Origin of the sequence: Rhodococcus sp. ACPA1, assembly GCF_002300195.1 — a bacterium.
Classification (GTDB): Bacteria; Actinomycetota; Actinomycetes; order Mycobacteriales; family Mycobacteriaceae; genus Rhodococcus_F; species Rhodococcus_F opacus.
Map to the genome: position 1 here is coordinate 288,357 of NZ_NSDX01000013.1, position 57,671 is coordinate 346,027.

Annotated in this window: 55 protein-coding genes and 2 pseudogenes (2 of these 57 cut by a window edge); 23 read left to right on the plus strand and 34 right to left on the minus strand. The window is 65.3% G+C overall.

What is annotated here, in order from left to right; genetic code table 11:
* Positions 1-1,138, plus strand: the 3' portion of a protein-coding gene (locus tag CJ177_RS42480; protein ID WP_179443423.1) for an NAD(P)/FAD-dependent oxidoreductase. Its footprint begins 797 nt before the window's first position; only the last 1,138 of its 1,935 coding nucleotides appear in the window; its start codon lies off the left edge, out of view; the stop codon is at positions 1,136-1,138.
* An 83-nt stretch (positions 1,139-1,221) separates the two neighbouring features.
* Here the strand turns inward: CJ177_RS42480 and CJ177_RS42485 are convergent, their stop codons facing one another.
* From CJ177_RS42485 to CJ177_RS42550, 14 genes are all read right to left on the minus strand, one after another.
* Entirely contained in the window at positions 1,222-2,463 is a 1,242-nt protein-coding gene (locus tag CJ177_RS42485; RefSeq protein WP_095870618.1) for an ABC transporter substrate-binding protein, read from the minus strand.
* Entirely contained in the window at positions 2,463-3,206 is a 744-nt protein-coding gene (locus CJ177_RS42490; protein WP_095870619.1) for an ABC transporter ATP-binding protein, read from the minus strand. Before CJ177_RS42490 ends, CJ177_RS42485 begins: the two co-directional genes overlap by 1 nt.
* Positions 3,203-5,911, minus strand: a complete 2,709-nt coding sequence (locus CJ177_RS42495) for an ATP-binding cassette domain-containing protein (protein ID WP_095870620.1) — start codon at positions 5,909-5,911, stop codon at positions 3,203-3,205. The genes CJ177_RS42490 and CJ177_RS42495 overlap by 4 nt, the downstream gene beginning before the upstream one ends.
* A gap of 209 nt (positions 5,912-6,120) precedes the next feature.
* Positions 6,121-7,656, minus strand: a complete 1,536-nt coding sequence (locus CJ177_RS42500) for a long-chain-fatty-acid--CoA ligase (RefSeq protein ID WP_179443424.1) — start codon at positions 7,654-7,656, stop codon at positions 6,121-6,123.
* A gap of 17 nt (positions 7,657-7,673) precedes the next feature.
* The gene (locus CJ177_RS42505; RefSeq protein ID WP_095870622.1) at positions 7,674-8,084 is read right to left on the minus strand and encodes a hypothetical protein; all 411 of its coding nucleotides are present in this window, start codon (positions 8,082-8,084) and stop codon (positions 7,674-7,676) included.
* A 1-nt stretch (position 8,085) separates the two neighbouring features.
* Positions 8,086-9,156, minus strand: a complete 1,071-nt coding sequence (locus CJ177_RS42510; RefSeq protein ID WP_095870623.1) for a phosphotransferase family protein — start codon at positions 9,154-9,156, stop codon at positions 8,086-8,088.
* 26 nt (positions 9,157-9,182) lie between these two features.
* Positions 9,183-9,989 (minus strand): SDR family NAD(P)-dependent oxidoreductase, encoded by an 807-nt coding sequence (locus tag CJ177_RS42515; protein WP_095870624.1) that lies wholly within the window; start codon positions 9,987-9,989, stop codon positions 9,183-9,185.
* Complete coding sequence (locus CJ177_RS42520) at positions 9,986-11,128, minus strand: acyl-CoA dehydrogenase family protein (protein WP_095870625.1); 1,143 nt, start codon at positions 11,126-11,128, stop codon at positions 9,986-9,988. Before CJ177_RS42520 ends, CJ177_RS42515 begins: the two co-directional genes overlap by 4 nt.
* A gap of 3 nt (positions 11,129-11,131) precedes the next feature.
* The gene (locus CJ177_RS42525; protein ID WP_241031784.1) at positions 11,132-13,282 is read right to left on the minus strand and encodes a 3-hydroxyacyl-CoA dehydrogenase NAD-binding domain-containing protein; all 2,151 of its coding nucleotides are present in this window, start codon (positions 13,280-13,282) and stop codon (positions 11,132-11,134) included.
* A 78-nt stretch (positions 13,283-13,360) separates the two neighbouring features.
* Entirely contained in the window at positions 13,361-14,569 is a 1,209-nt protein-coding gene (locus CJ177_RS42530; protein ID WP_095870626.1) for an acetyl-CoA C-acetyltransferase, read from the minus strand.
* Between the two features lie 53 nt (positions 14,570-14,622).
* Entirely contained in the window at positions 14,623-16,191 is a 1,569-nt protein-coding gene (locus CJ177_RS42535) for an AMP-binding protein (RefSeq protein WP_095870627.1), read from the minus strand.
* A 48-nt stretch (positions 16,192-16,239) separates the two neighbouring features.
* Positions 16,240-17,229, minus strand: a complete 990-nt coding sequence (locus CJ177_RS42540; protein ID WP_095870628.1) for a hypothetical protein — start codon at positions 17,227-17,229, stop codon at positions 16,240-16,242.
* 29 nt (positions 17,230-17,258) lie between these two features.
* Complete coding sequence (locus tag CJ177_RS42545; RefSeq protein ID WP_095870711.1) at positions 17,259-18,119, minus strand: enoyl-CoA hydratase-related protein; 861 nt, start codon at positions 18,117-18,119, stop codon at positions 17,259-17,261.
* Positions 18,120-18,124: 5 nt separating this feature from the next.
* Complete coding sequence (locus tag CJ177_RS42550) at positions 18,125-18,943, minus strand: SDR family NAD(P)-dependent oxidoreductase (protein WP_095870629.1); 819 nt, start codon at positions 18,941-18,943, stop codon at positions 18,125-18,127.
* A gap of 229 nt (positions 18,944-19,172) precedes the next feature.
* Between CJ177_RS42550 and CJ177_RS42555 the strand changes: the two genes are divergently transcribed.
* From CJ177_RS42555 to CJ177_RS42600, 10 genes are all read left to right on the plus strand, one after another.
* Positions 19,173-20,357, plus strand: coding sequence for a lipid-transfer protein (locus CJ177_RS42555; protein ID WP_095870630.1), 1,185 nt, complete (start codon positions 19,173-19,175; stop codon positions 20,355-20,357).
* On the plus strand, positions 20,357-20,812 hold the full coding sequence (locus CJ177_RS42560; protein WP_095870631.1) for a MaoC family dehydratase N-terminal domain-containing protein: 456 nt from the start codon (positions 20,357-20,359) through the stop codon (positions 20,810-20,812). Before CJ177_RS42555 ends, CJ177_RS42560 begins: the two co-directional genes overlap by 1 nt.
* On the plus strand, positions 20,809-21,252 hold the full coding sequence (locus CJ177_RS42565; protein WP_095870632.1) for a MaoC/PaaZ C-terminal domain-containing protein: 444 nt from the start codon (positions 20,809-20,811) through the stop codon (positions 21,250-21,252). Before CJ177_RS42560 ends, CJ177_RS42565 begins: the two co-directional genes overlap by 4 nt.
* A 24-nt stretch (positions 21,253-21,276) precedes the next feature.
* The gene (locus CJ177_RS42570) at positions 21,277-22,515 is read left to right on the plus strand and encodes a TetR/AcrR family transcriptional regulator (RefSeq protein WP_095870633.1); all 1,239 of its coding nucleotides are present in this window, start codon (positions 21,277-21,279) and stop codon (positions 22,513-22,515) included.
* Between the two features lie 33 nt (positions 22,516-22,548).
* Positions 22,549-23,322 (plus strand): SDR family NAD(P)-dependent oxidoreductase, encoded by a 774-nt coding sequence (locus CJ177_RS42575; RefSeq protein WP_095870634.1) that lies wholly within the window; start codon positions 22,549-22,551, stop codon positions 23,320-23,322.
* 513 nt (positions 23,323-23,835) lie between these two features.
* Positions 23,836-25,065, plus strand: a complete 1,230-nt coding sequence (locus CJ177_RS42580) for a cytochrome P450 (protein ID WP_095870635.1) — start codon at positions 23,836-23,838, stop codon at positions 25,063-25,065.
* 35 nt (positions 25,066-25,100) lie between these two features.
* Complete coding sequence (locus CJ177_RS42585; protein ID WP_095870636.1) at positions 25,101-26,090, plus strand: PDR/VanB family oxidoreductase; 990 nt, start codon at positions 25,101-25,103, stop codon at positions 26,088-26,090.
* Between the two features lie 32 nt (positions 26,091-26,122).
* Entirely contained in the window at positions 26,123-26,950 is an 828-nt protein-coding gene (locus CJ177_RS42590; RefSeq protein ID WP_095870637.1) for an SDR family NAD(P)-dependent oxidoreductase, read from the plus strand.
* A gap of 829 nt (positions 26,951-27,779) precedes the next feature.
* Positions 27,780-28,856 (plus strand): porin PorA family protein, encoded by a 1,077-nt coding sequence (locus CJ177_RS42595; protein ID WP_095870638.1) that lies wholly within the window; start codon positions 27,780-27,782, stop codon positions 28,854-28,856.
* A 444-nt stretch (positions 28,857-29,300) separates the two neighbouring features.
* Positions 29,301-29,627, plus strand: coding sequence for a hypothetical protein (locus CJ177_RS42600; protein ID WP_241031785.1), 327 nt, complete (start codon positions 29,301-29,303; stop codon positions 29,625-29,627).
* A gap of 484 nt (positions 29,628-30,111) precedes the next feature.
* Here the strand turns inward: CJ177_RS42600 and CJ177_RS49635 are convergent.
* Positions 30,112-31,005: pseudogene (locus CJ177_RS49635) on the minus strand (alpha/beta fold hydrolase).
* Positions 31,006-31,097: 92 nt separating this feature from the next.
* Here CJ177_RS49635 and CJ177_RS42615 point away from each other — a divergent pair.
* The gene (locus tag CJ177_RS42615; RefSeq protein ID WP_304711090.1) at positions 31,098-31,301 is read left to right on the plus strand and encodes a response regulator transcription factor; all 204 of its coding nucleotides are present in this window, start codon (positions 31,098-31,100) and stop codon (positions 31,299-31,301) included.
* Positions 31,302-31,517: 216 nt separating this feature from the next.
* Here the strand turns inward: CJ177_RS42615 and CJ177_RS42620 are convergent, their stop codons facing one another.
* Positions 31,518-32,273: a class I SAM-dependent methyltransferase gene (locus tag CJ177_RS42620; protein WP_095870641.1), complete on the minus strand. Its 756-nt coding sequence runs from the start codon at positions 32,271-32,273 to the stop codon at positions 31,518-31,520.
* A gap of 108 nt (positions 32,274-32,381) precedes the next feature.
* Between CJ177_RS42620 and CJ177_RS42625 the strand changes: the two genes are divergently transcribed.
* A complete protein-coding gene (locus CJ177_RS42625; protein ID WP_095870642.1) occupies positions 32,382-32,948 on the plus strand; it encodes a TetR/AcrR family transcriptional regulator in 567 nt (188 codons plus the stop codon).
* Between the two features lie 914 nt (positions 32,949-33,862).
* Here the strand turns inward: CJ177_RS42625 and CJ177_RS42630 are convergent.
* Entirely contained in the window at positions 33,863-34,564 is a 702-nt protein-coding gene (locus tag CJ177_RS42630; protein WP_095870643.1) for a TetR/AcrR family transcriptional regulator, read from the minus strand.
* 26 nt (positions 34,565-34,590) lie between these two features.
* On the opposite strand from CJ177_RS42630, the gene CJ177_RS42635 reads away from it, so the two are divergent.
* The 5 genes and pseudogenes from CJ177_RS42635 to mihF all read left to right on the plus strand — a co-directional run bounded on the left by CJ177_RS42635 (position 34,591) and on the right by mihF (position 38,278).
* On the plus strand, positions 34,591-35,421 hold the full coding sequence (locus CJ177_RS42635) for an oxidoreductase (protein WP_208328759.1): 831 nt from the start codon (positions 34,591-34,593) through the stop codon (positions 35,419-35,421).
* A gap of 79 nt (positions 35,422-35,500) precedes the next feature.
* Entirely contained in the window at positions 35,501-35,635 is a 135-nt protein-coding gene (locus CJ177_RS42640; protein ID WP_133988036.1) for an excalibur calcium-binding domain-containing protein, read from the plus strand.
* Positions 35,636-36,279: 644 nt separating this feature from the next.
* A pseudogene (locus CJ177_RS48915) lies at positions 36,280-36,787 on the plus strand (IS21 family transposase); the annotation flags it as partial.
* A 322-nt stretch (positions 36,788-37,109) separates the two neighbouring features.
* Positions 37,110-37,601 carry a helicase associated domain-containing protein gene (locus CJ177_RS42655; protein ID WP_095870715.1) on the plus strand — a complete coding sequence of 164 codons (492 nt, stop codon included), beginning with the start codon at positions 37,110-37,112 and terminating at the stop codon, positions 37,599-37,601.
* A 362-nt stretch (positions 37,602-37,963) separates the two neighbouring features.
* Positions 37,964-38,278: an integration host factor, actinobacterial type gene (mihF, locus tag CJ177_RS42660; RefSeq protein WP_095870644.1), complete on the plus strand. Its 315-nt coding sequence runs from the start codon at positions 37,964-37,966 to the stop codon at positions 38,276-38,278.
* A gap of 29 nt (positions 38,279-38,307) precedes the next feature.
* Here the strand turns inward: mihF and CJ177_RS42665 are convergent, their stop codons facing one another.
* The 5 genes from CJ177_RS42665 to CJ177_RS42690 form a co-directional block, all read right to left on the minus strand.
* A complete protein-coding gene (locus tag CJ177_RS42665) occupies positions 38,308-38,673 on the minus strand; it encodes an Lsr2 family protein (RefSeq protein ID WP_095870716.1) in 366 nt (121 codons plus the stop codon).
* Positions 38,674-39,906: 1,233 nt separating this feature from the next.
* The gene (gene hadA / locus CJ177_RS42675) at positions 39,907-40,365 is read right to left on the minus strand and encodes a (3R)-hydroxyacyl-ACP dehydratase subunit HadA (RefSeq protein WP_095870646.1); all 459 of its coding nucleotides are present in this window, start codon (positions 40,363-40,365) and stop codon (positions 39,907-39,909) included.
* A 37-nt stretch (positions 40,366-40,402) separates the two neighbouring features.
* On the minus strand, positions 40,403-40,732 hold the full coding sequence (locus CJ177_RS42680) for a class I SAM-dependent methyltransferase (protein ID WP_257014968.1): 330 nt from the start codon (positions 40,730-40,732) through the stop codon (positions 40,403-40,405).
* 882 nt (positions 40,733-41,614) lie between these two features.
* The gene (locus CJ177_RS42685) at positions 41,615-41,806 is read right to left on the minus strand and encodes a hypothetical protein (RefSeq protein WP_095870717.1); all 192 of its coding nucleotides are present in this window, start codon (positions 41,804-41,806) and stop codon (positions 41,615-41,617) included.
* 21 nt (positions 41,807-41,827) lie between these two features.
* Positions 41,828-42,157 carry an ANTAR domain-containing protein gene (locus CJ177_RS42690; RefSeq protein ID WP_095870648.1) on the minus strand — a complete coding sequence of 110 codons (330 nt, stop codon included), beginning with the start codon at positions 42,155-42,157 and terminating at the stop codon, positions 41,828-41,830.
* A 338-nt stretch (positions 42,158-42,495) separates the two neighbouring features.
* On the opposite strand from CJ177_RS42690, the gene CJ177_RS42695 reads away from it, so the two are divergent.
* The 5 genes from CJ177_RS42695 (at position 42,496) to CJ177_RS42710 (ending at position 46,451) form a co-directional block, all read left to right on the plus strand.
* Positions 42,496-43,908 carry a wax ester/triacylglycerol synthase family O-acyltransferase gene (locus CJ177_RS42695; RefSeq protein ID WP_095870649.1) on the plus strand — a complete coding sequence of 471 codons (1,413 nt, stop codon included), beginning with the start codon at positions 42,496-42,498 and terminating at the stop codon, positions 43,906-43,908.
* A gap of 60 nt (positions 43,909-43,968) precedes the next feature.
* Positions 43,969-44,130 (plus strand): hypothetical protein, encoded by a 162-nt coding sequence (locus tag CJ177_RS47780; protein WP_179443425.1) that lies wholly within the window; start codon positions 43,969-43,971, stop codon positions 44,128-44,130.
* A 397-nt stretch (positions 44,131-44,527) separates the two neighbouring features.
* Complete coding sequence (locus CJ177_RS42700) at positions 44,528-45,139, plus strand: hypothetical protein (protein WP_095870650.1); 612 nt, start codon at positions 44,528-44,530, stop codon at positions 45,137-45,139.
* A 19-nt stretch (positions 45,140-45,158) separates the two neighbouring features.
* Positions 45,159-45,773 (plus strand): RES family NAD+ phosphorylase, encoded by a 615-nt coding sequence (locus CJ177_RS42705; protein ID WP_257014969.1) that lies wholly within the window; start codon positions 45,159-45,161, stop codon positions 45,771-45,773.
* Between the two features lie 135 nt (positions 45,774-45,908).
* Complete coding sequence (locus CJ177_RS42710; RefSeq protein WP_095870652.1) at positions 45,909-46,451, plus strand: hypothetical protein; 543 nt, start codon at positions 45,909-45,911, stop codon at positions 46,449-46,451.
* 269 nt (positions 46,452-46,720) lie between these two features.
* Here CJ177_RS42710 and CJ177_RS42715 read toward each other — a convergent pair whose 3' ends face one another.
* From CJ177_RS42715 to CJ177_RS42775, 12 genes are all read right to left on the minus strand, one after another.
* Positions 46,721-47,296, minus strand: coding sequence for an IS630 family transposase (locus CJ177_RS42715; protein ID WP_257014970.1), 576 nt, complete (start codon positions 47,294-47,296; stop codon positions 46,721-46,723).
* Entirely contained in the window at positions 47,275-47,802 is a 528-nt protein-coding gene (locus tag CJ177_RS42720; protein ID WP_218835187.1) for a winged helix-turn-helix domain-containing protein, read from the minus strand. Before CJ177_RS42720 ends, CJ177_RS42715 begins: the two co-directional genes overlap by 22 nt.
* A 172-nt stretch (positions 47,803-47,974) precedes the next feature.
* The gene (locus CJ177_RS42725) at positions 47,975-48,415 is read right to left on the minus strand and encodes a PaaI family thioesterase (RefSeq protein WP_306453429.1); all 441 of its coding nucleotides are present in this window, start codon (positions 48,413-48,415) and stop codon (positions 47,975-47,977) included.
* 141 nt (positions 48,416-48,556) lie between these two features.
* Positions 48,557-49,399, minus strand: coding sequence for a 3-hydroxyacyl-CoA dehydrogenase family protein (locus CJ177_RS42730; protein ID WP_095870653.1), 843 nt, complete (start codon positions 49,397-49,399; stop codon positions 48,557-48,559).
* Positions 49,399-50,595: a thiolase family protein gene (locus CJ177_RS42735; protein ID WP_095870654.1), complete on the minus strand. Its 1,197-nt coding sequence runs from the start codon at positions 50,593-50,595 to the stop codon at positions 49,399-49,401. The genes CJ177_RS42730 and CJ177_RS42735 overlap by 1 nt, the downstream gene beginning before the upstream one ends.
* A 286-nt stretch (positions 50,596-50,881) precedes the next feature.
* A complete protein-coding gene (locus CJ177_RS42745) occupies positions 50,882-51,865 on the minus strand; it encodes an NADPH:quinone oxidoreductase family protein (protein WP_095870656.1) in 984 nt (327 codons plus the stop codon).
* A gap of 292 nt (positions 51,866-52,157) precedes the next feature.
* Positions 52,158-53,822 (minus strand): AMP-binding protein, encoded by a 1,665-nt coding sequence (locus CJ177_RS42750; RefSeq protein WP_095870657.1) that lies wholly within the window; start codon positions 53,820-53,822, stop codon positions 52,158-52,160.
* Entirely contained in the window at positions 53,819-54,886 is a 1,068-nt protein-coding gene (locus CJ177_RS42755; protein WP_095870658.1) for an acyl-CoA dehydrogenase, read from the minus strand. The genes CJ177_RS42750 and CJ177_RS42755 overlap by 4 nt, the downstream gene beginning before the upstream one ends.
* Positions 54,883-55,659 (minus strand): enoyl-CoA hydratase-related protein, encoded by a 777-nt coding sequence (locus CJ177_RS42760; RefSeq protein ID WP_095870659.1) that lies wholly within the window; start codon positions 55,657-55,659, stop codon positions 54,883-54,885. Before CJ177_RS42760 ends, CJ177_RS42755 begins: the two co-directional genes overlap by 4 nt.
* A 1-nt stretch (position 55,660) precedes the next feature.
* Entirely contained in the window at positions 55,661-56,548 is an 888-nt protein-coding gene (locus tag CJ177_RS42765) for a 3-hydroxyacyl-CoA dehydrogenase family protein (protein ID WP_095870660.1), read from the minus strand.
* Positions 56,549-56,557: 9 nt separating this feature from the next.
* The gene (locus tag CJ177_RS42770) at positions 56,558-57,436 is read right to left on the minus strand and encodes a 3-hydroxyacyl-CoA dehydrogenase family protein (RefSeq protein WP_095870661.1); all 879 of its coding nucleotides are present in this window, start codon (positions 57,434-57,436) and stop codon (positions 56,558-56,560) included.
* A 20-nt stretch (positions 57,437-57,456) separates the two neighbouring features.
* On the minus strand, positions 57,457-57,671 hold the 3' end of the coding sequence (locus CJ177_RS42775; RefSeq protein ID WP_095870662.1) for an SDR family NAD(P)-dependent oxidoreductase. It continues 538 nt past the right edge of the window; only the last 215 of its 753 coding nucleotides appear in the window; its start codon lies beyond the right edge, outside the window — the gene reads right to left on this strand; its stop codon occupies positions 57,457-57,459.

The window sequence follows — 57,671 nt, forward strand, 5'->3', positions numbered from 1 at the left end:
CGCTACCTCGTTGGTGACCGCCGCCGGTCTGCACAGCACGCCCAACGTCCCCGACTTCCCCGGCACATCGGAGTTTCGCGGCGAGATCGTCCATTCCGCACAGTGGCCCGACGATCTGGACCTGACCGGCAAGCGGGTCGCGGTGGTCGGCAGCGGCGCGAGCGCCATGCAGCTCGTCGTGGCGATCGCCGACCAGGTCGAGAGCATGGCAGTGCTGCAGCGTCAGCCGCAGTGGATCGCCCCCAACGAGCACTACTTCCAGCAGTCGGATGCCACCAAGCACTGGCTCTACGACAACATCCCATTCTATCGGGGCTGGTACCGGTTCCGTCTGTACTGGCTCTACACCGAACGCACCTTCGCCGCGCTGCCGGTCGACCCGCGCCGCGAGGAGAAGGGCAAGCACGTCAGCTCCCTCAACGACGCGTACCGGGCGCACTTCACCACGTACCTGAAGCGCCAACTGGCCGGTGAGGAAGAACTGCAACGCAAGACGCTGCCCGACTACCCCCCGTTCGGCAAGCGGCTCCTCATCGACAACGGCTGGTTCGCCACACTCCGCAAGCCCCACGTCGAGCTCCTCACCGACAGCATCGAACGACTCACACCCGACGGAATCGTCACCGCCGACGGTGAACACCGCGACATCGACGTCCTCATCCTGTGCACCGGTTTCCAGCAGCAACGCTTCCTGTACCCGATGGACATTCGCGGGACCGACGGAACATCGCTGCGCGACATCTGGAACGACGACAACGGGCGCGCGTACCTCGGCATCACCACGCCGGGATTCCCGAATCTGTTCTTCCTCTACGGTCCGAACACGAACCCGCCCGGCGGTAGTTACATCACCATCGCCGAAGCCCAGGTGCGGTACGTCGTCGAGTCGATCAGCCGGCTCGTCACCGAGGATCTCGCAGCCCTCGAATGCAAGCAGGAGCCGTATGAGCGCTACAACTCCGAGCTCGACGAGGCCAACGCCGCCATGGTGTACGCGATGGACGGGGTGAGCAGCTACTACCGTAACTCCAGCGGACGAGTGGTCACCAACTCGCCTTGGCCGGTACCCGAGTACTGGGCGCGCACCGCCAACCCCGAACCTGGGGACTTCACGGCGACGAAGCGTCGCGGGGCCTGACAGCCGACACGAGGCAACAGGAATTCGCCGGGTTTCCGAAGACACCCGGCGAATTTCTTTGTTACTCGGTCGATCGTCGCTACTCAGTGGATTGTCGCGAAGACCTCCGACTCGAGGTCGGACTCGTCGAGGCAGATCGAATTTCCGCCGTCACGAGCTTCCAGCTGCCCCTCTCGGACCTCACCGACGTAATAGCAGGTCGGGTAGGAGCGGCCGGTGTCGGAGTAGGTCAGCGGCGGAGCCAACCCGCCCAGTGTGTCACCATCGAGTTCGCCCAGTCCCCGAGCTACATCGGCGGGTGTGGAGTCCGACGTCAGCCCTGCGCGGCCGGCGGCGGCCTCGAAAAGCCTGCCGGCGATCCAGGAATCGAACGCAACGGCCGAGAACTGCGCCGAGTCCGTCAATCCCTCGTAGTACGAGTCGATCGTCTCCCGGGCCTCACCGACGACCGGAACGGACGGGTCGTAGTACGGAGCATTGGACTGCGTGAACAGCAATCCGTCGGCGGCCGGTGACTCCATGAATTCGTTGCCGACCGCTCCGGCAGAACTGTAGAACTGGGGCTCGTAACCGATCTTGTGGCAGTCCTCCGCGATCCGGACGTCCACACTGGTGATGTGAGCCAGGAAGAGGCCGTCGACACCCTCGTTCTTCATCGTTTGGCACACCGCGGTGTAGTTGGGGGCGGCCGCCGCGGCCTTGACCGAGAGATACCCGATTCCGACATCGGCCGCCGACTTGCCCGCCAGCGCATCCGAATCCGCGCACACGGGGGATTCCGAGCAGTACACGACACCCAGCTTGGTCGTGCCCTCTTCACGGGCGAGCTTCGCCAGACCGTAGGTGATGACCGGGTTGGGAGAGCCCGCGAGGTAGAAGTTGTCGCTCGCGAGGAACGTTGCGTCGGAGGGCACGCCCCCGAGTACGGGGATCCCCTTCTCCTCGACGTACTGCCGCCACGACCCGGTGGTACCGGTGATGGGACCGACGATCGCGACGACCCCATCCTCCTCGACGAGGCTCTTGACCGCGGCCAGCGCCTTCGACGGCTCCTGGCCGATGTCCTTGACGATGACCTCCACCGGATGGCCGTTGATTCCACCGGAATCGTTGACGCTCGCGGCCCAGGCCTGCGCGACGTCGTCGACCCGGCCGTGGGTGGGTGCGGACACTCCCGAGCACCCACAGACCGTGCCGACCACGATCGCCGGTTTCGTCAGAGTCGTCGACGGTGTCGGCGACTGCTCCTGTTCGGCGGAACAGCCGGACAGCACAAGTGCTCCCACCGCGGCCGCGAGCGCAGCCCGCCTCCACATCGTTCTCATCACACGTTCTCCTCAGCTGTAGATTCTTCCAAGTCGGTACCGATATCGATTCCCAGGTATCGGCTCATGAGCTCGTCCTCGTCGAGCGACGACGGATCGATCGGACCCGATACCTGCCCGCGGTCGATCAGGTGCACCACATCCGCGCTGGTCAGCGCGCGACCGACGTACTGCTCGACGAGCAGGATCGACTTCCCGGAGTCCCGGAGGACACCGAGAGCGTCGAAGATCTGGTCGATCACCAGCGGCGCCAACCCCATCGACACCTCGTCGAGAACGATTACGGAACTGCGGGGCAGGAAGGCGCGTGCCAGGGCGACCATCTGCTGCTGGCCTCCGGACAGGCTTCCTGCCTTCGCGTCCATACGCCTGCCGATCTCGGGAAAGGTTTCCAATGCCAGCGCGTACTGGTCGCGGAGAGATCCGTCCACCGCAAGGAGGAGGTTCTCCCGCACAGACAGTCCCGGAAAGATTCCCCGCCCTTCGGGTATCAGGCAGATTCCTGCAGCGGCTCGTGTTGCCGGTCGGTGCTTGGTGATGTCCGTTTCCCCGAGCCGAACGGAACCCGAAGTCGGCGTGAGCAACCCACCGATCGCCGCGAGCAGGGTGCTCTTTCCGGCACCGTTCGGACCGAGCAGCGCGACGACCGAACCGGGCTCCACGGTCACGTTCGCGTCCCGCAGCACGGTCAGTTTCCCGTAGCCGGCGGACAGGCCGGTCACCTGCAAGGTCGGCGTGGTCATTTGATCTCCTCCAGTTCCCGACCCGACTGCACCTCGTCGACCGGCTCCGTTGTTCCGAGGTATGCCGCCTGCACGACACTCGACCGACGCGCGTCGGCGGCAGAGCCGGAGAAGATGACGCGTCCGAATTCCAGGACGTACACGTCGTCGGAGACGCCGAGTACCAGCGAGACATCGTGTTCGACGAGGATCACGCCGATTCCGCGTTCGTCGACGACCCGCCGGATCAGCTCGCCGAGTCGTGCCGACTCGTTGTGGTCCAGACCCGCCGAGGGTTCGTCCAGGAGCAGGATCGTGTGGCCGCCGGCCAGACAGCGGGCAACCTCGACCAATCGTCGGGTGCCGGTCGGAAGATTCATCACATGCTGGTCGGCGACGTCCTCGAGGCCGCACGCCGCGAGCGCGGATTCGGTCGCCGACCGGATCCGGTCCCGTTCGGCTTTCGACGACCGCAGGTGGGTGATCGGGTCGAGCCGGACGGTCCGTCCCTCGGCACCGACCGACACGTTGTCCCGCACCGTCATCGACTCGAACAGCTCGACGGTCTGGAACGTGCGGCCGATGCCCGCACGCGCCCGGGCGGACGGACTCTTCCCTCGAAGGTCGGCTCCACCGAGGGACACCGATCCGCCGGAGGTGGCGACCAACCCGGTCACCGCGTTGAACAATGTCGATTTGCCTGCCCCGTTGGGGCCGATCAGCCCTGTCACTCGTCCCGGAGTACAGACGATGTCGGCACCATCGAGCGCCTTGACACCTCCGAACGTGACGCCGACCTTCGAAACCTCGAGTACTACGGGTTCGATCGGTTCGACGTCGACCGGTTCGGTGCGCAGTGCCGGTTCGGTCCGATCGTCGCGACGGAACCACCGGTCGACGAGCGACGTCACCCGCACCGGGAGCTGTGCTGGTGGCAACATGACGAGCGCGATCGCGCTGATCCCGAACAGCAGTTGCAGGTAGGTCCCCACCTCGGTGCTCGGAAAGTAGCTGGGAATGAGCGTGTATGCCGCCGCGGCGAGAACCGCGTTCCACGGCACCGCCGGACCGTTCAGGACGATGATGACGAACACGGTCAGCGAGATGATCGGGGCGTAGCTGTCGGCCGAGATGCTCTGCTGGGCGGAAGCTGCCAGCGCTCCCCCGATCGCCGCGAGGAACGCCGTGATGCAGAAGATCAATACTCGTGTCACCGCCGCGGGAACGCCGTTGGCCTCCGCCGCTCGGGGCGACTGCTTGATGTAGGTCAGCAGTCGGCCCAGCCGGCCGCGTTCGAGTGTGAACACCACGGCCACCGATACGACCGCGATCGCCAAGACGAGGTAGTAGTACCCGGTGTCCGATGCGAGGTCGACGATCATGGTGTCGGGCCGTTGTACCTCGAGTCCCGACGACGCGGCGCCGAACATGAAGTCCTGTGTGTAGAACATCTGCTGCAGGAAGATTCCGAACCCGAACGTCGCGATCGCCAGGTACAACCCACCGAGACGGATCGCCGGTACCGCCAGCACCGCACCGATCGGCACGGCGACCGCACCGGCGAGCAGCAGCGCGGCGGGCCACGACATCCCGGTTCCCTGCAGCAGGTGTGAGAACGTTGCGGCACCGATCGCCATGAACCCGATCTGGGCGAGCGACACCTGTCCGGAGGTGTGCACCAGCAGCGACAGCGACCCGAAGACCAGGATCATCGCGACCGCGACCGTCCAGTCGACCAGATGGATTCCGGCGAAGAGGGGAACGGTCACCAGGAATGCGACGACCAGGGCGCCTCCCGTGGCCTGGAGCCGGACCGGAGCTTTCCACGTCGCCCGGGGATGGATCCGGACGGCGGTCTTGTCGGCGAGGTACTTCTTCGGGAAGAAGAGCAGTACGACGAACAGGATCGCGAAGGGAAGTGCCGCGGGGAGCGAGGCGAGGATGCCGTTCGTCAGCCATCGGGTCGACAGGGCGGCCAGCACACCGACGACGAGTCCGCCGGCGAACGTTCCCGGCAGGTTGCTGAAGGTTCCGATCGCGGCGGCGGCATAGGCCGCGACGACCAGCAACGTGAGCTGGACCGGGTCCAGGGGCATGATCGGTGCGAGCAGGACACCCGATAGGGAGGCCATCACGGTGCCGAGAATCCAGGCCCACCGGCGCACCCGTGTTGCGCTGTGCCCGACCAGCTCGAGCAGTTCGGGGTTCTGCACCACCGCCTTCATGGCGATTCCGGTCCGGGTCCACCGGAGGAACGCCCACAGGCCCGCCGTCGCCACCACGGCGATCACGAAGGTCAGGACGTCGTCGTACTGGATGAAGGTGCCGGCGATCTCGATGCGGCCCTTCGGCAGGAACGACGGTACCCTGCGTACCTCCCGGGCACCGAAGATCAGCAGGGTTCCGGCCTGGACGACCAGCAGGATTCCGACGACGCCGGCGATCTGGAGCGGCAACGCGGCACCCTGCAGTCTTCGGGCGAGCAATTCGAGGAGCAGTCCGACCGCGGGTCCGACTGCGCACACGGTGCCGGCCGCTGCGATCGGCCACGACAGCTCGAGTTGAACGTTGAGCACGTAGAACGAGTAGGCGGCGAGAGCCGCCAGTGCGCCGTGCCCGAGGTTGAACACTCCCGATGTCTTGTAGGTGAGAACGAGGCCGACGGCCGCCAATCCGTAGATCGAACCGGCTACGAGTCCGATGATGACAAATGAGATGAGATCCACTCTTGCGCTCCTTGGGCAAGGACGTCGCAGTGGTCGATCCTCCGAGCACGCGAGCGCTGGATAGGAACCGCCACCGAGACGCAGGGAGGCCGCGCGAATATGCGCTGCGTCACATCATTACCCGAAGCAACGAGGAATGCAACTGGTCCAGCTTCGAGAAGTCTACGAATAGCGTTGCTCGCCAACATGTTCACGTGCCGTTCGGAGGATCAGTTCACTGCGCGAGCCAGTCCACGCCAGTACGGAGCCCGCAGGTCCCGTTTGAGAACCTTCCCGACCGCACTGCGCGGCAACGACTCGACGAAACTCACCTCGACGGGGCGCTTGAACCGGGCGAGATGCGCCCGGCAGTGGTCGAGGACGTCTTGCTCGGTGAGGTCGGTGTCCTTGTCTGGCACCACGATCGCGATCGGGCTCTCACCCCAACGCTCGCTCGGCACGCCGACGACGGCGACATCTGCCACGCCCTCCATCTCGAAGAGCACTTCCTCGATCTCTCGTGGATAGATGTTCTCGCCACCCGAGATGATCATGTCCTTCACCCGGTCCGAGATGTATAGGAACCCTTCGGTATCGAGGTATCCGGCGTCACCTGTCCGGAGCCAGCCGCCGTCGAGGGTCGCGCGGGTGGCATCCTCGAGAGCCCAGTACCCGCTCATCAGCTGCGGCCCTCGCACGAGGACCTCGCCGACGGATTCGACCGGGACGTCACTGCCGTCCTGTGCCGTCACGCGCAGCGCGGTTCCGATGACGGGCCGGCCCGCCGACATGAGGATTCGCGGGTTCGATTCGAGGGCCCGATGGTGGTCCTCCGGTGCAAGAATGGTTGCTACCGCGCAGGATTCGGTCATGCCGTAGGCCTGCGCGAAGTCGCATCCGAAGAGGCTCATCGCCTTCTTGAGCACTTCCACCGCCATCGGCGCCGAGCCGTAGACCATCAGGTCGAGACCGGTGAAGTCGAGTTCCGCGGTCAGCGGGTCGGCGACCATGTCCTGGATCATGGCCGGTGCCAGGGTGAGAAGCTGGATACGTAATTCGGACATCGACCGGAGCACGCTCGCCCGGTCGAAGTCGCGGACCACGCGGATCGAGCACCCCCCGGTTGTGTAGGCGAAGATCTGCAGCGCTGCCCCGGCGTGAAACAGGGGCATGACGCACAACGTTCTTTTCCGGTTCGCATCGAGGGCGAGCTGGATCTGAAACGCGTTGGTGCACGCGGCCCGGTGGGTCACCATGGCGCCCTTCGGCTTCCCGGTGGTGCCGCTGGTGTACATCTGGTGGTAGACCGATTCGGCCGGCACGTCCCGGTCGATGCGGTCAGCCGGGTATGCGACCACGTCGTCGGCGAACCTGAGCCCGGATGGCGTGTCGTCCCGCATGACCGAGACCGTGACGCCGGGTACGACAGAGGTCAGCGCTTGCTCATAGTCCTCGTGGACAACGGCCAGTGTGCACCGCGCGTCCTCCACGATGTACTTCCACTCCTGGGGAGCCAGCCGGAAGTTGAGAGGCACTGGGACCACGCCGGCGCGTGAGGCGCCGAAGTACAGCGCGATCATTTCCAGCGAGTTCCGGTCGAGCATGCAGAACCGGTCACCGGGCTGCAGGGCGTCGGCCAGCCAGTTGCCGACCCGATGCGTCCACTCCCGCATCTCGTTCCAGGTCAGACTCCGATCGCCGTCGCTGACGTAGATCTCGTCCGGGAAGCGGTCGGCCCAGTGGTCCAGCAGTTCGTGGACACGCATTTCCACCATCCTCCCGATCAGCCGGGCAGTCCGGCGCGCAGTGCGATCGAAATCTGTTCCTGTACGTCCTGTTCCGAGAACTCGAGTACGGCTTCAACGAGGCTCTCGTCCGGGGTTCCGCCGTGGTAAGCAGCGCGAAGGGATTCGGAGACTTCTCGTCTGCGTCTGCGCAGCGTATCGACATCGGCGGCCGGAGCCGGATCGGGTGCGAGTCCGAGTTTTCCTGCCAGTTCCTGGGTGCGTTCGCACACCTGCCCCAGCCGTGCCTGGTCCCACGCGAGACGCTGCGCAAGGTTGTCGAGCTGTTCGAGCACGCCGGCGAGTTCCAGCCGGGCGGGCCCTTCGTCGAGCGCCGGAGCGACACGCCTGCCGAGTGTGTCGGTGATCGTGCCGAGCAGCTTGGTCAGGTCTGTCGAATAGACGGTCATGTCAGTTTCCCCATTCTCCGTCGCGGAGCATCTTCGTCAGCCAGCCGATGCTGTAGTAGACGCTGTGGGCCATGTTCGAATACCGCAGTTCGTCGCGGTCCCCGCGCTTGTAGACGTCGACCGCCTGCAGGCAGCCCACGGCGGTCTTGACGAGGGACTGGACCGACCACCAGGTCAGTGTCTCGGGGCTCGGCCGCCATCCGCCCGCCCGCTCGTACTCGTCGAGGAACGGCTCGAGTTCGATCAGCTTGCACAGCAGCGGAGATCGACCCCGCGAGGTGCGCTGCGCGAACCATGCGATGTCGGCGGTGGGATCGGAGAAGTGGGCGGTCTCCCAATCCAGGACGCCCGAAATCCGTCCGTCCTGTACGACGAGGTTTCCCACTCGGAAGTCGTTGTGGACCAGGCTCACCCGGCCGGACACCACATCGCTTCGGTGATCGAGCCAAGCGAAGGCGAGATCGAGAACCGGGATCGGGATGTCCGCGACCTCGCGGTACGCCCCGGCCCACTTGTCGTTCTCGATCCTGCCGGTGTCGGCACCGTCGGGCACTTCCCCGAGCACGCTCAGCCCCATGGTGCGCGGATCCACGCTGTGCAGACGCGCCATCTCCCGGGCGACCTCCCGCCCGAGCTCCGCGCGCTGGGCGGTGTCCGGGATGAGCCGCGACACGGTGTTCGGCATCGGGATGATGCCCGGGACCTTCTCCATCGCGAAGAACCCACGCTCACCGTGTGTCTCACCGCGGTGGGCGATCACCGCAGGTACCTTCATTCCGGTGCGCGCCGCGGCCTCGAGCAACGCGACTTCACGATCCACGTCGTAGTCGCCGGTGATGCCGCTGACCGGTTGCCGTTTGACGGCGAAGGTGTCGGTGCGGCGGTCGGCACCGCTCGTCCACTTCGCGGTGACCAGATAGGTCTCCCACGAATTGCCCTCTCCACGTTGGTCGATGTCGGTCAGTTGCAGGGATCCACCGGCGGACAGCGCAGCGTCCAGTGCGGCGGTCAGCGCGGCGAAGAAATCGTCGTGCTCGGTAGTTGGGGTGTCTGCCTCGGCCACGGTCGTCACGGAATGCCTCACTCGTGTGTCGGTCGTCAGAAGATGGTCGGGTTCGGGCCACCGCCGTCGACGATGAGCTGCTGCCCGGTCACATACCCGGAGTCCGGGGAGACCAGGAACGCCACCGTGCCGGCGACGTCCTCGGGCCTGCACACGCGCCCGAACGGAGCGGCGGCGTCGAGATCACCGATGTCGGTTCCACGCGAGGCGGAGACCAGGCGCTTGCCCATGTCGGTGGCGATGAGCCCCGGCGCGACAATGTTGGCGTGGATGCCGTGCCGGCGTTCCTCCCGTGCGAGGGTGCGCACGCACATCTCCATTGCGGCCTTCGCCATCGTGTACGGCGCGGAATTCGGCGGTGCGGACAGCGTCGTGTTGGACGAAATCATGACGATGTCGCCGCGTCCCACCTCCCCCGCGGCCGCCTTGCGCATATCCGGCAGCACCTGCTGGATGAGCCCGATCGGACCGAACGCGTGCACCCGCATGAGCTGCAGATAGTCGGCATACGACGTCGACGCGACATCCTGACCGCGGCTGGCCGACCCGGCGTTACTCACGACCAGGTCGACCGGACCGAGATCCGAGCGGATCGCCACCACCATGTCCGCGACGGCGGCCTCGTCGTCGATCGACGCGCAGTACGCCGCCGCACGGCCTCCCGCTGCGACGATCTGCTCGACCACCTCGTCGGCGGCCGCCGCGTCGCGCCGGTAGTTCACGGCCACGTCAGCGCCGTCACGGGCCAGCCGCAGTGCGACGGCTCGGCCGACGCCGCGCGAACCCCCCGTGACGAGCGCGGTACGTCCAGCGAGCGGGCCTGCGTTCGGTGTGCCGTTCATCGGGTCACCACAGCCCGGCCGACCAGATCCTTCATCACTTCGTTCGCTCCTCCGTAGATGCGCTGGATGCGCGCGTCGCGCCAGATCCGCGCGATCGGGTATTCCTCCATGTAGCCGTAGCCGCCGAACAACTGCAGGCAGCGGTCGACTACATCCCATTGCAGGTCGGTGGCCTTGTACTTGGCGCCCGCGGCGTCGTCCGCGGTGAGGTCGCCGCGCCCGAGTGCTTCCACGCATCCGTCGACGTAGTGCTGCAGGACCTGGATGTCGGTGTGCATCTCCGCGATCGCCATGCGGACCGACTGCAGATCCGCCAGAGGTGCACCGAAAGCCACGCGGGACCGGACATGGTCGAGTGCAAGGTCGAGCACGTGTGCGGCCGAGGCAACCCCCGACACCGCGATCGACAGTCGCTCACGCGGGAGGTTGGCGATGGCCGAGCCGAACCCGCGGCCGGGTTCACCGATGATGTTCGCGGCCGGGACCCGGCAGTCGGTGAACACCAGCTCCGCGGTGTCCTGGGCCTTACGGCCGATCTTGTGCATCGGCCGGCCGCGTTCGAATCCGGGTGTTCCGGCTTCCACGACGACGAACGACGTCCCACGTCCGTCCCGCTCCCCGGTCCGCACCAATACGATCGCCAGGTCGCAGGTCGCGCCGCTGGTGATGAACGTCTTGGTGCCGTTGACGATCAGATCGTCGCCGTCGCGGACCGCGCTGGTCCGGATCGACGCCAGATCCGAGCCGGCGCCGGGTTCGGTCATGGCAAGGGCCGTAACGCATTCGCCCCGAGTGAACTTCGGGAGCCATCGCTGTTTCTGCTCGTCGGTCGTGAGGTCGCGCAGATACGGGACGATGATGTCGTTCTGCATGCTGAAGGTGTCGCCGGCCATGCCGGACCTGACGACCTCCTCGGTCATCACGGCGTTGTAGCGGAAGTCCGAGATTCCGAGGCCGCCGTACTCCGGGTCGAATTCGAAACCGAGGAAGCCGGATTCGGCTGCCGTGGTGATGAAATCCCGGTCGACGGTCCCGGCCTGCTCCCACTTGTCGACGTTCGGCACGGCCTCCCGGTCGAGCAGCGCTCGGAACGCCGACCGGAACGCGTCGTGTTCCGGGGTGTAGAGGGATCTGCGCACGTCTCAGCCCTCCAGCAGTGACGCGGGCGGGGTGAACCGCGGCCCGTACTTGTCGGCGAGTTCCTGCGCGCGGTGGACGAAGGCCCTTGTGCCACCGGGGTATCCAGCGACGAACTGGCTGGTGCCGCCGGTCCAGGTCGGGAATCCGATACCCAACAGCGACCCGACGTTCGCATCGGCGGTCGAGCGGAGGATCCCGTCCTCGTGGCAGCGGACCGTTTCGAGCACCTCGGCGAACAGGAGACGATCGCGCAGGTCGGCCAGATCCGCGCGTTCGCCGCTGACCGGGAACCGCTCGCCCAGGCCCGGCCACAGCGCACCGCGCCGACCGTCCGGGTACTCGTAGAAGCCACCGCCGGCCACGCGGCTGGGCCGGCCCAACTCCTCGACCATCGCGGTGAGCACCGCGTCGCCCGGATGGTCGGCGAGTTCGGTGCCCTGCTGCTGCGCGACCTCGCGGAACTGGCTGCGGATCTTCAGCGGCAACGACAGGGTGAGTTCGTCGAGCAGCGCGAGAGTACCGACGGGGTAGCCGGCCTGCAGCGATGCCTGTTCGATCGACTGCGGGTCGACGCCCTCGCCGATCATCGCGGCCGCTTCCACGAGACGTTGCAGGATGACCCGGCTGGTGAAGAAGCCGCGTCCGTCGCCGACGACGATCGGGGTTTTGCGCATCTGCAGCGCGATGTCGAAGGCCTTGGCGAGGGTCGCGTCGCTGGTCTTGTCGCCGACGATGATCTCGATCAGTTCCATGCGGTCGACCGGCGAGAAGAAGTGCAGTCCGATGAAGTCCTCGGCTCGGGGCAGATCGCGCGCGAGATCGGTGATCGGCAGGGTCGAGGTGTTCGAGGCGAGCACCGCGTCGGGTGCCACCACGTCGAGGACCTCGGCGAACACCGTGCGCTTGAGGTCCGGATCCTCGAACACTGCCTCGATCACCAGATCGGCGCCGGCGAGGTCGGCGACCGATGCGGTCGGGGTGATGAGGTCCAGGATTGCGTCGGCGTCCTCTCGGGTGCGCTTGCCGGCCTCGACCTGCTTGCCCAGCACCTTGCGGGCATAGTCCTTGCCACGTTCCGCGGCTGCGGTATCGATGTCCTTGAGCGCCACGCGCATTCCCACGAGAGCACATGACAGGGCCACGCCGGCGCCCATCATGCCGGCACCGAGAACGGCGGCGAAGTTCGCGCGGTGGACAGGGAAGCCCTCCGGGCGGCTCGCGCCGGACTTGATGCTCTGCTTGTCGAAGAAGGTGCTTTGGATGATGTTCTTGGAGATCGGTCCGGTGGCCAGTTCGACGAAGTACCGGGTCTCGACTGCGGACGCGGTGTCGAAGTCGACCTGCGTGCTCTCGACGGCGGCAGCCAGGATGTTGGCGGGGGCGGGCATCGGTGCACCCTTGTGCCGGGTGCGCAGCACGGCACTGCGCAACGGCAGCACCGCCTCGATCTCGGGGGTGTATGCGGTGCCGCCGGGAATGGGTTCGCCCCGGTCCCACGGCTGGGTGGCACCCGGGTTGGCCGAGATCCATTCCGTTGCAGCCACGATCAGAGAGTCGGCGTCGGGGACGATGCGGTCGATCAGTCCGAGTTCGAGCGCGTCCTGGACGCGGTATGCGGTTCCGGGCAGCAGTACCTTGTCGAGCGCGGCGTCCAGACCGAGCAGGCGCACGGTGCGCACGACACCACCGCCGCCGGGCAGCAGACCGAGGGTGACCTCGGGAAGCCCGATCCGCAGCGCCGGAGAATCCACGGCGATGCGATGGTGGCACGCGAGCGCGATCTCGTAACCGCCGCCGAGTGCGCTGCCGCCGAGCGCGGCAACCACCGGGACACCGAGCGTCTCGAGCCGGCGCAGCATGGCCTTGGCACTGTCGGCGAATACGGTGAGTTCGCCGGCCCGCTCAGGCGTCGTCGCGAGCAGGTCACCGAGATCGCCGCCGGCGAAGAACGTCTTCTTCGCGGAGGTGAGGATCACGCCGGTCAGGTCGGATCCGAGGGTCGCGAGCCGGTCGAGGGCCGCGGACAGGGACGCGGACCACGCCGCGGTCATCGTGTTGACCGACTGTGTGGGGTCGTCGAAGGTCAGGACGACGACACCGGATTCGGTCTGTTCCCAGGTGATGGTCTCGGTGGTGGTGTCTGTGGTGGTCACGGCGCTGGCCTCGCTCATGGTGCGGTCACGATTCTCTCGGTGCGATGTCTGTCGGGGGGAAATGTCGGTCACGTGCACTCACACCCGCTCGACGATCGTCGCGATGCCCATGCCGCCGCCGACGCACAGCGTCACCAGTCCGCGGCGCAGATCACGACGCTCGAGTTCGTCGACCATCGTCGAGATGAGCATCGCGCCGGTCGCGCCGAGCGGATGCCCCATGGCGATCGCGCCCCCGTTGACGTTGACCTTCTCGTGCGGAAGATCGAGGTCTCGCATGAAGCGCAGGGCGACCGAGGAGAAGGCCTCGTTGATCTCGAACAGGTCGATGTCGTCGACGCTCAGTCCGGCGACCTCGAGGGCCTTGCGGCTGGCGGGAGCCGGGCCGGTCAGCATGATCGTCGGGTCGGAGCCGCTCACCGCGCCCGCGACGATGCGGGCGCGCGGTGTCAGGCCGAGTTCGGTGCCGACCTGTTCGTTTCCGAGTGCGACGAGCGACGCGCCGTCGACGATGCCCGACGAGTTACCGCCGGTGTGCACGTGCTCGATCCGCTCGACCCAGTGGTACTTCTGCAACGCCACCGCGTCGAAGCCGGCTGCACCGAGCCCCGCGAACGCGGGCTTGATCCGGCCGAGCGACTCGACGGTCGTGCCCCGGCGGATGTGCTCGTCGTGGTCGAGGATGGTCTGCCCGTTCCGGTCGAGCACCGGCACGATCGAGCGCGCGAATCGGCCCTCGTCCCAGGCGGTTGCGGCGCGGCGCTGCGATTCGACGGCGAACCCGTCGACGTCCTCACGGGTGAAACCCGCGAGGGTCGCGATGAGGTCGGCGCCGATGCCCTGTGGAACGAACCCGGTGGTCAGATTGGTCTCCGGATCGTTGGCCCACGCGCCGCCGTCCGATCCCATCGGAACACGGGACATGCTTTCGACGCCGCCGGCGAGGACCAGCGACTCCCACCCCGATGCGACCTTCTGTGACGCGGTGTTGACGGCCTCGAGACCGGACGCGCAGAATCGGTTCATCTGCACCCCGGCCACGGTCTCGGGCAGGCCCGCGGCGATCGCCGCGGTACGCGCGATGTCGGCTCCCTGATCACGCAACGGTCCGACCACGCCGAGGATCAGATCGTCCACGCGCTTGGGGTCGAGGCCCGGGTTGCGGTCCTGAAGCGCCTCCAGCAAGCCGACGACGAGGGAGATCGGCTTGACGCCGTGCAGGGCTCCGCCTCGTCCACGACCTCGCGGGGTGCGGAAGGCGTCGTACACGTACACGTCATGGGGCATTTCGAATCCTGTTCTCGAGGTGGTGCGCGGTCGCGCCGGAAGAAGTCCGGACGTCAGGCGCGCGATGCTGCGGCGTCCGCGGTCGTCCAGTACGCGTCGCGGAGCGGTTTTTTGTAGAGCTTGCCGGTGGGCAGCCGGGGCATTTCGTCGGTGAAGTCGAAGGATTTGGGGCACTTGAACTTCGCGAGATTCGCCCGGCAGAACTCACTCAGCTCGGCCGCCAGGTCGGAATCGGCCTGCGCCGGGTCGACGGCCTGGATTACGGCCTTGACGGCCTCGCCGAAGTCCTCGTCCGGGACGCCGAAGACGGCGGCGTCCATGACTTTCGGGTGGGTGACGAGCAGATTTTCGATCTCCTGGGGATAGATGTTCACTCCACCGGAGATGATGACGAACGCCTGGCGGTCGGTGAGGTAGAGGAATCCGTCCTCGTCGAGGTAGCCGATGTCGCCGATCCTGGACATCGTGCCGGTGGGGTCCTTGGCCTCGGCCGTCTTGCCGGGGTCGTTGAAATATTCGAAACCGCTGCCCTCGCCGCGGAACCAGATGTTGCCGGCGACGCCGGGGGGGCACTCGTTGCCCTCGTCGTCGAGGATCACCGGTTCGCCCATGAACGGTCTGCCGACGGTTCCCTTGTGCGCCAGCCATTCTTCGGGGGTGCATCCGCACATGCCGTTGGCCTCGGTGCCGCCGTAGTACTCGTAGATCACCGGGCCCCACCAGTCGAGCATGGCCTCTTTCACCGCGACCGGGCAGGGGGCCGCTCCGTGCACCACGACTTCGAGCGACGAGATGTCGTGGTTGCGCTTGTCCTCGGGCAGCTTGAGCATCCGGGAGAACATCGTCGGTACGACCATCGAGTGTGTGATGCGGTGCTGCTCGACGAGTTCGAGGTACTGCTCGGCGTCGAACTTCTCCATCACCACGATCGTCGCTCCCAGGCGCAGGCCGATCGCGACCGTCGACTGCGGACCCGAGTGGTACAGCGGGGCCGGCGAGAGGAACCGCATCCCCTCACGCAGATGGAACAGCTTGCGGCCGAAATCCTCGATCGCCAGGATTTCGCCAGGATGCGCGTCGGGCAGAGCGCGTTTGATCGCCTTGGGGCGACCTGTCGTTCCGGAGGAGTAGAACATCGGCGTGCCGAGCCGCTCGTGCTCGCCGGGTTCCGTCACGAAACCGGCGACGGCGGCACTGTAGGACTCGTACGGTCCCGTCAGAGCAGTCGAGCCCGGATCGGCGTCGGCCATGAGCCAGCGGGTCACCTTCGGGCACAGCTCGGGAAAACCCTGGGCGACCGGCGCTTTTGCTGCTGTCGTGATGACCAGCCGGGACTGCGAGTCGTCGATGATGTACGCGGCCTCGGACGCCGACAGGAACGAGTTGACCGGGGTGTAGAACAGCCCCGAGCGCTCTGCTGCGGACATCGCCACGATCATCTCCATGTTGTTCTCCATGAACAACGCGATGTGATCGCCCGGACCGAGCCCCTCGGAGCGAAACAGCGCGGCCAGACGATTGGCGCGTGCGTCGAGGTCTGCGTAGGTCAGAACCTCACGGCGGGGGGCCATGATGATCGCCGGTCGGTCGGGATGTTCGGTGGCATAGCGCCCGGGGTACATGGCGGACTCCTGTCGGACGGTCGTTTGGGACGAGGTGGCGCAGTGTGTTCAGGGGCGGATGGGACGCAGGAACTCCGCGACCGCCCAGCCGCCGTGACCACCGGCCAGGTCGACGGTCATCTGAGCCATCCGGACGGCGCGGTCCTCGGTTCGCTGGGTGACCGGTACGAAATGCCGGATGGCCCCGTCGACGACGATCGTCGGTAGTCCTTCTGCGGTGATGATGCCGACATGGCGTCCGTTGTAGGTGGATTCGCCCGCGTAGTCGGTGTGCACCGTGTAGTCGGTGATCGGGTGCGCCACGCCGTCGGTCGTGAGTACCGCGCCGGCGGACACCCGGATCCCGGACTTCTCGTATTCACCGTACGCACTGAACGCGGTGCCGTCGGCAAGCCATCCGGCCAGCCACTCACCGGTGTACGACGCCCACTCCCGCGGACCCCACGAGTGGTCGCGGAACGAGGTGACCTTGTCGAGCACCCAGGTGCGGTTGCCGACCCGGATGGTGCCTGAAAGGTGTCCGAACTGTTCGTAGTGGTCGCTGGCGATGACGGAACTTCCCGGTGTGCAGTCGCCGTCACCGTCGCTGTTGATGACGAACATCGGGCTCGACGCCTCGTAGGACAGCGAGATCTCGCATTCCTCCGACGGCGCATTCTTGAGCGCGATGCGGCCGTTCTCCGCCATCAACGACGGATGTACCACGCGTGCAACGGTATCGCGGTAGGTAATCTCCGCGGTCCGTGTGGGTTCCTTGATCGTGATCTCCAGACCCTGACCGGAGAAGCCGTCGTTCGTCTCACACGGGGTCCGCCCCGCCCGGAACGCGATGGCTCCGCCGGGCAGGGTCAGCTGCACCGAAGTCTCGCTGTACCCGAGATTCGGTCGGTTGCCGATCCGGACGAGTCCACCGAGCTGCGAGATGGGGTCGACGAAGTTGAAGTAGACGCTCTCGTTGAAATTGGGAATGTCGGCGAAATCGTGCGTACCCTCCGCATCGGCGCCGTACTTGCACACGGTGAACGGTTCGGTCGTCATAGCACTCCTCAGGTCGATCAGCTTCGAGTTCAGAATTTTTCGGCCGGTGACGGATCCAGCGGCGGGAAGACCGCCGGTCGACGTTCGAGGAACGACAGGATCCCTTCCCGCGCGTCTTCCGAGTCGACTCGGCCGGCGTAGGTCCGGGATTCGTCCGCCGCCGCCGGACCCGGATGTGCGTGCTGCCAACCCGAGGCCAGGAGCCGCTTGGACAGGGCCACCGAGGTCGGAGACGTCTCGTGGACGAACTGGTCCGCGTACGCCCGGGCCGCCGACATCACCTGATCCGCGGGCACCACCCGGGTGAGATACCCCGCCTCGTACCCCTCGGCGGCGTCGAAAACCCGGCCGGTCAGAATCCAGTCGGTCGCGCGCCCGACCCCGACGAGTCGAGGCAGGAACCACGACGACGCGCCCTCGGGGACCACTCCCCGACGAGTGAAAACAAATCCGAATCGGGCGTCCTCACTGGCGATACGAACATCCATCGCCGCGGCGATCGTCGCGCCACCCCCGATCGCATGCCCGTTGAGCGCCGCGATCACAGGTTTCTGCATCGCGAAGAGCCGTTCACTGATTCGTCCCGCGGGTTCGCGGTAACCGGTGGGAGTGTGCCCGTCGGTGTCCTCGACCAGCGCCCGGGACAGAGTTTCCGGACCGTCCAGGGCCGCACCGACGGAGAACGCGTCGCCGGCGCCGGTGACGATCACAGCGCGCACCTGGGGGTCGCGGTCGGCGCGATCGAGGATGCGCAGCAGGTCGACCAGCATCCGCACGCGCATCCCGTTGCGGCGCTCGGGGGCATCGAGCGTTAGAACGGCCACGCCGTCGGACACCTCGTAGCGCACGTCCTCGTAGTCGACCCCGGCTTCGCCCTCATGCACGGACATGTCCGTCACAGCCCTCCGCCGCAGACCAGGACCTGGCCGGTGATGTAGCTCGATTCGGGGCTGCACAGCAGGTAAACGGCGCCGGCGGCTTCTTCGACCGTGCCGGCCCGGCCGAGTGCGATCTGCTTGGTGGCCGCGTCCATCACGGCGGGATCGACCCCGACCTTGATGTCGCGGTCCTCGACCTTGATGGTCTTCGCTTCGGTGGTCACCGACGTCAGCCGGGTGTTGATCACGCCGTACGCGACCGCGTTGGAGGTGACGTTGTAGCGCCCCCACTCCTTGGCGATCGTCTTCGTCAGGCCGACCATGCCGGCCTTCGCCGACGAGTAGTTCGCCTGGCCTGGGTTGCCCAGCAGACCCGAGGTGGAGGAAATGTTCACGACCTTCCGGCACGGCACGAAGCCGGCCTCGCGCTTGACTGCGGCGCTGATGACCGGCTGGGCGGCGCGCAGGATCCGGAACGGGGCGGTGAGATGCACGTCGACGATGTCCGCCCACTGCTGGTCGGTCATCTTCTGGATCACGTTGTCCCAGGTGTAGCCGGCGTTGTTGACGATGATGTCGATCCCGCCGAAATTGTCCACTGCAGCAGAGACGAAGCGATCGGCGAAGGCAGGGTCGGTGACGCTACCGACGCACGCGACGGCCTGGCCACCGAGAGCCTCGATCTCGGCAACCACTTCCTTGGCAGGTTCGGCATCGAGATCGTTGACCACGACCCGGGCACCCTCGGATGCCAGCTTCACGGCGACGGCACGCCCGATACCGCGACCCGATCCGGAGACCAGTGCCACTTTGCCCTGCAGTTTCTGGACGCTCACGTGCTTCCTCCTGAGATGTTTGCGTCGAGCGCTCGGCCGCCGGTCGCGGCGGCGTCGTTACGCCGAAAATCGTGTTGTGACCCCAGCCACTGGGGTGAATACTAACTTCACCCCATCTTCGCGTCAATAGGGACTTTCAACTGGTATTTTAGGGTGATTGTTAGTCGTGAATATGTATAGTCGTTGGGAGCTGGACCCACGAAACCACTTCGAACGAAAGGCAGGCCCCATGAGGAACGTCTGCATCAGCGGCGTCGGAATGATGCCGTTCACCAAACCCGGCAGAAGCGAGACGTACGACCGGATGGGTGCCGCGGCAGCAGCAGCGGCGCTGAAGGACGCCGGTCTCGAATACACCGACGTACAGCAAGCTTTCGTCGGTTACGTGTACGGCGACTCGACGTCGGGTCAGAATGCTCTCTACGAGATCGGAATGACCGGCATCCCGGTCGTCAACGTCAACAACAACTGTTCGACGGGATCGAGCGCCCTGTGGCTCGCACGCCAGGCGGTAGCCTCGGGGTCGGCGGAATGTGTTCTTGCTCTGGGCTTCGAGCAGATGCAGCCCGGCGCTCTCGTCAACGCCTACGGTGATCGTCCGAGCCCCACCGCACGCGGGGAGAACGTCGCCGCGTCGATGCCCGGCGGCGACGAGAACGCCCCGATGGCCGCGAAGCTCTTCGGCGGCGCTGGACTCGAGTACATGGTGCGCTACGGCGTATCCGCCGAGGTGTTCGGACGTGTGTCGGTGAAGGCGCGGTCGCACGCGGCCCAGAACCCACTTGCGGTGTTCCGCGATCCGATCGACCTCGACGCCGTGATGTCCTCGAAGCAGATCTGGGGACCGCTCACGCTCCTGATGTGCTGCCCGCCGACCAACGGTGCGGCCGCCGCCATCGTGTGCAGCGAAGAGTTCGCCCGCGCCCACGGGCTGGACGCGAGCATTCGCGTTCGTGCCCAGTCGATGGTCACCGACGTGGCCGGCACCTTCGATACCACCGACATGATGAAGGTGGCCGGCTACGACATGACAGCCAAAGCCGCGGCCGAAGTCTATGAAAAGTCCGGCGTGGATCCGCTGGACATCCCGGTCGTCGAACTGCACGACTGCTTCAGCACCAATGAAGTGATCACGTACGAGGGTCTCGGCCTGACCCCCGAGGGAACCGCGGAGAAGTTCGTGCTCGACGGTGACAACACCTACGGTGGGCGGGTCGTGACGAACCCCTCCGGCGGTCTTCTCTCCAAGGGCCATCCCCTCGGCGCCACCGGGCTGGCACAATGCGCCGAACTGGTGTGGCACCTGCGCGGGCAGGCCGGTGAGCGGCAGGTCGAAGGGGCACGAATCGCGTTGCAGCACAACCTCGGTCTCGGCGGCGCGTGCGTCGTCACCATGTACGAGAAGGTGGACTGATGTCACTCGACCACGCAATCCTCGATGTCACGGTTCCTCCGATCGTCACCGACGTCGAACGGGGCCGGATCCGGCAATTCGCCATCGCAATCGGCGAGGAGAACCCGATCTACCGCGATCGTGATGCCGCCGTCGCCGCCGGCCACCCGGACGTACTCGCACCCCCCACCTTCCTGTTCGGCCTCGAACTGGAGAACTCGAACGTCTTCGCTGATCTCGCGGCCCACGGAGTGGATCTCGGCAACGTCCTGCACGGCGAGCAGCAGTTCCGCTACTTCGCCGACGTCCACGCCGGCGACCGGGTCACCTTCGAATCCGCATATGTCGACGCCTACTCCAAGGCGAGCGGCGCCCTCGACTTCCTCGTGCGTCGCAGCACCGTGACCCGCGACGGCACCGTCGTGGCAGAACTCGAGAGCGTCAGCGTCATCAAGAATCCCGGGGGTAAGAAATGACCTCGTCCACACCCACCACGGACGTCGTAGCCGAGTTGCGACCCGGTGCCATCTCGCGCACGACCCTGGCGTTGTTCGCCGGCGCCTCCGGCGACCACAACCCGATCCACATCGACATCGACTCGGCGAAAGCCTCCGGCATGGAGGACGTCTTCGCACACGGCATGTTGTCGATGGCTTATCTGGGACGCTTGCTCACCGACTGGATACCGCAGAGCCGAATCCGGGAACTGTCGACGCGTTTCACCGCCATCACCCCGGTCCACGCCGAGCCCGTGCTGACCGCAGCAATCAGAGAAATTGTCACGGTCGACGGCGAGCAGCGTGCCCACCTGGACCTGAACGTGGTGCTCGCCGACGGAACCCGAACCCTGACGGGCACCGCGGTGGTGGCGTGGTCGGATCCTGGTGAGCTCGCAAATGCGACACTGGTTCCATGATCGAGCCGAGCGGGAAGAACTGAGATGTCACGATCGACAGCGGCACATACCTACGTCGAAGAGAAGGCAACGCCGTCATCTGCACGTGGGAGCGCTCGCACCGAGCAGATTGCGCGGGCCGCCGCGAACCTCTTTCAGGAATTGGGATACCAGAACGTCAGCATCGATCAGATCGGCGCCGCCGTCGGCCTGACAGGCCCCGCCGTCTACCGGCACTTCAAAGGCAAGCATGGCATTCTCGTGCATGCTCTGATGAGCCAAGTTCGGCTCGTGGACGAGCTCAACGCCCGCGCAGACCAGAAAGGCTCGACCGCGCAGGAACAGCTCGACCTGTTCCTCGAAGGACTCGCAGATCTCACCGCAAACGGTGACGAGGCGACGTTGTGGCGGCGTGAGCAACGGCATCTCGAACCCGCCGAACGCGAGCAGTTCCGTGGCCACTTCGCTGCTAATCAACACCGAATTGCCGCCAAGATCAGGGCGGCGAACCCCGCGATCGACGCACACAAGGCCGAATTGCTCGGCTTCGCGGTCCTGGCGGTGTACTCGAACACTCCCGACATCCGTGGCAATCTGTCGGCGGAACGGTTAATGGAGATCCAATCGGCGCTGGCCAAGTCGATCCTCGGCTGCAACCTGCCCGCCCCCGATCCCGACGCCGGTTCGGCGCCGCGTCCCGTTCCCCGGCAGCCCGCAGGGCGCCGCGAACGGATCATCGATGCCTCGGCGAAGTTGTTCGACGAGCGCGGGTTCTACGACGTGCGGATCGACGACATCGCCAAGGCGTCCGAGATGTCGGTAGCGACGTTGTATCAGCACGTGACCGGTAAGGCTCAGGTGCTCCGCGCAGTGCTGGAGCGGGGCGCGGAAGGTCTCCTCTACGTGACCGCCGACGCGCTCGCGCTCGCTACCACCCCGGACGAGGTACTCGACGCCTTGATTCGCACCTACGTCCGTCAGGCGCTCGGTATCCACGGACGGATCATGCACATCCTCTCTACCGACCTGCTGTACCTGTCCGACGAGGAACAATCCGCACTCCGCGAGACCCAGCGCGAATACGTCGCCGAATGGATCGCTGCCATCTGCGCACTCTCCGACGAGCTGGCCACCTCCGACGCACGCGCACTCGCGCAGGCCGTCATCGGTGTCGTGACCGACGTGGCGCAAACACCCCAGCTCCGGGAACGCCCGGGACTCGCCGGGGAACTGACAGTCCTCGCGCGGGCAATGGCGCTGCCGCCGAGCCTCGTTCCGAAATAGCCACCCCCGAACCCTGAGAAGGGCACAAATCTCATGTCCGAAATTGAACCGCGCAGCGCGGTCGTGGTAGGCGGTGCCTCCGGCATCGGTGCTGCCATCGCACGAGCGCTCGCCGCCGACGGAGCAACCGTCACTGTGGCCGACCGAAACGTCGACCAGGCCAAAGAACTCGCCGCCGAACTCGGTCCCACCCACCACGCGGCGCAGGTCGACGTCACCGACGAAAACTCGATCCTCAGATTGTTCGAATCGGTACGCGCAGCACGCGGCCGAGTAGATATCGCCGTGAACAGCGCGGGCATCAGCGTCGCCGGATCCATCACTGATCTTCCCGTCGACAAGTTCCGTCTCGTCGTCGACGTCTGTCTCACCGGGGCATTCCTGGTAATCAAGCACGCAGCCCGAGCGATGGACGACGGCGGGGTGATCATCTCCCTGTCCTCACTCAACGCACGGCAACCCGGCACCGGGATGAGCGCGTACTGCTCGGCCAAGGCGGGGCTCGCGATGCTGACCGAGGTCGCCGCGCTCGAGCTGGCCCCCCAGGGGATCCGCGTCAACGCGATCGCGCCGGGCATCGTCATGACTCCGCTGACCACGCCGTCGATGTCCGTCCCCGGTCTCGAGGACGACTACCTAGCCAACACGCCGCTCGGCAGATCAGGGACCCCCGAGGAGATCGCCGACGCGGCCATCTACATGACCCACGCGTCATGGCTCACCGGTGAGAGCCTCGATCTGAACGGCGGGGCACACCTGGTGAAATACCCCGACCTGTTGACGCATTTCCGCCGAGCCACCGCCTGACACCACCCGGTGGCACGCGATCTCACCCGTGCACGACGTTCCGCCCTCCGCTCCGATCGCGCCCGGCGCCGATTGCAGCGGAGCGCGGATTCGTCGTGCGCACCGCGGACGGCCTATTACCCATCGACACTGACATACATTCAGAATTATCACTAACTTTCGCAGTCAGAATTACTCCGGCCGACACCGCTTCCTGGCACGACTGCCCCTCCTCGTGGGAGATGAAACGACGGGCCAAAGGGCCGACTTTGGTTTCTTTGCAGGCACATTCGTGCACACTCAAGGCGAAGACATCGTCGACTTCCATCGCGCACCGGAGATCGACCAAAGATTTCCATTGACGGCCGGGCGACGGCATGTCACGATATGATCGTTCACAGACTATGTGCCGCCCGTCACACTCTCACGGGTCGCCTTTCCGGTTCGGTCGATCACAGCAGTCCCCCGTTCATCGGCTGCACGAATCCCGGACCGAAGGTCACGGCACTTCCCGCCGCTACCGAAGGAGCACACATGACAACCACACCGGCCGACGACGTACTCGGCACCGACACAGCCTCCGCCACCGGGGGCCACCCCGCCTTTCCGTTCGGCCGTACGTGCCCGTTCGCACCGAACGACAAGTATCAGTCCTTCAGCGACGACAATCTGCAGAAGGTGGACTTCAAGGGCACCCCCGGATGGCTCGTCACCGGGTACAACAACGTGCGCACGGTTCTCGCCGATCCCCGCATGAGCGTGCGCGGGATCGACGATTCCTCCCGCGGCGACGACGGCGAGCAGGCAGTTCCCGGCTTCTTCGTCGCGATGGACCCACCGCAGCACGACGACCTGCGCAGGATCCTGGCGAAGGAGTTCACTCCGCGTCGCATGGCAGCGATGCGCCCGACGATCGAGCGGATCGCCAACGATTTGATCGACGAGATCCTCAAGTCCGACGAACCCGTCGACATCATCGACGCGCTCGCTCTGCCACTCCCGTCGCTGGTCATCTGCGAGCTGCTCGGCGTCCCCTACGACAGGCACGACTTCTTCCAGGAACGCACCCGCGCCGTCCTCGCAGCCGGCAGCACTCCCGAACAGGTCGGCGCGGCCATCGGCGACGTCATGACCTACCTCGCCGAGCTGGTGACCATCAAGCAGGCGAATCCCGGCGACGACCTGGTCAGCCTACTGGTCAAGCACATCGAGTCGGGCGACCTCGGCGTGATCGACGTCGCGGGCATGTCCACCTTCCTGCTCATGGCCGGCCACGAGACGACCGGCAACATGATCGGCCTCGGCCTTTTCGCGTTGCTCGAACACCCCGACCAACTCGCCGAGCTGCGCGAGGACCCCGAACTCATGCCGCAGGCTGTCGAAGAACTGCTGCGTCACCTCGACATCATCGGAAGCCTCCCCCGGACCGCGACCGAGGACCTCGAGGTCGAGGGCCAGCGGATCGCCAAGGGCGAACTGCTGATGTTCTCCACCGAGGCGGGCAACCGCGACCCGTCGGTGTTCGACGAGCCGGACCGCCTCGACTTCCATCGGGATGCAAGCCGGCACCTGACGTTCGGACACGGAATCCACACCTGCCTGGGCGCTCCACTGGCGCGCCTCGAGCTGCAGGTCGTGTACTCGCTTCTCCTCGAACGCATCCCGTCCCTGCGCCTGGCCGTTCCCGCATCGGACATCAAACTCAAAAACGATGCCCGAATCTTCGGCGTCCACGAACTCCCCATCATGTGGGACCGACCGTAACAACACAACGACGCATCAGGCGGAAAGGAGGAACCGTGACAACACACAACGACAGCGACTTCGACACCGTCGTCGAGGATGATGAGTTCGATGTCGTCGTCGAGCGCATCGAGCCCGCCGCCACCGACGTCAAAGCGCTCGTCCTGCGACCGGTCACCGGCACGACGCTTCCCACTTGGACGCCCGGATCACACATCGATGTCCTCCTTCCGTCGGGAACGGTCCGCCAGTACTCCCTGTGCGGCGATACCTCGGATCACGACGCGTGGCGGATCGCCGTCCTTCGGGAACCACCGGAGAAGGGCCGTGGCGGGTCCGAGTACATCCACAACGCCCTGCACCCGGGATCGAAGTTGCGAGTGGGACTACCACGCAACAACTTTCCGCTCGTCGAGTCGACTCGATACCTGTTCATCGCCGGTGGCATCGGGATCACCCCTATCCTCTCGATGATCGCGCACGCCGATAAGCAACACCTCGACTGGCGGCTCATCTACGGTGGCCGGAACGCCGAGTCGATGGCCTTTCGCGACGAACTCGCGCGGTACGGCGTCCGGGTCGAGATCGTTCCCGAGGACCGCACCGGCCCCCTCGACCTGGGCCATATGCTCAGTATTCCGCGGTCCGACACCGCGGTGTACTGCTGCGGTCCCTCCGGACTGCTCCAGGCGGTCGAGGCAGCGTGCAGTTCCTGGCCGGACGGCTCGTTGCACCTGGAACGATTCGTGCCAGCCCCATCACAACCGGAGTCGGGCGACACGGCCTTCGAGGTTGTCCTCGCCAAACAGGGCCGCACGTTCGTCGTACGACCGGGCGAGACGATCCTCCGCACACTGGAATCGAACGGGGTCGATGTCCTCTCGTCCTGCCAGCAAGGAATGTGCGGACGCTGCGAGCAAACTGTACTCGAGGGCACTCCCGATCATCGAGACGAAATCCTCACCCCCGAGGAACGAGCAGCGGGCGAATACATCCTGATCTGCGTGTCCCGGTGCCACGACGACCGGCTGGTACTGGATCTGTGATTTCACAACATCATTCGACAAGGAGTAAGCAAATGGGCCGTGTAGAGAGAAAAGTCGCCATCGTCACCGGTGCAACCAGTGTCGAGCCCGGAGGCCTCAACATCGGTGGCGCAACCGCGACCGAACTGGCCGCAGAGGGCGCCCGGGTAGTCCTGGCCGATATCAATGTCGAAGGCGCCGAGCGACTCGCAGCAATCCTCAACGAGCGTCACGGAGACAAGACCGCACTGGCGGTCGGCATCGACCTGCGACACGAAGACCAGATCCAAGATCTCGTACAGCGCACCGTCGACTATTTCGGCGCACCCGACATCGTCGTCAACAACGCCGGCATCTTCCCTGGCGACGACGGTGACGTCGCCACCATGGCCATTGAGGTGTGGGACAACGTGATGGCCGTCAACGTCCGCGCGGCGATGCTGCTCACCAAGCACGCGCTGCCCCACCTGCGCAAAAACGGCGGCACAATCGTGAACACCTCATCCACCCACGCCTTCGCGGGTGACAGCAGCCTTACCGGATACGGTGCGACCAAAGCCGCGCTCATCGCGCTGACGAAGTACACCGCGACCCAGTACGGGAAGGAAGGGGTGCGCTGCAACGCCATCTGCCCGGGTACCACCACCACTCCCCCTGCGCTGGCACTACCCCAGGAGATCAAGGACATCTACGTCGCACATACGATGCGCCCGACGCTCAACGGCCCGACCGAACTGGGCAAGGTCTTCCTGTTCCTCGCCTCCGACGACTCGCGCGGCATCAACGGTGAGGTGATCCGGGTGGACGGCGGTCTTCTCACCCATCAGCCATTCGTCCCCGACATGCACAGGCTGGGCATGGTCACAGCACCGGATCAGTAACCGCCCACCATCACCCTCCCCTCGAACCTGCCCCTCACCCCTTCCTACGTGGGCAACCGACTGCCGGCTCCGGCGTCGACTACTTCACGCGCGGAAGACGGTGTTTCCAGGATGAGCTCGACAATCCGGCAGGGACGTCCGTCGAATCGTCCACCGCGCATGTCACCGATGAGCAGGCGTTCCGAGCGTGTAGTGCCTCGCCGGGATCCGGGTAGGCCGTCACCCACGTCGTCCCTACCCGGATTCGGCCGACGAGGCTTCAACAGGTAACGATCGCCCCGCCCTGCGACTGACGAGCCCAACAGACCGCCCAAATTGAATTCAGGAAGCGAGATCTTCAGTATTGCGGGGCTGTTCACGAGCTCCTGGTCGGCTATTCTCGCGGCCGCGACCGAAAATGCCGCGTCGGTACCCGACGGCGTCTCCGACATCGTGCCGGAGACTCGGTAGGGTCGCCAGTTCTGTCCCAGTATGCTCGCATTCCTCTGACGCATCCGAGTGAGTGCCTGCCTGGAGTGCGCCCAGCCCTGAAGTCAGGCCCGCCCTCGGCAATACAGACATCCACCGATCTCGAGGTGTTCTGCGTTACCCGGATCGATATCAGCCCTCTCGCGTCCGCAAGGACCCCACGATCGACAGCCGCATCTCGTTGTGCTGCGCGTGACCTTTTGCGGCGCACGTCGACAAGCCCCCTCAGCTGCCGTGTATCCCACAGCCACTCACTATCCGATTTGCCGACCGTGGCCGGACCCCTGCCGCGCGGTGCGATTGCAGTTTCCCTTTCCCCAAGGGGTTCGAAGCCCATCTGCCCGAGACACGAAGGAAACAAATGACGAAAATCCGAACGTCGTCGATCGTATGGCTCGCGATCGGCGTACTGATGATCGGCTCCGCCATGCTCGTCAGATGGGTGGTAGTTCCCTCGCTGAGCAAGTTGCCGGCCGACTTGGCTCAAAGCCAGAAGTACGAGGGCACGATGAGCGCGTTGAATCCTGAGGCATTCGCTGCCAACGATCTCACGAATCTCATCACACCTGATCTGCCGATCACCGCGAACCGGTCACTGACTGTCGAAGCCACGGACGGCGACACTGCGATCGTCACCAGCAACTCCACGCTCACGCTGCCCGACGGGTCGACGCAGAAGGACGTCCACAGCTATGCCGTCAGTCGTGTGGACTATCGCCCCATCCAGTTGTCTGCTGAGCAACAGCAAACTCTGGTTCCCCCGAACGCGCAGAACACCTTCGAGGACCACGAGGGCATTGCCTTCAGTTTCCCGATGAATCCTCAAACAGACGGTTACTTACTGTACGACTCCGTTACACGCAGCGGGCAGCAGGCAAAGTTCATCAGTGAGGGCACCCGCGAAGGTCGCTCGGTGTACAACTACGAGGTCAATGCTTCCGGGCCGATCACAAGTCCCAGCGTGATGGCGCAGTTCAAGGACTTCCCGCCGCAGCTTCCGAAAGCGGTGATCGCGGGATTGCTTGGAGCCAACATCGTCCCTTTGGATGCACGAGCGATCTTGCACGACAATCTGGCAGGCCTGCCCGACACTGTCGACATCGGCTTCGGCAGTTCCAACGCAGTAAAGCTGGCAGTTGACACACAGTTCGGTGCGCCGCTGGACGTGGATCAAGTTCAGAGCATGTACGTAACGGTTCCTGTCAACGGCGTGAACGTTCCTGTGCTGCCGTTGTCGACGGTGCGGCTGCTGACCGCCGACAGTGAAGTCACCAAACTTGCCGACAACCTTTCGGAGAACGCCACGCTGCTGACAACCCTCGGAGTATGGCTGCCTGCCGTCATGGCGGTCGTCGGCCTCCTTCTGGTCGTACTCGGATGCAAACGATGGCGTCGCCCATTGGGCAAGGACACCGAACGACGCCTCGCGCACGTCTGAGGAGCGCGAAGGCTGACGCTGCCGCCGTATCGGACAACGCCAATGAGTCCGGGAAGCTTCGTAAAGACCTAAACCAAGTTGATCCGTAAGGCTCAATAGTCAGCGCTCGACCCTTCGATGCGCCGAACACATCAACCGGCCGGCCACCGAGTCGGAGCACCGGGGCGTCGACCCGACACCCATCCAGACGCATGAATCGACGGTACCGAGGGAAATTACTTAGCAAAAAGAGTTAGCACTCCTACCACTAGAGTGCTAAATTCTTATGGGGTCCAGGTCACAAGCTGGAGACCCTCGACCGAGTCGCAATCATCGACCATCGAAACGGCCTCGAGCACACCGTTCTCGTTGCGCCCGAACAGTTCTTGAAGACGCTTCCGGTCTCGTCAAACCAATTTGCCCCGTCGACCCACTCGTCAACCGTGAGAAGCGAGAAGGAGGACCATGACCGCCGCCGTCCCCGACAGCCCCGGCGCCGACCACCGCATGTGTTCCTCCCACGACGACAACGGGATACGGAAACAGCACGGGTCGCGGCTGCCCGCCGTGTCGATCACCCTCGGCATGCTGTCCGTTGCGTCGTTCTGGTTGGTCGGACTCGGCTTCCTCCTGGGGGTGACCGCAGTGGTCTGCGGCGCCGTCGCCACCTCGCGGTCCGCGGTAGCGGACGACGAGGCGGCATCGTTGCGGGCCCTCCTGGGTGTCGTTGCCGGCGCAGCGGGTATCACCGTCTCCGCGATCGCCCTGTTCCCCATGCTCGCGCACCTGTGAACTGCGAACACGACGGCTTCATCCTTGGTCGCCATCCGGGCCGAACCGCACCACCCCAGCACCACCGCCCTCGGCACAGGTTGCTCATTGAGACCACGACCTCATGCACTATGCGGGCTAAATCACGGCGGATCCGCGGTAATCGTTCGAGACTGTTGAGCTCATCGAGAACATGGTCGACCGCGGTGGTCGGGGTACAGATATCCGTGCCCTCCGAAGCGCGGATCCGGTCGCGTATGTTGGAGACCACGGAGAGTTCACGCTCGAGGTCTGCTGCGGTTCGGTCGCCCACGCCCCCGCCGCCCATCGGATTCGAGAAAATTTCTAACAGTGCAGAATTCGCGGCCATAACCAAATCTGATCGCCTGCGAAAAGTTCGGTCGGATCACCGGTTTCGGAGCCGAATCCGGTTCGCCACTGCAACCGACACCGATGCAGATCCAAACTGATCCCTCGAACGGTTGCGTCCGAGGCCTCGCCGGCGTCAGTGGTGCAGTGCTGCAACGTTCTCGTCGAGAAATCCTTCACCCGCCACTGAAGACATCGTTGTCGTCGCCCGCGACCATATGACCGGCCCCGGTCACGTCGATCAGCTTCGCGGTCGGAATCAGTTCGAGCAGTTCCTTGGCGCCTTCCTCGCTGACCACATGGGACTGCTTGCCACGAACGAGCATCGTGGGAACCGTGACCGCAGCCGCGGCGGCCCGAGCGCGTTCGTATCGCACGATCGAATCCGCTTGGCGGGTGGGTTCGTCGCCGTGACGAAGGAACTTTGGATCCCAGTGCCAGAACCAGCGGCCATCCCGCAAACGGAGATTCTTGCGCAACCGCTGCGGGCTGGGCTTACGCACCCGGTTCGGGCTGCCGCGATCGCCGCCGCAGCCTCGTCCAGGCTCGCGAAACCCTCGAGGCCACTGCGCATGAAGGCCATGATCTCCGCGGTACCGCTCGTTTCGACCCTCGGTGCGATATCGACCAAGACCAGACCGCGCGCCAGATCCGGGTTCTCCCCCTGCCCGATCAACGACGTCATACCGCCTATCGAGGCACCGACGAGGACCGGCTTCTCCGCCACCTCGGCGATGATCGAGGTCAAGTCGGCGACCAGTGCGTCGATGCCGTAGTCCCCGTCGGGTGCCCACTGGCTGTCACCATGCCCACGCGCGTCCACGGCGATGGCAGACCAGCCATCCGGCGCGAGGCTGCGACCGGTGTTACGCCAGGAATGCCGGGTCTGCCGCCGCCGCGCAGCGGCAGAACCAAGCCTTTTCTTTCGACATCCGATCCGCCGGCACCCTGGGACGGTGGATCCCCACCGGTCGGCGGCAAGCGTGACACCGTCACCGCGGCATTCGGACTGTGCGACCACGGGATCCATGAAGTTCCTCACCAACATTATCGAGTTGTGCCTACGCGCTCCACGAAGACCAGAAGACACCGCACGGCACCCGCATCGGCAGCCCGACCACCCTGACCAAACGGGAATGGCAGGTCGCCGAGTTGGTGTCCGAGGGACTGACGAACAGAGCCGTCGCCGACAAGTTGGTGATCGCACCGCGTACCTCCCAAGGACGCGTGGAGCACGTCCTCACCAAACTCGGATTCACCTCACGCGCACAAATCGCCGCCTGGGGCGTCGAACAGTCCACGCGCCAACAACCCCAGTCCAGCTAGGAGTACCGCACCCTGAACCGTCCTGGAAGAGGTGGCGGCTACTGATCTAGCCAGCGACCCCAAGGCACAGTCGGCGATACCGGTCTCGGCCAACTCCCTCGGGGTCGCGGGTAAATATCCGGCGCCACGTCGAGCGCGACATCGCCAGCGTTCACCGCCCTGTCCCCGACAAATCCGAATCGCAATCGGCACAGTCGGGATGACCGGTGTGGCAGGCTACGAACTCCGCCGCAGTCCATCCGGTCTCACGGCGACGAGACATCCGGTCGACGGCTTGACGGGCCGGAACTCAACTCCGGTGAAACCGATGCGATGTAGCGAATCGATGTACCTCCGCACATCGACGGCGGCGAATGGATCCGGCGGCGTCTCTCCGTCAGCCCCATGCCCATGCCCGTGCCCGTGACCGGGACGGTGGGTGGCGACCCGGGCGAGCGCACGCACCGCGCCGGCGCGGAGACGATCGAGTGGATGCATGTCGGCGATCAGCAACCGCCCGCCCGGGCGCAACACCCGGAACATGTGTCCCAGCGCGACCTCTCGCTGATCCTCCGGGATGTGGTGCATCACGAACGTCGAGGTCACCACGTCGAATGACGCGTCCGGAAGGCTCAGCGACTGGGCCGTACCCAGATGAAAGGTGCAATTGCCGGTGCGGCCCGCGTGCGCGGAGGCATAGTCGATCATCGGCCCGGACGCATCAACGCCCTCGACCTGACCGGTGGGGCCGACCCGTTCGGCGAGCGCGCCGGCGAATCGTCCGGGCCCGCACCCGATGTCCAGCACGTGATCACCGCGGCTCGCCCCGCTTTCCGCCGCGAGCGCGGTGTCGAGTCGTCGTCGGCGTCCGCCGAAGAAGACCGTGTTGAAGAGGTTGTATCCGCGGACACGGGTGATGAGAATGCCCGGTGGCGTTTCGTGGGCCGGCCCGGGTCGACGATGGGTGGACTGTGATTGTTCGGTATCGGACATGAGTTCAGCATTTCCCCAATAGCATTGCCGGACCAGAACCAAATGGCCCGGATGCGTCCGATTTGGAACAGTTGATCGCGAAATGTTCGGTAACGACGGGAGCAGCCGATGGTGAAGTCAGCCGATCGCCGTGTTCGGCGGACGAAGGGGCTCCTGCACCAAGCTCTGATCGAACTGCTGCTGGAAAAGGGATACACCCGCACCACTGTCCAGGACATCCTCGACCGCGCCGATATCGGGCGATCCACGTTCTACAGTCACTACCGGGACAAAGACGACCTACTCGTGGTGAGCTGCACCGAGTACCTGCGCGCGGCGGTGCACAAAACCCGGGCAGACGCTGCCCGGCTCTGGGAACCGGTGCAGACGATGCTGCAGTTGGCCGAGCAGCACCGCGAGCTGTACCGGGCGTTGGTCGGCAGACGCAGCAGCGGCGTGTTGCTTCGTGCAACGCAGCAGATGGTCGCAGAGATCCTGGCGGAGAATCTTCGCGGCCGACTCGACATCGACGACGCCGAGATCGACACGACGCTGACGTTCCTGTCGTGGGCTCTGGTGGGTGTGCTCGGCTCGATCGCCGAAGACTCGGTATCGGCGTCGGACGCCTTCTCGACTTTCGAGCGCCGCCTCGGCCACGGACTCAGCGCGCGAAGATCGATCTCGGCACCAGAGTGATGGATGCGTGAGGGCGTGGTCGCAGACGACACTGACCCTTACCCGTTCCTCTGTCATTCAATCCGTCACATTGGGGCCGAGGTACGTGGTTGTGACACCGATCGTTTCGTTGTCGAGCTCTACGTACGGCAGCTGTGGATCGCTGCGGACTGGGCGGTTCCGGAACCGGTGTGGGAGCAAGCTCTTCGAACGCCTTCACCACAGCGACGAACGGGGCGCCGGTTGATCGGTCGAGTGGCATGCCATCGGTAGCGAACGCCTCGTTGGATAGTTTGCGCTACGTCGGTCGTCTGTCCTTGGTTCGTTCTGGGCGCCAGCTCATGAGGCATCACGAGAGGATCGCGGCGCGGGTGTGCGGTGTGGGTTCCGCTTGCGAGAAGACGCAATTCATCCTCGCCCGCCGATAGACCCTCCCGCCCGTCTTCCACTCTTCGGGCTTGACCTCGAGAATGGTTGATGTCTTACGGTGTGTGGACAACCAATTCGGAGGTGCGCGGTGTCAGTCGTCTACCGCGTGCGACAAGTTCGTCGCTCCTGATCAAGCCGGAGAGGAGTTCTGCTCTCCTGTCCGCCGGACACACCTGGTCCTACGGGATCAGCCTGGGTTCATCGCGGACTATCTGCTCGAACAGATCGCCGGTCCGGGCCGATGCAGGACGTCGCGCGGTAGTTCGGGGTCCGATTCCCGATTGGAGAAGCGGCGGCGTTCGGCAAGGAACAACCATGCACCGCGAGCGTGCCATCGGCGCAACGAAGGGCGTTCTCCGACTCAGGGTCCCACCAGCGCCCATGTTCCGGCCCCTGTCGATCTGCGGGAGTTGCGCTGACTGAAACGACTGAGGTTTGTCGACCGTTGGCGCGACCGGTTGAGGCCTCCACGGCGACATCCCGCCCTTCGGATTGCAGGCGCGGTGTCAAGCCCCTTTCGCGTCTCCGGGACACCCTCCGTCTGACATCGGCTCGGCCCCTCGGAGGACGGTGGTGACGGCTTTGATGAACTCCTCCTCGATGTCGGTCCAGTCGCGATCGAGCTCCTGGGCGAGGCGGGGATAGCGCGCGGCCGCTGCTTCCAGTAGCCACGCGGGCGGTGCGGCGGGGCGGTTTGCCGGTCCGGTGAGCAGAGCGAAGGTGTGAGCGAGGCCGTCGAGGAGCAGGGCGGTGTGCATGGGGTCAGGCACCGAGCCGCGGTCCAGCTCACGTAAGAGCAGGTCTATCCACGCCAGTCGTTGCGGGTAGCGAGGCATGCCTGCGGCGCGCACGTCGGCGAGCCACGGGTGGGTCCGGTAGCGGTTCCACAACTGCTGTGCCCAGGCCAGGGCTCGGGCGCGCCAGTCACCCTCGCCGAGCTGGGGGGCCGGGCCCACGGCGGCGTCGACCATGATCTCGACGAGTGTGTCCTTGGAGTCGATGTAGCGGTACAGCGCGGTAGTCGTCAGTCCCAGCTCAGCGGCGACGGCCGCCAGCGACACCACGGTGAGGCCGTCGGCGTCAGCCAGTGACATTGCGGCGGCGACGATGTCATCGACGCTGGACCGCGCCTTGGGCCCCCGCGTCGTGGGCGGGTCCAGTCCCCACGCGGAGCGCAGGATCCGGCTCCCCATGTCTTGACTGCGCATGTCGTTCACAGTAACGTAATGGAACTGTGAACGACATTGACAGTAAGCGGGCCGTCCTCGTCACCGGAGCATCCTCCGGACTCGGTGCCCGCACTGCCCAGATGCTCGCTGAGCAGGGTTACCCGGTAGTGGGCGCAGCTCGCCGCGTGGAGCAGATAGCCCAACTGGCCGGCGTGGTGCCCGTCCACCTGGACCTCACCGACGAGGCCAGCATCGACCGCGCCGTCGCGGCAGCGCAAGCGGAGTGCGGACCCATCGAGATCCTGGTCAACGACGCCGGGTACGGGGAGTTCGGGTCCTTCGAGGAGACGCCCCTGACGCGGGCGCGTCGCCAGTTCGACGTCAACGTCTTCGGCCTCGCCGCCTTGACCCAGCGCCTCCTGCCTCCGATGCGTCAGGCGCGCCGAGGGCGCATCGTCAACGTCTCCAGCCTGGCGGGGGAATTCAGCTCTCCGATGGGTGGCTGGTACCACGCCAGCAAGTTCGCCCTCGAAGCCCTCTCGGACAGCATGCGCGCCGAGCTGCGCCCGTTCGGCATCCAGGTCACCGTCGTCCAGCCGGGCCCGGTGCGCACCCCATGGCACGAGGACGCCTTGGCATCCCTACAGGAGTCATCCGGGCACGGCGCCTACACCCAGATGGCCGAGGCGGTCGCGGCCTACCACCGCACGAATCAGGACAAGGTCATCACAAGTGACGTCGATCAGGTCGCCGTATCCATCGTCAAGGCCGCGACCACCCCCCACCCCAGGCCGCGGTACCGGGTTGGGCGCGGCGCCGCCGCCGCGGTGGCCATCAGCAAGCTGCCCGACCGCACCTTCGACGCCATGATCCGACGACAGTTCCGCCTCCCCTAGCCACCCGGCAGTCGCTTCGCCACGCCCATGCAGGCAAAGCCGACAACCGCGAGGACGAGCCCTGCGGCGGTCGCCGCACCTGTGCCAGTGGAGGAACCCTCACCGCACACCCCGCCGCGATCGGGCGACGGTAGGTTTCGGCAGCTCACGCCCGACCCCCGGCCACTCGACGAAGCTCGACCGAGACAACGACGGTATCGCCTGCGACAAGTGATGCGGCGGAACATCGTCGACGTCAAGCCGTAGTCGACTGTGCGGGTCACAAGGGGGCACAGGGATCGCCGGGTGCGGTTCCCAGAAGGGAAACAGCTCGGGGATGCCGGCGTCCGGGTGTTGCCGTTGCGCCTGCACGACGAATTCGAGGACCGCCTTTCCGGTGATGTGGGACAGTGCGCAGGCGTCGAGACTCACCCTTCGCCGACGCCACGAACCCGATCCGCTCGGCGTACGGGCCCAGGACCCCGGAATCGACGAACGGAGCAAGGCCAATCCCCCACCGGTTGACGGCAGACTGCAACCCGCTCACGGGTCTCGGTGTCGTACTTCCTCGGTGCTGGCATGACTTCATTCTCCTGGTTCAATCAGGAGTCTCCACTCAACCCAGGACAGTTCAGCATGCCAGCATCTCGACGAAGGCCACGTTCCGTCGAAGTTGAAAGAAGTAGCCACAGCCACATCACGAGCTCAGAGGCCACGCACTCCTCATGCCCGTCCCTGTCGGTCACACCGACGCCGCTGAGCGCAAGAACATTCCACGTATGGCGCCGTCGGGTAGCACACCGCCCATTGCACCGGTGCGGCGACAAATCGACCCACTCCGCCGCCGCGTCACCCCACCTCGCCACGTCGACCACGTACGGCGAGGAAACACAATGGGACTGGGTGGACCCGCCGAACCCACCAGCCTCCTGGGGACGGGGTGCGGCGGCGCACCTGCTCGTCGGATCACTCGCCCATTCCGGGCGCTGGTACGGGGTCCTGGCACCGGCCATGACCCAGCGCATCTGGTCGACCGCGTCAGCCGCAGACTCGGGGGCCTGACCCGAACCTGGCGGTTCGATCGGAAGGCGACCGTCTGCCACTCCGACTTCGTCGGGTCACGGCCGGCTTCGCCGGCGTCGCCAAACGCTACGGCGCCTCGATGGCGATTTGCTCACCGCGGTCCGGAAACCGCACAGGAGTGGCGGAGAAGGCCAATCCCACTGCTGCCCAGTGCTGGTGGCGCACCCTGTCCGACGATCTCACCGTCGAACGAGCCCAGCAGAGGTTGGATGAGTTCTGTCGTGTGCGGGGCGACACCCGGCTGCCTCCCACCGCGAACGGAAGGGTGACGGTAGTGACTGTGGCCGCGAGCGAGCAGTTGACGGAGCCGCAGCGCACCAGGATGCAAGCACGCGGAGGTTGTTTCGCCGATCCGGCACCCCAAGGCGTCTTCGCCTCGACTCTTGATTTCCGGCTCACTCCGGTTGCGGGAGCGAAAGACTCCCGACTCTTTTCCACGGCAGGTCTGCGGAACGGCTTCCGGCGCGGCCATGGTGCGCACAACGTCGCGAGGAATGCCCCTCCCCCGAGGCAAGCTCTGCATCACGAGTGCGAGGGCGGGGTGCTGTTATATATGTGACGTGGTGGACATACTGAATGAACGACGATTGGACTACCGGACCCTCATGATTGATGCGGGAGGATCGATGTCGAAGCGACCAGCGCAAGACAGAGCATCACTGTCGCCACTGCGGATGTACGCAGCGTTCCGCCGCACGCACCCGCACGCTCCGATCCCGGACGACTACGTCACCGACAACGGATACCGCCTCGGGCGGTGGCAGACCCGTCAGCGTGTCGCCCGAATGCTCGGAACACTGCCGGCCAGCCGGATCAGCGAGCTCGACGCGATCGGTTTCGTGTGGAGCGAGAACGGGCAACCCCTCCCGGCGGTCGCGAGGACGGATTCGAAGCGTCGGCGCATGTTGACGGCGATCGCCGCCTACCGCGAAGAGCACGGCAACGCTCTGGTGCCCGCCAACTACATCACCGATGATGGCGAGCAATTGGGGCAGTGGCTGTATCGGGCCGTGAAGAAGTGGCGCGCGCACAACCTGCCGGACGAGGAGCGAGCACCGCTAGCATTGCTAGGCGTGTCACCGGCGCCCCGTCCGCGGGGTCCGCGCACGGCGGCATAGCCTCTCACGTGTGGTGCCGGGTCCGGTGCCGATCGCAAGGGTCGCAGCCACCCGCCGGGATCCGTCCGAACCTACCGGGTTTCGCGGTGTCGATTTCGGTGTTGCTGCCGTGCGGTGTCTTTCGCCCCGATCGGCGGCCCTTCCCCAATTCCTGACCCCTGATATCCACTCACTCGTGCCATATCCCACGGTGATCGAAGCCTAAATTGGTTAGCCGAAAATTTTGGATTGCGATGCTATCCGCTTTAAATCGTTCCGTGGATTGTTACGATCGATGAAGTGATGGCCGTTCTTGTTGCCGTTACTGCACGCGCAGTCCCATCCAGCGGCAGTATTTGTCGCGGATACTCGGAGGAGTTCTCATGGCATTGCCCACTTTGACACCGGAACAGCGCGCGGCAGCATTGGCGAAGGCAGCTCGGGCACGGAAGCTGCGCAGCGAACTTCTCTCGGCGGTGAAGTCGGGTGACCTCACAGTGAGCGCGGTTTTCGATAAGGCCGAGTCCGACGACATCGTGAAGAAGACGAAGGTGTCCGCCCTCCTCAAATCACTCCCTGGTGTGGGCCCCGTCAAGGCCGCTCAACTGCTCGAGGAGCTGTCGATTCCCGAGACGCGCCGGATCGGTGGTCTGAGGCCGAATCAGCGGAAGGCGCTTGTCGACGCCGCCGCGAAGTGACCGGTGCGCTGCCAGAACATGGCAGCGGGTCAGTGAGCTGCGGTGTACGCCTCCATGATATCCGTGGGCATCCGCCCACGGTCCCCCACCTCGTAACCCTGCTCGCGCGCCCATTCGCGGACCGCTCTCACATGGTCGCGGTCTCGCCGTGCCGGCTTCGTCGCGCTACCGCCGGAGTGGAGGGTGCCTACGGTCCGGTTCTTGCGGCCGCCCACCCTTGTCGCATGCTCAATGTAGTAATCGAGCTTCTTGTGGAACGCCGTCGCATTCTTCGCTGACAGATCAATCTCGTAATCGATGCCGTCGACGGAGAAGGCGATCGTCTCGCCTTTTCCGTCGTCGATGGACGTTCCGTCGATATCGTCGACGTGTTCGACCACTATTTGGCGCGCCATGACCACTCCCTCATTTTCTTTACCGGTCGACTGTACTGCCCGCGCGAGATGACGGCATCCTCGCGATATCTCCCCCAGACCAGCCGACAAAATTGACCGCGGCAATGAAGACAGCACAATTCCCGTTGTACGTCTCTCACATTCGGCGTCGAATTAGCTGTCCTTGCTCTGTTCGGCGAGTTCGAGGACCGATGCCGACCCTGCCCCCGCCATAAAATTGCGTTCGTCGAACACCGCGGACCCAGCCGTGAACGTGTGCGTTGAGTGCACCGAGGACGCCTCTCCGTAGGTGGACAATCGTGACCGGCGAATCTGAATTCGCTCACTGCGAGAGGTGCTTTCGCTGTTCGCGCGCCGACAGTCCCACGGCGACTCCACGGATCCAGGCGTTGTGGTGCGGCACCACGCCGACAGTGCATATTGCTGGACATGCCGAAGTACACGGTGACTTTTCGCAATGGTATATCGAGCGACAGGACCTTCGACTCAGACTTTCAGGCGATCAACGAGACGCACAGGCCTACCGCACCTCAAACCGGCATCGTCCAGATCCACCGCTACGCGGACGGTGGCGGCACGACCGACGTGTGGTCTGCCTCACCCACCGGCCGGGCCGACAGACCGGACGCATGAGCTGGGCGATCACTGTCAATCCCCGACGTCTGCAAGGCAATCGAGAGGGCCGTTCATGCAGGGAACGGGGACGACCCCGCCGACATCGCACGATGAGACGCAACCCGTCACAAGGGAGCGACGCCTCGTCCGTTTCCTACCGTCCCTGCTGTTCGCACGACCAGCTCGGTTCGCTCCGCGCCACCGTGCCGCGTCTGCGGTCCACCGCGGTGACTGTGGCCCCGTGGTCGGTGCACCCCATCGTGGCGGAGCAAGCCCACCGCTACCACACAGATGATGGACGGTCAGCACGTCCCTGCACACAGCCCGACCTCGCCGAGCCTGATGCAAGAGGCCAGTGACGAACGCACCCGTCGGTCCCCGATCGATGACCGTTTACCGATCAATCACCGGTCACCGATGGACGCGCGGGGCCGCAACGGCCCGGCGGCGGAGTTCGTCGTGGAACAGGTGGGTGGCGGAGCGGTCGCATTCGATCAGCAGTCGAATACGACTGCAGCACGCCCGTCTCGCCGAGTTCCGGCCTGCATCGACCGGCGGGAACCGGGCGGCGACGACCGCACACCCGGAGGGAGAGTGGCCGTTTGGGGCTGCGGGTGGTTACGGCCGAGGTGGTCGCGTGCATGGGGCCGTGTCCGGAGTGTGGGCGACCATGGTGGTCCAGGTGGTCTGCATGAGGGTGCCGTGGACGTCGGTGATGACGTTCTTGATCACGATGAGGTCTTGTCCGTGGCTGCGGCGGAACGAATCGACGTAGATGTCGCAGATCAGGCGGTCCCCGACCGTGAAGGGTTTGTGGAATTGCAGGCGCTGCTCAGTGTGCAGGACCTGACTCAGGTCGTAGCCGGTGACGAGGTCGGCGAACACGCGTTGCTGGGCGACGCCACCGAGCAATGAGGCGAAGGTCAGCGGTGCGATCAGCCCGGCGTAGCCCAGGTCGGCGGCGCCGGCCTCGTCCCGGTGTGCCGGGTGCGGGTCGAGAACCGCCCGTGCGTACTCGCGTATTTTCTCCCGCCCGACCTCGTAGTAGTCGGGGAGGCGGAAGTGCCGGCCGACCATGTCCGCAGGATCGGCCGTCTCCGCTGTTGCGTCATCATCACTCACCCGGGCACACACCGCCGATGCCGTCTTGGCCGGGGGTCAATGGGATGGCGTCGAAGTGTCCGCTGCCGATGTGAGCGGCGGATCCGGTGAGGTGCGTGATGTACCGCTGGTACACCTCCTCGGAGGCGACCGATACCGCCTCGTCGTCGTATGGGCGCAGCGCCTGCACCCAGTCGTCGAGGGTGCGGGCGTGGTGTGGCTGCAGCGCCTGGATTCGGTCGACGTGGAATCCGGCGGCTTCGCCATGGCCGGTGACCTCGACAGAGTCCAGGACAGGTGATCCCTCACTTATTCGATCGAAAATCGTGTGCATGGTCGGCATGATCACGTCATCCATCGCCGACCGCACCGATCCCCCACGCGGGGAGCATCTCGTCCACGCTGGCGACCGACGCCAAAGCATCCGCCCTGATAGAAATCAGGGCCGTCCACCTCGACGAGTACCACCTGCGCCCCGTCGTATGGGACCTCGATGATGCGCATATCCATGCGTTTGTCTCCCCAAGGCCGGACGTGACCCACTACCAAGACCGCGCCGCGATATCGCCGTTGCCGTTGCGGCGATGATCGTTCCCTTATAAGACCACTCGAACGACGGTGCCTGCCGTGTTATCGGCAAACGGCGACCGGTCGGGCGAGCCGGTACACCCTCACCGCGACGTCCCGACCGACGTCCTGATCGGCGGAGCAACCGCAACCCCAGTCCCGGGTCAGGGCAGCAGATCGGCGGTTCAGGCGGTGCGGCAGGTGGTGTGGGTGGCCGCGCACATCGGGCACCTCGTGCGCTCGCCGACGATCCATCCGTTGGTGCGGGCAAAGGCGACCGCTTCGGGCCGGCCGGCGACGGCGACCTCGAAGGTGTGCTCGCACAGATCGCATCGCAATGTCCAGCCACGTCTGCCTGTGGATCGGACCAATGCACATGTAGTCATGTCACCCCCGCGACTTCGACACCGTGCACCCAGCATGACACAACCCTCGCGGCCGTGAGGGCCCACGCAAGCGCACGCCGAGCCGTTACAACCCGGACCCGGGACGCTCGGGCACCCTCGGTCTCATCCGCATCAGTAACCAGAAAATGAGGACCCTCGCCTCTCCGATTCTCACGCAGACCATCCCGGCGATGGCCGACAGTTGCGACGGGATACGTGTCGCGGCATCCGGTTTCGGCCGGAGTCGTGACCTCGGTCCGATCGCCGGGCAGCTACGTGTCGGTGCCGGGTGCGGATTCGGCGGTGGGCGGGGCCGGGTGGTCGTGGACCACGTGCTCCCACCAGGAATCGAGCGGGCTGGGTTCGGGCCACACGATCGTGTCGTCGGCGACCGGCGACGCGCTCTCGCCCGGTTGGCTCGTTGCGGTTCCGGTGGTGTCGTTCGAACAGTCGGTCTCAGACATGATCGTGCGCATCCTGTCGCGTCAGCTCGCGTGCGCGTGGCGGCGTGGGGGAAGTTGGGTGATCAGCTGGTCCCATTCGTCGAATCGGATGGCGTCGGACCGGCGGCGACGGGGTGCGGGTCCGGCGGCGAGGTCGACCAAACTCCGGGCGGCGCCGAGGACGGTCAGATGATGACGGCGGGATACGTCGAGGAGTTCGTCGAACGCCTGGGCGTCGCTGCAGCCGCGGGCGGCGATCAGGATTCCCTTCGCGGTGGCGAGGAGTTCGCGACCGTCGGGCCGCCGGCGGGGAATCAGGCGCGTCGGGCCGGGAACCGGGGTGAGGGGTGATTCGGTGGTGTCCTCGATCATGGGGGGTCCTTCGCTCTCGTGCATCGGCCGGGATCCCGCCGGTGTGCCGACAAATCCCCGCAGGACAAGGCGATGTGAGTCACGTCACTGTCGATGCCTGATCAGTTCTAGCACACGCCACCCGCCGTCCATCTACACAAACGTCCAGATGGAGGTGGGCATCTGCGCAGGTGGCGCGGGCGACCGCGGTGCTGTACAACGGAAACGGCGAGACCGGTTTGTGATCTGAACCACATCTAAACGTTACTTTGAGAGCCGATTACATCGACTTGACCATCAGTTCCAGGGGCGAACGGATCGCAAGGCGGATCCGGTTTCGGGAACGGTAAAGGACACGCATGCTGTTACCGATGGCACCGACCGATTCACTGTTTCTGCTCGGCGAATCCCGCGAGCATCCGATGCACGTCGGCGGCCTGGCGGTCTTCACCCCACCAGAGGGCACTTCGGCGGCCGATCTGCGCGCGATGTTCGACACGGCCTTGGCCGGCGACCAGGTGGCGGCGCCGTTCCGGAAGCGGGCCCGCCGTTCGGTCACCTCGCTCGGCCAGTGGGGCTGGGACACCCTCCCGCACGACGAGGTGGATCTCGAGCACCACGTGCGCCGCGACGCGCTTCCCCGGCCGGGCGGCATGGCCGAACTGATGACGTTGGTGTCGAGGCTGCACGGCACCCTGCTCGACCGCAGTCGCCCGCTGTGGGAGATGCACCTGATCGAAGGACTCGCCGACGGCCGCTACGCCGTCTACACCAAGATCCACCACGCGCTCGCCGACGGTTCGTCGGCGATGCGACTGCTCCGCGACAGCATGAGCGAAGACCCGCACCGCCGGAACATGCCCGCTCCCTGGCAACCGCGCACGCCACTCGCCGCCGTCCCGGCACCGACCGCGAGCGGCGACGTCGACACCGCGGTATTCGGCTCGGCACTGCCCTCGATGGCGTGGGACGCCGCCCGGGCCGCCGCCGGCGAGGTCGCCGGACTCCTGCCCGCAGCGGTCGGCACCGTGGACCGGGCCCGCCGCGGCAAGGGCGGCGCGGTCTCGCTGACCGCACCGCACACCCTGTTCAACGGGCCGATCAGCGGAGCCCGGCACGTCGCCGCCCGGTCCTTCCCCCTCGAACGAATCCGTCTGCTGGCCAAGCACGCCGACGCCACCATCAACGACATCGTGCTGACGATGTGCGCCGGCACCCTCCGGGCCTACCTGCACACCCGCGACGCGTTGCCGGACAACCCCCTGATCGCGATGGTCCCCGTCTCCCTCCGCGCGCCGACTACCGGGGCCGGAGGCAATCGGGTGGGCGTGCTCATGTGCAACCTGGCCACCCGCCTCCCCGACCCCGCGCACCGCCTCGAAACCGTGCGCAACTGCATGAACGAGGGCAAAGCGGCCCTCCAGGCGATGAGTCCCGCCCAGGTCCTCGCGATGAGCGCACTCGGCGCCGCCCCGCTCGGAGTCGAGATGTTCCTCGGCCGCCGCGGCCCGCTGCGGCCACCGTTCAACGTCGTCATCTCCAACGTCGCCGGCCCCCGAACCCCGTTGCACTGGAACGGGGCCCGACTCGAATCGCTCTACCCGCTCTCCATCCCCACCACCGGGCAGGCACTCAACATCACCTGCACCAGCAGCGACGACCAGATCGTCTTCGGCCTCACCGGCTGCCGCCGCACCGTCCCGGACCTGCACCCCATGCTCGATCACCTCGACGCCGAACTCGACCTCCTCGAAACCGCCGTCGGACTCTGACCCCGACGCCTCACCCGCGCAGGATCGCCCCCCATCGAGACGAAAGGCAGGAATCTCCCGATGAACACCCAGACCACACCAGCCACCGCGATCAACGCCGGCGTGCGCGGTCCCGCGCACGCCGCCGCGATCAGTACCGAGGAAATCAAGGCCCGGATCGAGCCATGTTCGCCGACGACCGCCCCGATCAGCAGCGTGAGGCCCGCTGACACCGCCGCCTAGGTTCTTGCGGGTGGTGCCCGACCTGGTTCTCGCGACGACGTGGGCGTCGCGAGCGGTGTGATGGGAATCGTCGAGACGTCGATCAGCGAGGCACCGGCCCCAGTGTGCGGGACCCACCCCCATACTCGATGTCTTCGTCGACGCTCCCGCCCGTTGGATTCGCCTTACACCGTGGCGCATCGTTCCTGCTGGTCACATGCTTGTTGCACAGACCGTGGGCATGGCGCCCGCACACTGCGCACGAGTGGCGTCTGCCGGCAGCGGCCCAGGAACGGGCCGGCTCGGCGGGCTATGGCATCCGGGCCCCTTTCCGTGCCCTGCCCTCGAACGCAAATCTACGGTAGACTTCTATATAGAAGTGGGTCGAGGGTGCCTGCCCGGGCACCGAGGAGGGGACATGGCGCACAAGACCGCAGCCTCGAGCTACGAGTCCGATCCGCAACAGCGCAGCGGCGTGAGCGACCACGAGTTCATCGCCCGGATGCGAGCCGAGCTGTACAATAGGCCGAGCATGCGGCTGGTCGCCGACAGGGTCACCCACATCATGCTGGCCGGACGGATCGACCGGGACGACCCGATCCTCGAGCTGATCGAATCGGACGACATCCTCGACGAGAAGACGGTGCTCAGTGACGCCGTCGAACGCATCCTGTCGTTCCCGCATCTGTCCGCCAAGGAGGTCGCCGACCACTACGACAAGAACTGGGCCAATCCCAGCGATGCGCTGCGCAAGCTCAGTGCCAAGGGCGAGGTCATCGGGCTCAAGCGGGCCGGCAAGTTCCGGTATCCGGAGTTTCAGTTCTCCCTGCCGGGTGAGGCGAATCAGGTGGTGCGGGAAGGCAACGTGGTTCTCGGTGCCCGGGATGATCCGTGGGGGGTCGCGTCGTGGTGGCTCTCGCCCAACCCGTCGATCGAAGACCGCAAGTCTCCGGTCCAACTGCTGGGCGAGGGATCGTTCGACGCCGTGCGCGCGTTGCTGCGAGTCGAGATCGCCGACGACATTGCCTAACCGCCCACCACCGGTATCGGTGACCGCGCACGTCGGGTCGCTCACCGCGGGAACCAAGCTCTGGCGTATCCATTCCGGCGACCCGAGCCGGGGTGTCCTGACCCTGAATCCGACCCCGGCGGGAGCGGGAGGCGGACGGTTCGACTCCTCCGACGGGTCGTACCACTACAGCTATTTCGGGGAGGACATCTCCACCTGCATCGCGGAGACCTACTGCCGGTCGCTGCCACTGGATGATCACGTTCCGAGGATCCTGCGGAAGGCCAAGCTGGCCGGTCGAGTCCTGTCCCAGGTCACCGTCACCGACGATGTCCCGGTCGCGCTGGTGCACGGCTCACATTTGGCGGCGATCGGTCAGGACACCTGGCTGACGAAATGCGATCCCGTCGACTACCGGACCACCCGGGACTGGGCGGCATCGATCCTGCACGGGACCGACGGGGTGCTCGGGATCAAATACCGGGCACGCAACGACGAGGACAGATTCTCTGTCGTGATGACGATCAAGCCTAATGCCGGTGCGGGGCTGCATGATCTGATGGCGGTATCCCGGGGGCCGATCGTGCTCGATGACCGGGCCGGGGTGGAGCTGGTCAGATCCCATCTCGCACAATACAACGCAACCGTCATCTAAGCGACTACGTCGATCTCCCACTGTCTTCACCGGTGCTGGGTGTGGGAGATAGACCCGTGAAAAGCCAACCGTCAGTGCAGTATTGTTCCCTGCCTATCAACGAGACCATGACAGACCACACAGCAAAGGACATCCGTGGGACGCTCGAAGAAGGCAACGCAGGCCACACAGGCCTCGAAGAAGAGGCGGAACAAGGCCAAACGTCAGACCCGCGGCACAAACCCGATCGCGAACGTGAGGTTGCCCGATTCCAGGGCAATGGTCCTCAGCAGCCCATTCGACGCGACCGCAGGTAACGCGCTCATCGAACTGGCACCGGAGCTGACCGTCGAGGAATACCACAAACTCCGGGACACCGGCGACAACCCGAAGCCCGATGAGTACGACCTTGTCGATCCCACCCTCACGCGCGTGCTCACGCGTCGCCGCGAGTGGGAAAGCTACGAAGACGGGACGTGGGATCACGTTCCGAACCGGGAACACCTCGCGACAGCCTGGGGTGAGTTCGCCCAGCCATTACACATCGCGGTCGGCTTTACCTCTGCCGATGGACCCCGGTGGGAGGTCCACCATCCCCCCCGGACGAGGATTTTCGCGCCCCTGCCGAGACCTACACCAGCCGAGACGCCCTCCTCGCCGAACTCGACCGACTCGAACACCTGGGCCACCAGCCGATAGATACCCGACCAATTCCCTGAACCAGCCGGCAGCACTGTCAGATTCAGAAGGCGACTGCACTGCACCGGCATCGCTAGCTGACGTTTTCGACCACGTGCAGTCGGCTCCTGATGATGCCGGGTCAGGAGTGGGGTGCACGGTCTGCAGCGAGCGATTGCGGCGGATCGAGCAGAGCCTTAGGGAATCGTGTGTTCCGCCGCCGAGGGTCATCTCGGTCGGCTTCCCCTAGCGTTGTCTTAAAGATGTTTCGGTAATTGAGTGAGAACTCGTCATAAGGAAAGTCCGGTGTGGTCGAGGAAGCTGTGACACAGGTCGTAGCTCGAGCCGATCCGAGTCAACCCGGACTCGGTCGCGATGCGGACCTCGTCGAGGGTATCGGGGCACAGGTTGGCCAGTTCGGTGGATTTCATGTCGCCCCAGACCTGTTCGATGGGATTGAGCTCAGGAGCATAAGCCGGCAGGCGTTCGACGTGGAGCCAGTCGCGTTGGGTGGCCAGCCACGCGGTCATCGCCTTGGATCGGTGGGCCATGAGCCCGTCCCAGATCACGATGACCTTCTCCCCGGCGAAATGGGCGCGTAGTTCGGTGAGGAACTCGATGAGCTTGTCGGTGTTGTAGGCGCCGTCGGTCATGGAGAACACGAACGCGCTGCGACTGCGGTCGTGTCGATAGGCCAGGACTCCGGCCATAGACATGCGTTTCCACGAGAATCGTTGACGCAGAACCGGTGTCACGCCTTTCGGCGCCCAGGTTGCTCGGACTACCGGGAGCAGCGACACACCACTTTCGTCCTGGAAGCAGATCCATGCACCTTGGCGCCGCGCTATTTTTTTATCCGCGGCCACTCGTTCTCGCGCCAGGCGACGATGGCGTCCTCGTCGCGTTCGACTGCCCGCCGTGCGGGACGTTGCCGGCTCCAGCCCAGCCGGGTCCGCAGGATCGTCCAGGTCTGGGTGGGTCCGTAGGTCACGCCGGTGAGCCGCTCGATCACGATCGCGACCCGGCCCAGGGTCCACACTCCGGTCGCGAAGCCGTGAGCTTGGGGTCCTTTGAGTAATTCCTCTCGGATCGCCTCGATCTGGGCGTCATCGAGCCGGGGTCGGCGTCCCGCGCGACCGGCACCTTCCAACGCCTCGTTGCCTCCTTCGATCCACTGTCGATGCCAGCGTGAGGCGGTCTGCTGGGAGACCTCCAACTCGACCGCGACATCGACCTGTCGTCGTCCTGCGGCAAACATCTCCGCCGCCCGCATCCGCCGGTCACGCAACGCGTCGAGATCACGGCGACCGCCGCGCTGCCTGACTTTCCGGGCATCCGGACTCTCGCCCGAACCGGTTTCCTTCCCTGCCATTCATCAATGATCAAGCAGCACGGTGCGAATCACGCGCAGCGACACACCCTATTACCGAAACATCTTTAAGACCGTCGTGGATTCGTGAGGAGGGTTGAGTAACTGAGAAGCTCGAGTTGTTCGGGGCACAGCAACCCAGTTCTGGGCCTTCGACCTTACCGTGCCTGGAGTGTCACCTGTTCAAGTTCTGCAAGCGAACTTGACCACGCGCTACAACCTGATTTTGCTCGTTGGAAATGACAACTTGCCACAGCTGTTGAGATTGCCCACGGTGGAGCGGAGTAGCCTCGCCGAAGTGTGTTCCCTCGGTCGACGCACGGAGGAAGTCGGTGTTGTTGTTCACGCCGACAACACGGCCGTTCGGCCCGAACCATACAGAAGCTCCGATACTCGCCAGTGATTCCACGGCCGTGCAATACGCACCACCATGCACGATGCCGTGCGCCTGGTAAATTTCGGGGCCCAATTTCCAGTTCGCGCAGACTCTGTCCCCGGACACCTCTGTGAACTGAAGGCCAAGGCCGCCAGCAAAACCCGCTTCTGTCACACTCTCGATCTCGTCAAGGGACATCTCGTGGAAAGTCTTTTTGGTACTGGCGTTAGTGGTTCCCATCAATCCTCCTACTGTCCTTGCATGGCCGCTGTCGGGTGATACCTATTGGGCGCTTCACCCACTCGATGGTCAGCCGCTATATTTCGGACATTCATTTGCCGTCAATGTTTGATGGTGGCAGACCTACGACGTGTCCTCAGCTCACCAGCTGTAGAAGCCCTGGCCTGTCTTGCGGCCGAGATGGCCTGCGGCGATCTTCTCCCGCAGAATGGCGGGTGGTTCAAATCGGGCACCGACTTCGCTGGCGAGGTGTTCGGCGATCGCTAGCCGCACGTCCAGGCCTACGACATCTGTGGTGCGTAGCGGGCCCATGGGGTGCTTGTATCCGAGTGTCATCGCGGTGTCGATGTCCTCTGCCGAGGCGACGCCGTCCTCAAGCATCCGCATCGCCTCGAGCGCGATCGCCACACCCAGGCGTGACGAGGCGAATCCAGGAGAGTCAGTGACGGTGATGGCGGTCTTGCCCAGTGCAGCAACCCATCCCTGGGCGTCGGTCACCAAATCTGCGGCGGTCTTCGCACCCACTACGATCTCCACCAACTCGCTGGCGGGTACCGGGTTGAAAAAATGCAGTCCAAGGAACCGCTCGGGTCGAACCAACCCCGTCGCCAGCTGATCGACCGACAAGGAACTGGTGTTGGTCGCTAGCAACGCGTCTGAGGCGAACTCCTCGATCCGGGTCAGCACCCTGGTCTTGAGTTCGACGACCTCCGGCACCGCTTCTACCACCAACCCGCATCTAGCCAGTGCCGCCGGGTCCGGCGCGACCGTCAGCCGGCTTCGCACCCGATCGACCGATTCCGCGAGTGTGCCCCGCTCGGCCGCTTTCGATAGGTTGGCCTCAATTCGTTCTTCGGCAGCTGAGACTGCCGTGTCGTCGGACTCGATCACCGTCACCGAGGCGCCGGCCGACAGGAATGCATGCGCGATACCCGCTCCCATTCGGCCTCCGCCGTACACACCGACATTCGTTGGCAAACTCATTAGTTCTCCGATCCGGACGATACGTTTTCGAGGACAACAGCCAATGCCTGGCCGACGCCGATACAGATGGCCGCCACTCCCCACCTCTGCCGGTCCCGGACTAGGCGGTGAGTCAGAGTGCCGAGGATTCGGGCACCGGAGGCACCCAGCGGGTGACCGATGGCGATCGCTCCACCCCAGGTATTGACGATCGCGGGGTCGATCTTCCATGCGTCGATGCAGGCCAGCGATTGCACTGCGAAGGCCTCGTTGAGTTCGACGGCCCCCACTTCATCCCAGGAAATTCCGGCCCGGGTCAAGGCCAGGTTGGCGGCCTCGACCGGCGCGAATCCGAAGTTCTGCGGATCGAGCGCGTATGCTCCCCGCCCGGCGATCCGGGCTAGCGGTGCCGACCCGATCCGATCGGACGCGTCGCCCGATCCCACCAATAGCGCGGATGCGCCGTCGTTAAGTGGGCTTGCGTTTCCCGCTGTGATCGTTCCGGCTTGCCGGAATGACGGCTTCAGTCCCGCCAGTTTCTCCGGGGTGGCGTCCGGCCGGATGCCCTCGTCCTGGCTCAGGTCGACGCCTGGAACAGCGACCACGAGATCGTCGTACCACCCCGCTTTCCAGGCAGTGTCGGCGAGAATGTGTGAACGGACTGCGAACTCGTCCTGCCGCTTCCGGGAAATCGCGAATTTGTCGGCTAGCTGCTCGTTGCATTCCCCCAACGACACCGTCCATTCGGCCGGCATCTTCGGGTTGACCAGGCGCCATCCGAGGGTGGTCGAGACGGCGGCGGTGTCACCGGCGGGGAAGGCGCGAGATGGCTTCGGCATCACCCATGGGGCCCGGGTCATCGACTCGACGCCGCCGACCAGCACAATGTCCGCGTCCCCTGATTCCACCGTGCGTGAGGCGATCATCGCTGCGTCCAGTGACGACCCGCATAGCCGGTTCACCGTGGTCGCCGGAACACTGGTCGGCAATCCGGCGAGCAACGCCGCCATTCGGCCGACGTTGCGGTTCTCTTCACCGGCACCGTTGGCGTTGCCCCAGACGATGTCGCCGATCTCCGACGGATCCAAAGTGGGCGTTTTCGACAGCAATCCCGACATGACCGCCGCTGCCAGATCGTCCGGACGGGCATCGGCCAGTGCTCCACCGAAACGCCCGAACGGAGTGCGGGCGGCGGCGAAGAGGTATGCGCCGGTCATTGAATTTCCTTTGCGACGGGTTGGTATCTCACGGCCCGCTGAAGTGCGGTGACGTGGATGTTCGAAATCGGATGGTCGAATTGGACGACGCCGCACCGCATTGTGGCTGTCACCGGAGGCTTCATTTCGCCGTCATGATTGTCCACCGAGATCGTATGGTTCGGATTCGAGAAATCCCGGTCCCGGATGCCGAGGTACGCGATCATCGAGCTATCGAGTTCGGCCAGTTGCGGAGACAGCGAGCTCCCCGAGCGTCCCCTGATAGGGGCGTCGAGCAACCTGGGCATCAGCCGAGCCCCGTGGTGACGACTACCTTGCCTTTGACTTTGCCGTCTTTGACGTATTGCAGAGCGTCGGCCACCTTGTCGAGTGGAAACGTAATGTCGACGGCGGCATTGATTCTTCCTTGGTCGAACAGCCCGAAGATCTCGGCGAGTGTCGACCGCATCAACTCGGGGTTGCGGTCGTGGTAGTCGCTGCTCTGAAGACCGACCACGCTGATGTTCTTCACCAGAATATGGCCGGGTTTGATGGGGCTTTGACTGCCGGAGGCGAACCCTACGATCACGATTCGGCCTTCCCATGCGGTCGCGCGGATGATCTGGGTCAGGAAGTCGCCGCCGAGCATGTCAAGTACGACGTCGACGCCCTTGCCGTCGGTGGCGGCGAGGAGGTCATCGCGCAGTGTCTCCGCAGAGGAGGTGAGCACGAGGTCGGCGCCCTGCCGCCGTGCGAGCTCACCCTTGATGCCGTCTTGGGCGAGAGCTACGACCCGCGCACCGCGTGCCTTCGCCAACTGCACTGCGGCCGAACCGACTCCGCCGCCCGCGCCGGTGACGAGGACCGTCTCGCCCGGTTGCACGTGGCCGCGGCGGAACAGGCCGAGATGCGCAGTAGACGCTACGAGCCCGAAGGCCGCCGCCTCCTCGTAGCTCATGCTGTCCGGGAGTTCGACTGCCAGCGCCTCGGGCACCACGACTTGCTCGGCGTAGCCGCCGAACTCGACCAGTGTCAGGACTCGCTGCCCGACGGTGATGCGGTCAACGCCCTCACCGACCGCGATGACGCGGCCCGCGGCCTCCTTTCCGGGGACGAACGGCCGCGGTGGGAGGTTTTGGTAGGTGCCTTCGACGACGAGGATGTCGGGGAAGTTGATGCTGACCGCACCGACCTCGATTACCACCTCGCCGGGGCCGGGAACCAGATCGGGGACATCCTCGATCACCAGGCTGGACGGAGGTCCGAACTCAGTGACTAGTGCCGCACGCATGGCGGGCTCCTTTCGGGGTGAGCGAGCAGTGGATGATACGAGGTGCGGTGGCGTTCATTGCGTGGACGCCGAGGCTGACTTGGGGCGGAACGGCTCCATCACCTAAGTCGGCATGAGCGCGAGCCATAGGCCCGGTGGCGTGGGCAGATTCCTCGAAGTTCCCGGCCCTGTGCCTGGGTCGAAGTCGAGCTGTGGGCTCGGTATTAATCAGCCTTTGCAGTGTGGATCGATACCGCGGGCGGGGCGGTTCAACGTGGTCCACCTCGGCTTCGGCGGCGGGGCTACCATCCGCTCACACGATCATCTCTCGGAGCTTGAACTTTTGGATCTTGCCACTGGGAGTCATTGGCAGCTCGGGAAGGGCGACGACCCGCTCCGGTAGGTAATGCTTGGAGAGACCCTGGGACAGTAGGTAATCCCCCAGAGTTGCCACGGTCGGCTCGGGACTGCCGGCCTTGACGACGAGGACGGCGCACACCCGCTCACCGAGCCTGTCGTCGGGCATGCCGACGACGGCGGCGTTCAGCACGTCGGGATGGTCGAAAATGATCGACTCGACGTCCGTGACCGGGATGTTCTCGCCACCGCGGATGATGATGTCCTTGGTTCGCCCCCGCAGGGACAGCCAGCCGTGCTCGTCGAGGCTGGCCCGATCGCCGGTCTTGAACCACAATCCTGGCGCGAAGGCATCTGCGGTCGCGTCCGGCCGATCGTAGTATCCGTAGATCACCGACGGACCACGGACGAGCAGATCACCGACCTCGCCCACCGCGACGTCCTCGCCGTTCTCATCGACGATCCGCGCCTCAGAGCCGGCGAACACCGAGCCGTCTGTGCTCTGGACCGTGTCAGGTTCCTTCGGCGTACACGAGACGATGATGCTGCATTCGGTCATTCCCCAGGCCGGGCAGATGTAGGCGCCGAGTGCCTCTTGTGCCTGCGCCGGCAGACCCCGCGGTACTGACGAGCCCGCGATGACAAGGCATTTCAATGGGCAGGACGGGTCCCCGGCCAGGTCGGTGCGAACCATGTCTTGCAGGAAGGCTGGTGCTCCGAAGAATGTGGTCACCCCTTCCTGTCGTATCACCTGCACACCCCACTTCGGGTCCCAGCGATCGACGTGCACGCCCGTCCCGCCCAGCACGACCGTGAAGAGGATGCCCCATACGAAGCCCGTGTGGTGGCCGACCGGGGATGCCACCAGTTGGACCATCGGATCCCCGTACGCGGTCGGACCCACGTGTGCCGCCTGCTGCCGGGCCGAGTAGATCAGAGTGTTGTGGCTGTGCATCGCACCCTTCGGCTCGCCGGTGGTGCCGGAGGTGAAGCCGAGGTAGCAGACCCGGCTGGGCTCCGGGTCCGGGAACCGGCGGGTGGGCACGGCGGCATGGCTGGACCACAGCGACTCGCCGTCCTGGAGGTCTGAATCGTCCTCGTCGATGACGATCACGTGCTCGAGGGTGGGAATCTGCGCGCGGAGCGTGCGGGAGAGTTCGAGGTGGTCGTTGCTGCGCCATCTGCGCGGGATGACCAGTACCTTGGCATTGCTCCGCCGCAGGATCGCCGCAGCCTGCTTCTGACCGTAGGCGACCGGGATACCTGCATAGATCGCGCCGATCTCGTTGATCCCGAATACCATCTCGGGGTATTCCACCCAGTTCGGCAGCATCAGCACGACCGCGTCGCCGACATCGACACCGAGCGAGGCGAAGACGCTGGCGGCGTGGTGCGCGTTCTGGTCGAACTCCCGGTAGGTGCGGGTGATCCGATCACCCTCGCTGCGCCGGCCGATCAGAGCGACCCGGTCTGGGTCGGTCTCGGCGATGTCAGTCAGCAGCGACCGGATCGACCGGTTCTCCCACCACCCCTCGGCCCGCCAGGCCGCGGCGGTCTCGTCGTCGATCGGTGTGGCCTGGCCGTCGAGGACGTCGGCCAGTGGCCGGTAGGTCGAGGTCATGACGCGTCCTTCCAGAGGGCGGTGGGCGCGGGCGGAAGGCTCACGAGAGCGCGGGCGGTGGCGACCGCGGCACCCTGGGTGTCGACCGCGGCGCGGAGTGACACCGCGTCGCGCAGTCGACGCTCGGCGCTGTATTCCGTGAGGTAGCCGTAGCCGCCGTGCGATTGCAGGGCGTCGGCGGCGACCTGGATCGCGCTGTCGCAGGCCTGCTGCGCGACGGCGAGCGCCTGCACCGGGTTCTCGGCGACCAGAGTGGCGCCCAGTGTGGTGATCGAGCGGGTGGCTTGACCGAGCAGGGACTGGCGCACCGTGGGAATTGCGGTGAGGGTGTCGCCGAACTGGTGGCGGCCGGCGGCGTAGTCCGCGGCCGCGTCGGCAGCGGCACCGGCGATACCGGCCGCCACCGCGGCCGCGCCGAGCCGCAGACGGTTTCTGGCGGCGGTGGCGTCGATTCCGGTCAGTTCGTCGATTGTGTCGCTGGTGGCGTCGACATCCGCGGTTCGGGTGAGTGCGCCGCCGAGCCCGGTGCGGCGCAGCGGGGTGAACGTGACCGCGGCGGGGGGAACCAACAGTGCTCTCTCGTTACCGTCGAGCACCAGCAGGTGTGGCTGCAGAGCAGCGGCGTCGACTCGGTCGATCGAGCCGGTGAGCGTGTTACCGGTGAATGCCAGCCGCACATGCGCCGAGACGGTGTCGACGACCGCGACGGACGCCTGCCCGGTATGGATCTGGGCGACGAGGTCGGTGAATCGGTTGTCGCCGGCGAGGACGTCGATGGCGGCGTGTGCCTGTGCGGCCGCCCAGCCGAGCGCGGGCCAGGCCCGGCCGAGCCGTTCGAGGGCGAGCGCGGTCAGTTCCCGCTCCGCGCCCCCTCCACCCGCGGATTCGGCTGTGCCGAGGGTCCAGACCCCGAGTTCGGCTAGTTCGGTTACCAGTGCGGCCACTGCATCCGGGTCGTCGTCGAGCACGTGGTCGTGCGCGGCGTAAAACGCGTCCAGCATGGCGCGCAGATCACTCTGATCGCTGGTGAGGGCGGGACCCCACCACCCCGATGACCAGCTCACGACCAGAAGCTCTCGGTCTTGGGCTGACGGCGCTCGCCGAACGCCGCACCGACTTCGTGCGCCTCCTTGGTCTGGAGGTAGAGGGTCAGCTGCTGGTCGTGGGCCATCCGTGCCTGGCCGGAGACACCGTTGTGGCGGGCGGAGAAGGCGCCCTTCATCCCGCCGATCGCCAGCGGGCTTCGGGTCGTGATCTCACGGGCCACCTCGGCGGCGCGAGCCTGGAGTTCGGAGGAAGCGACGACCTCGTTGACCAGGCCCATCTCGCGGGCCTGCTCGGCGGTGTATTTCTTGTTGAGGTACCACATCTCCTTGGCGCGCTTACGACCGATCGTGTCCTCGAGATACCAGCTGCCGTATCCGGCGTCGAAGCTACCCACCATCGGGCCGACCTGCCGGAAGATCGCGTTCTCCGATGCGATGGTGAGGTCGCAGACGGTGTGCAGCACGTTTCCGCCGCCGACCGCGAAGCCGTTGACGGCGGCGATGATCGGCTTCGCGATGGTGTCGATCGCCTGGTAGACGTCGATGATCGGCAGCACCTGGGACTGGTCGAGGGAGGTCATCGGATCGTGCTCGCCGCCGATGCAGAAGAACTTTTCACCGGTGCCGGTCAGCACCGCGGCACGCAGCTGCGGGTCGAGCCGGAACTTCTGCAGCGCATCGAAGAGCTCCATGCAGGTCTGGTACCGGAATTTGTTGCCCGCGTCGGGCCGATTGAGAGTGATGGTGAGGACCGGACCGTCGGTGCTGGTCAGAATGTCGTCGTATGCCATGTCAGTTGTTCTCCTCGGTGGGCTGTCCGGTACGGAATCCGTGTCCGTTCTTGTCGCCGAGCCGGCCGGCGGCGACCATCCGACGCAGCAGGGGTGGCGGCGCGTACCGCGAATCCGACGTGGCGGCGTATGCCGCTTCGGATGAGTGGAGATGGACGTCGAGCCCGATCGTGTCGAGCATCTTCAGGGGCCCGATCTTGTAACCGAGGCCGAGCTCGAGGGCGACGTCGATGTCCTCCGCGGTGGCCAATCCGTCGTCGTACTCTGCGATGACGTCGTTGAGGTAGGGCAGCAGAAGGGAAGTGACCAGGAACCCGGGCAGGTCCTTGACCACGACCGCTACTTTCTCGGCGAGCGTGTCGACAAGCGCGACGAGCCGCTCGATCAGGTCCCCGTCGGTCTGCAGAGCGGGCACCACCTCGACGGTGCGCTGTACCGGTGCTGGGTTGAAGAAGTGCAGCCCGGCCACACGCGCCGGGTTGGGCAGCGCTGCAGCGAGATCGGTGACCGAGAGCGTAGAGGTGCTGGTCAGGAGGGGAATTTGTTCCCCCACCACGGTGGCCACTTTGCGTAACAGGACCGTCTTCACCTCTGCGTTCTCGGTGACCGACTCGATCACGGCGTCGACACCGGCGAGGTCGCCCACGTGCGTGGTGGTGATGATGCGGGCCAGAACCGCAGTCTTGTCCTCGTCGGTGACGGTGCCGCGCGCGATGCCGCCGTCGAGGAACGCGGTGACAGAGGCACTGCCCGCCTCCAGACGCACCTGGTCTGTGTCGAGGACGATCACCTTGCGCCCGGAGGAGGCCAGCACGTGGGCGATGCCGGCGCCCATGGTGCCGAACCCGAGCAGACCGATCGTCGAAAAGTCGGTGGTGGACTCGCTCATGGTTACTCCTCAGGACCCGAAGAGTCGGGTGTCGTCGTAGTCGTAGAAACCGCGGCCGGTCTTGCGGCCCAGATCGCCCGCGGCGACCATCCGCTCGACCATCGGAGGCGGGAAGAACTTCGGGTCGCGCAATTGCTCGTAGAGGCGGGTGGCGACCTGCTGGTGAATGTCCATGCCGACGATGTCGAGGAGCCGGAATGGTCCCATCGGGTGGCCGAGTGATCCAAGCACGGCTGCGTCAATCGACTCTTTGGTTCCCCGCCCCGACTCGAGTGCATGTATGCAGGAGTTCTCCCACGGAATGAGGAAGCGGTTGACGATGAATCCGGGACGATCCTTGGTCACCACGCTCGTCTTGCCGAGCGAAGCAAGGAATTCGATGGTCGCCTTGTGGGCCCAGTCGGCGGTGTGCCGGCCGTCGGCGACCTCGACGAGCTTCATCAGCGGCGCCGGGTTGCAGTAGTGGGTGCCGACAACCCGCTCGGGCAGCCGGGAACCGGAGGCGATCCCGGTCACCGACAGCGTCGAGGTGTTCGTGTGGAACAGCGTTGACTCCGAGACGATCTCGTCGAGGCGGCGGAAGGTGTCCTTCTTCAATACGAGGTCCTCGAAGACGGCCTCGACGATCACGTCGCACGATGCGAGGTCGGTGAGGTCCGTGGTGCCGACGAGCGCGTTCTTGGCGGACCGGCCGGCCTCTGCGTCGAGCTTGCCGAGCTTGACGCTCTTGTCGAAGAAGCCGTGCACCGTGTCGATACCGCGTTGCAGATTGGTTTCGTTGATGTCGAACAGGATCGTCTGGTGGCCGGCACGGGCCATCACGGTCGCGATCCCGGAGCCCATCGTGCCCGCGCCGAGGACGGCGACGGTCTTGCTGTCGTTACTCACTGGTTGTCCTCCGGTCGGTTTCAGCGGACGCTCTGGCCGCCATCGATGACGATGACCTCGCCAGTCATGAAGTTCGAGTCGCCGCCGGCGAGCAGCAGCAACCACGGTTTGAGTTCGTCGGGTTCACCCAGCCGGCGCGCGGGGATGGCGCGCACCACGCTGGCCAAGGCGTCGGCGTCATCACGCATCTCGGCGTTGAGGGCTGTGGCGAAGTACCCGGGTGCGATGGCATTGA

Coding starts and splice junctions, on each gene's coding strand:
- CJ177_RS42500 (WP_179443424.1), bottom strand. CDS start 7,656: ATGCGTGTCCACGAACTGCTGGACCACTGGGCCGACCGCTTCCCGGAC.
- CJ177_RS42545 (WP_095870711.1), bottom strand. CDS start 18,119: ATGTCCGTGCATGAGGGCGAAGCCGGGGTCGACTACGAGGACGTGCGC.
- CJ177_RS42760 (WP_095870659.1), bottom strand. CDS start 55,659: ATGGCATACGACGACATTCTGACCAGCACCGACGGTCCGGTCCTCACC.
- CJ177_RS42595 (WP_095870638.1), top strand. CDS start 27,780: ATGACGAAAATCCGAACGTCGTCGATCGTATGGCTCGCGATCGGCGTA.
- CJ177_RS42730 (WP_095870653.1), bottom strand. CDS start 49,399: ATGAGTTTGCCAACGAATGTCGGTGTGTACGGCGGAGGCCGAATGGGA.
- CJ177_RS42555 (WP_095870630.1), top strand. CDS start 19,173: ATGAGGAACGTCTGCATCAGCGGCGTCGGAATGATGCCGTTCACCAAA.
- CJ177_RS42565 (WP_095870632.1), top strand. CDS start 20,809: ATGACCTCGTCCACACCCACCACGGACGTCGTAGCCGAGTTGCGACCC.
- CJ177_RS47780 (WP_179443425.1), top strand. CDS start 43,969: ATGAACACCCAGACCACACCAGCCACCGCGATCAACGCCGGCGTGCGC.
- CJ177_RS42570 (WP_095870633.1), top strand. CDS start 21,277: ATGTCACGATCGACAGCGGCACATACCTACGTCGAAGAGAAGGCAACG.
- CJ177_RS42505 (WP_095870622.1), bottom strand. CDS start 8,084: ATGACCGTCTATTCGACAGACCTGACCAAGCTGCTCGGCACGATCACC.
- CJ177_RS42700 (WP_095870650.1), top strand. CDS start 44,528: ATGGCGCACAAGACCGCAGCCTCGAGCTACGAGTCCGATCCGCAACAG.
- CJ177_RS42490 (WP_095870619.1), bottom strand. CDS start 3,206: ATGACCACGCCGACCTTGCAGGTGACCGGCCTGTCCGCCGGCTACGGG.
- CJ177_RS42745 (WP_095870656.1), bottom strand. CDS start 51,865: ATGCGTGCGGCACTAGTCACTGAGTTCGGACCTCCGTCCAGCCTGGTG.
- CJ177_RS42735 (WP_095870654.1), bottom strand. CDS start 50,595: ATGACCGGCGCATACCTCTTCGCCGCCGCCCGCACTCCGTTCGGGCGT.
- CJ177_RS42560 (WP_095870631.1), top strand. CDS start 20,357: ATGTCACTCGACCACGCAATCCTCGATGTCACGGTTCCTCCGATCGTC.
- hadA (WP_095870646.1), bottom strand. CDS start 40,365: ATGGTCGGCCGGCACTTCCGCCTCCCCGACTACTACGAGGTCGGGCGG.
- CJ177_RS42515 (WP_095870624.1), bottom strand. CDS start 9,989: ATGAACGGCACACCGAACGCAGGCCCGCTCGCTGGACGTACCGCGCTC.
- CJ177_RS42690 (WP_095870648.1), bottom strand. CDS start 42,157: ATGATCGAGGACACCACCGAATCACCCCTCACCCCGGTTCCCGGCCCG.
- CJ177_RS42720 (WP_218835187.1), bottom strand. CDS start 47,802: ATGGCAGGGAAGGAAACCGGTTCGGGCGAGAGTCCGGATGCCCGGAAA.
- CJ177_RS42575 (WP_095870634.1), top strand. CDS start 22,549: ATGTCCGAAATTGAACCGCGCAGCGCGGTCGTGGTAGGCGGTGCCTCC.
- CJ177_RS42580 (WP_095870635.1), top strand. CDS start 23,836: ATGACAACCACACCGGCCGACGACGTACTCGGCACCGACACAGCCTCC.
- CJ177_RS42630 (WP_095870643.1), bottom strand. CDS start 34,564: ATGCGCAGTCAAGACATGGGGAGCCGGATCCTGCGCTCCGCGTGGGGA.
- CJ177_RS42725 (WP_306453429.1), bottom strand. CDS start 48,415: ATGGGAACCACTAACGCCAGTACCAAAAAGACTTTCCACGAGATGTCC.
- CJ177_RS42695 (WP_095870649.1), top strand. CDS start 42,496: ATGCTGTTACCGATGGCACCGACCGATTCACTGTTTCTGCTCGGCGAA.
- CJ177_RS42620 (WP_095870641.1), bottom strand. CDS start 32,273: ATGTCCGATACCGAACAATCACAGTCCACCCATCGTCGACCCGGGCCG.
- CJ177_RS42535 (WP_095870627.1), bottom strand. CDS start 16,191: ATGTACCCCGGGCGCTATGCCACCGAACATCCCGACCGACCGGCGATC.
- CJ177_RS42600 (WP_241031785.1), top strand. CDS start 29,301: ATGACCGCCGCCGTCCCCGACAGCCCCGGCGCCGACCACCGCATGTGT.
- CJ177_RS42680 (WP_257014968.1), bottom strand. CDS start 40,732: ATGCCGACCATGCACACGATTTTCGATCGAATAAGTGAGGGATCACCT.
- CJ177_RS42540 (WP_095870628.1), bottom strand. CDS start 17,229: ATGACGACCGAACCGTTCACCGTGTGCAAGTACGGCGCCGATGCGGAG.
- mihF (WP_095870644.1), top strand. CDS start 37,964: ATGGCATTGCCCACTTTGACACCGGAACAGCGCGCGGCAGCATTGGCG.
- CJ177_RS42665 (WP_095870716.1), bottom strand. CDS start 38,673: ATGGCGCGCCAAATAGTGGTCGAACACGTCGACGATATCGACGGAACG.
- CJ177_RS42590 (WP_095870637.1), top strand. CDS start 26,123: ATGGGCCGTGTAGAGAGAAAAGTCGCCATCGTCACCGGTGCAACCAGT.
- CJ177_RS42685 (WP_095870717.1), bottom strand. CDS start 41,806: ATGTCTGAGACCGACTGTTCGAACGACACCACCGGAACCGCAACGAGC.
- CJ177_RS42655 (WP_095870715.1), top strand. CDS start 37,110: ATGTCGAAGCGACCAGCGCAAGACAGAGCATCACTGTCGCCACTGCGG.
- CJ177_RS42765 (WP_095870660.1), bottom strand. CDS start 56,548: ATGAGCGAGTCCACCACCGACTTTTCGACGATCGGTCTGCTCGGGTTC.
- CJ177_RS42530 (WP_095870626.1), bottom strand. CDS start 14,569: ATGCCCCATGACGTGTACGTGTACGACGCCTTCCGCACCCCGCGAGGT.
- CJ177_RS42625 (WP_095870642.1), top strand. CDS start 32,382: ATGGTGAAGTCAGCCGATCGCCGTGTTCGGCGGACGAAGGGGCTCCTG.
- CJ177_RS42750 (WP_095870657.1), bottom strand. CDS start 53,822: ATGACCTCGACCTACCGGCCACTGGCCGACGTCCTCGACGGCCAGGCC.
- CJ177_RS42485 (WP_095870618.1), bottom strand. CDS start 2,463: ATGAGAACGATGTGGAGGCGGGCTGCGCTCGCGGCCGCGGTGGGAGCA.